70 protein-coding genes and 3 tRNA genes (2 of these 73 running past the window's edge) are annotated in these 51822 nt (G+C 59.2%); 55 read left to right on the forward strand and 18 right to left on the reverse strand.

All coding sequences use genetic code 11. The features are described from left to right. Positions 1–86 carry the 5' portion of an LPS export ABC transporter permease LptF gene (lptF, locus tag ACWFVE_RS13490; protein ID WP_447529782.1) on the reverse strand. It extends 994 nt beyond the left edge of the window, so 86 of the gene's 1080 nt are visible here — the first part of the coding sequence; it begins with the start codon at positions 84–86; its stop codon lies off the left edge, out of view. A gap of 121 nt (positions 87–207) precedes the next feature. Between lptF and ACWFVE_RS13495 the strand changes: the two genes are divergently transcribed. From ACWFVE_RS13495 to ACWFVE_RS13530, 8 genes are all read left to right on the forward strand, one after another. Continuing rightward, a complete protein-coding gene (locus tag ACWFVE_RS13495; protein WP_447529783.1) occupies positions 208–1728 on the forward strand; it encodes a leucyl aminopeptidase in 1521 nt (506 codons plus the stop codon). Positions 1729–1864: 136 nt separating this feature from the next. Continuing rightward, the gene (locus ACWFVE_RS13500; protein WP_447529784.1) at positions 1865–2977 is read left to right on the forward strand and encodes a branched-chain amino acid aminotransferase; all 1113 of its coding nucleotides are present in this window, start codon (positions 1865–1867) and stop codon (positions 2975–2977) included. Positions 2978–3045: 68 nt separating this feature from the next. Continuing rightward, entirely contained in the window at positions 3046–3480 is a 435-nt protein-coding gene (locus tag ACWFVE_RS13505) for a DNA polymerase III subunit chi (protein ID WP_447529785.1), read from the forward strand. Positions 3481–3644: 164 nt separating this feature from the next. Next, positions 3645–6491, forward strand: coding sequence for a valine--tRNA ligase (locus tag ACWFVE_RS13510; RefSeq protein WP_447529786.1), 2847 nt, complete (start codon positions 3645–3647; stop codon positions 6489–6491). A gap of 179 nt (positions 6492–6670) precedes the next feature. Further along, a complete protein-coding gene (locus ACWFVE_RS13515; RefSeq protein ID WP_447529787.1) occupies positions 6671–7384 on the forward strand; it encodes a phosphatase PAP2 family protein in 714 nt (237 codons plus the stop codon). 77 nt (positions 7385–7461) lie between these two features. Next, positions 7462–7770, forward strand: a complete 309-nt coding sequence (locus tag ACWFVE_RS13520) for a hypothetical protein (RefSeq protein WP_447529788.1) — start codon at positions 7462–7464, stop codon at positions 7768–7770. A gap of 107 nt (positions 7771–7877) precedes the next feature. Further along, on the forward strand, positions 7878–8381 hold the full coding sequence (locus ACWFVE_RS13525) for a nucleoside deaminase (RefSeq protein WP_447529789.1): 504 nt from the start codon (positions 7878–7880) through the stop codon (positions 8379–8381). A 366-nt stretch (positions 8382–8747) separates the two neighbouring features. Continuing rightward, complete coding sequence (locus ACWFVE_RS13530) at positions 8748–9527, forward strand: transporter substrate-binding domain-containing protein (protein ID WP_447529790.1); 780 nt, start codon at positions 8748–8750, stop codon at positions 9525–9527. A gap of 399 nt (positions 9528–9926) precedes the next feature. Here ACWFVE_RS13530 and ACWFVE_RS13535 read toward each other — a convergent pair whose 3' ends face one another. Beyond that, positions 9927–10784, reverse strand: a complete 858-nt coding sequence (locus ACWFVE_RS13535; RefSeq protein ID WP_447529791.1) for a DUF2971 domain-containing protein — start codon at positions 10782–10784, stop codon at positions 9927–9929. Next, on the reverse strand, positions 10784–11104 hold the full coding sequence (locus tag ACWFVE_RS13540; protein ID WP_447529792.1) for a hypothetical protein: 321 nt from the start codon (positions 11102–11104) through the stop codon (positions 10784–10786). Before ACWFVE_RS13540 ends, ACWFVE_RS13535 begins: the two co-directional genes overlap by 1 nt. A gap of 955 nt (positions 11105–12059) precedes the next feature. Here ACWFVE_RS13540 and ACWFVE_RS13545 point away from each other — a divergent pair. Then, the gene (locus tag ACWFVE_RS13545) at positions 12060–12254 is read left to right on the forward strand and encodes a hypothetical protein (protein WP_447529793.1); all 195 of its coding nucleotides are present in this window, start codon (positions 12060–12062) and stop codon (positions 12252–12254) included. A gap of 372 nt (positions 12255–12626) precedes the next feature. Here ACWFVE_RS13545 and ACWFVE_RS13550 read toward each other — a convergent pair whose 3' ends face one another. Continuing rightward, entirely contained in the window at positions 12627–13688 is a 1062-nt protein-coding gene (locus ACWFVE_RS13550) for a phage portal protein (protein WP_447529794.1), read from the reverse strand. Continuing rightward, positions 13678–15477: a terminase large subunit domain-containing protein gene (locus ACWFVE_RS13555; RefSeq protein WP_447529795.1), complete on the reverse strand. Its 1800-nt coding sequence runs from the start codon at positions 15475–15477 to the stop codon at positions 13678–13680. The genes ACWFVE_RS13550 and ACWFVE_RS13555 overlap by 11 nt, the downstream gene beginning before the upstream one ends. A gap of 144 nt (positions 15478–15621) precedes the next feature. On the opposite strand from ACWFVE_RS13555, the gene ACWFVE_RS13560 reads away from it, so the two are divergent. The 23 genes from ACWFVE_RS13560 to ACWFVE_RS13670 all read left to right on the forward strand — a co-directional run bounded on the left by ACWFVE_RS13560 (position 15622) and on the right by ACWFVE_RS13670 (position 27975). After that, the gene (locus ACWFVE_RS13560) at positions 15622–16431 is read left to right on the forward strand and encodes a GPO family capsid scaffolding protein (protein ID WP_447529796.1); all 810 of its coding nucleotides are present in this window, start codon (positions 15622–15624) and stop codon (positions 16429–16431) included. A 45-nt stretch (positions 16432–16476) separates the two neighbouring features. Further along, positions 16477–17496, forward strand: a complete 1020-nt coding sequence (locus ACWFVE_RS13565) for a phage major capsid protein, P2 family (protein WP_447529797.1) — start codon at positions 16477–16479, stop codon at positions 17494–17496. Then, entirely contained in the window at positions 17496–18176 is a 681-nt protein-coding gene (gene gpM / locus ACWFVE_RS13570) for a phage terminase small subunit (RefSeq protein ID WP_447529798.1), read from the forward strand. Before ACWFVE_RS13565 ends, gpM begins: the two co-directional genes overlap by 1 nt. 113 nt (positions 18177–18289) lie before the next feature. Continuing rightward, positions 18290–18751, forward strand: coding sequence for a head completion/stabilization protein (locus ACWFVE_RS13575; protein ID WP_447529799.1), 462 nt, complete (start codon positions 18290–18292; stop codon positions 18749–18751). Continuing rightward, positions 18748–18960: a tail protein X gene (locus tag ACWFVE_RS13580; RefSeq protein WP_447529800.1), complete on the forward strand. Its 213-nt coding sequence runs from the start codon at positions 18748–18750 to the stop codon at positions 18958–18960. Before ACWFVE_RS13575 ends, ACWFVE_RS13580 begins: the two co-directional genes overlap by 4 nt. A 7-nt stretch (positions 18961–18967) precedes the next feature. Beyond that, positions 18968–19312, forward strand: coding sequence for a putative holin (locus ACWFVE_RS13585; protein WP_447529801.1), 345 nt, complete (start codon positions 18968–18970; stop codon positions 19310–19312). Further along, a complete protein-coding gene (locus tag ACWFVE_RS13590; RefSeq protein WP_447529802.1) occupies positions 19309–19581 on the forward strand; it encodes a phage holin family protein in 273 nt (90 codons plus the stop codon). The genes ACWFVE_RS13585 and ACWFVE_RS13590 overlap by 4 nt, the downstream gene beginning before the upstream one ends. After that, positions 19581–20393, forward strand: coding sequence for an N-acetylmuramidase domain-containing protein (locus tag ACWFVE_RS13595; protein WP_447529803.1), 813 nt, complete (start codon positions 19581–19583; stop codon positions 20391–20393). The genes ACWFVE_RS13590 and ACWFVE_RS13595 overlap by 1 nt, the downstream gene beginning before the upstream one ends. After that, positions 20390–20773, forward strand: coding sequence for a hypothetical protein (locus ACWFVE_RS13600; protein ID WP_447529804.1), 384 nt, complete (start codon positions 20390–20392; stop codon positions 20771–20773). The genes ACWFVE_RS13595 and ACWFVE_RS13600 overlap by 4 nt, the downstream gene beginning before the upstream one ends. Positions 20774–20857: 84 nt before the next feature. After that, on the forward strand, positions 20858–21343 hold the full coding sequence (locus tag ACWFVE_RS13605; protein ID WP_447529805.1) for a phage tail protein: 486 nt from the start codon (positions 20858–20860) through the stop codon (positions 21341–21343). Beyond that, the gene (locus ACWFVE_RS13610) at positions 21340–21798 is read left to right on the forward strand and encodes a phage virion morphogenesis protein (RefSeq protein ID WP_447529806.1); all 459 of its coding nucleotides are present in this window, start codon (positions 21340–21342) and stop codon (positions 21796–21798) included. The genes ACWFVE_RS13605 and ACWFVE_RS13610 overlap by 4 nt, the downstream gene beginning before the upstream one ends. Positions 21799–21873: 75 nt before the next feature. After that, positions 21874–22350: a phage baseplate assembly protein V gene (locus tag ACWFVE_RS13615; protein WP_447529807.1), complete on the forward strand. Its 477-nt coding sequence runs from the start codon at positions 21874–21876 to the stop codon at positions 22348–22350. Between the two features lie 9 nt (positions 22351–22359). Next, positions 22360–22686: a hypothetical protein gene (locus ACWFVE_RS13620; protein WP_447529808.1), complete on the forward strand. Its 327-nt coding sequence runs from the start codon at positions 22360–22362 to the stop codon at positions 22684–22686. 36 nt (positions 22687–22722) lie between these two features. After that, entirely contained in the window at positions 22723–22971 is a 249-nt protein-coding gene (locus ACWFVE_RS13625) for a PAAR domain-containing protein (RefSeq protein ID WP_447530544.1), read from the forward strand. A gap of 2 nt (positions 22972–22973) precedes the next feature. Then, positions 22974–23312: a GPW/gp25 family protein gene (locus ACWFVE_RS13630; protein ID WP_447529809.1), complete on the forward strand. Its 339-nt coding sequence runs from the start codon at positions 22974–22976 to the stop codon at positions 23310–23312. After that, entirely contained in the window at positions 23309–24208 is a 900-nt protein-coding gene (locus tag ACWFVE_RS13635; RefSeq protein WP_447529810.1) for a baseplate assembly protein, read from the forward strand. The genes ACWFVE_RS13630 and ACWFVE_RS13635 overlap by 4 nt, the downstream gene beginning before the upstream one ends. Next, on the forward strand, positions 24205–25128 hold the full coding sequence (locus tag ACWFVE_RS13640) for a phage tail protein I (protein WP_447529811.1): 924 nt from the start codon (positions 24205–24207) through the stop codon (positions 25126–25128). The genes ACWFVE_RS13635 and ACWFVE_RS13640 overlap by 4 nt, the downstream gene beginning before the upstream one ends. Beyond that, entirely contained in the window at positions 25125–25652 is a 528-nt protein-coding gene (locus ACWFVE_RS13645; protein ID WP_447529812.1) for a phage tail-collar fiber domain-containing protein, read from the forward strand. The genes ACWFVE_RS13640 and ACWFVE_RS13645 overlap by 4 nt, the downstream gene beginning before the upstream one ends. Further along, positions 25649–26008 (forward strand): hypothetical protein, encoded by a 360-nt coding sequence (locus tag ACWFVE_RS13650; protein WP_447529813.1) that lies wholly within the window; start codon positions 25649–25651, stop codon positions 26006–26008. Before ACWFVE_RS13645 ends, ACWFVE_RS13650 begins: the two co-directional genes overlap by 4 nt. Next, positions 26001–26255 (forward strand): hypothetical protein, encoded by a 255-nt coding sequence (locus ACWFVE_RS13655; protein ID WP_447529814.1) that lies wholly within the window; start codon positions 26001–26003, stop codon positions 26253–26255. The genes ACWFVE_RS13650 and ACWFVE_RS13655 overlap by 8 nt, the downstream gene beginning before the upstream one ends. Further along, positions 26252–26617 carry a hypothetical protein gene (locus ACWFVE_RS13660; RefSeq protein ID WP_447529815.1) on the forward strand — a complete coding sequence of 122 codons (366 nt, stop codon included), beginning with the start codon at positions 26252–26254 and terminating at the stop codon, positions 26615–26617. The genes ACWFVE_RS13655 and ACWFVE_RS13660 overlap by 4 nt, the downstream gene beginning before the upstream one ends. Then, positions 26614–27471 (forward strand): hypothetical protein, encoded by an 858-nt coding sequence (locus ACWFVE_RS13665; protein WP_447529816.1) that lies wholly within the window; start codon positions 26614–26616, stop codon positions 27469–27471. The genes ACWFVE_RS13660 and ACWFVE_RS13665 overlap by 4 nt, the downstream gene beginning before the upstream one ends. Before the next feature lie 30 nt (positions 27472–27501). Further along, on the forward strand, positions 27502–27975 hold the full coding sequence (locus ACWFVE_RS13670; protein ID WP_447529817.1) for a hypothetical protein: 474 nt from the start codon (positions 27502–27504) through the stop codon (positions 27973–27975). A 26-nt stretch (positions 27976–28001) separates the two neighbouring features. Here ACWFVE_RS13670 and ACWFVE_RS13675 read toward each other — a convergent pair whose 3' ends face one another. Further along, complete coding sequence (locus tag ACWFVE_RS13675) at positions 28002–28880, reverse strand: hypothetical protein (protein WP_447529818.1); 879 nt, start codon at positions 28878–28880, stop codon at positions 28002–28004. A gap of 138 nt (positions 28881–29018) precedes the next feature. Here ACWFVE_RS13675 and ACWFVE_RS13680 point away from each other — a divergent pair, with 138 nt between their 5' ends. Genes ACWFVE_RS13680 through ACWFVE_RS13710 form a run of 7 tightly spaced genes read left to right on the forward strand, consistent with a single transcriptional unit; the run spans position 29019 to position 36340 of the window. After that, positions 29019–30188, forward strand: coding sequence for a phage tail sheath protein (locus tag ACWFVE_RS13680; RefSeq protein ID WP_447529819.1), 1170 nt, complete (start codon positions 29019–29021; stop codon positions 30186–30188). A 15-nt stretch (positions 30189–30203) separates the two neighbouring features. Then, positions 30204–30713 carry a phage major tail tube protein gene (locus ACWFVE_RS13685; protein WP_447529820.1) on the forward strand — a complete coding sequence of 170 codons (510 nt, stop codon included), beginning with the start codon at positions 30204–30206 and terminating at the stop codon, positions 30711–30713. 57 nt (positions 30714–30770) lie between these two features. Beyond that, positions 30771–31115, forward strand: a complete 345-nt coding sequence (locus ACWFVE_RS13690) for a phage tail assembly protein (RefSeq protein ID WP_447529821.1) — start codon at positions 30771–30773, stop codon at positions 31113–31115. Positions 31116–31141: 26 nt separating this feature from the next. Then, positions 31142–31282 carry a GpE family phage tail protein gene (locus ACWFVE_RS13695; RefSeq protein ID WP_447529822.1) on the forward strand — a complete coding sequence of 47 codons (141 nt, stop codon included), beginning with the start codon at positions 31142–31144 and terminating at the stop codon, positions 31280–31282. Positions 31283–31290: 8 nt separating this feature from the next. Then, the gene (locus ACWFVE_RS13700; protein ID WP_447529823.1) at positions 31291–34914 is read left to right on the forward strand and encodes a phage tail tape measure protein; all 3624 of its coding nucleotides are present in this window, start codon (positions 31291–31293) and stop codon (positions 34912–34914) included. Positions 34915–34925: 11 nt separating this feature from the next. After that, complete coding sequence (locus tag ACWFVE_RS13705) at positions 34926–35375, forward strand: phage tail protein (RefSeq protein WP_447529824.1); 450 nt, start codon at positions 34926–34928, stop codon at positions 35373–35375. Then, positions 35375–36340, forward strand: coding sequence for a contractile injection system protein, VgrG/Pvc8 family (locus tag ACWFVE_RS13710; protein ID WP_447529825.1), 966 nt, complete (start codon positions 35375–35377; stop codon positions 36338–36340). The genes ACWFVE_RS13705 and ACWFVE_RS13710 overlap by 1 nt, the downstream gene beginning before the upstream one ends. A 289-nt stretch (positions 36341–36629) precedes the next feature. Here ACWFVE_RS13710 and ACWFVE_RS13715 read toward each other — a convergent pair whose 3' ends face one another. Genes ACWFVE_RS13715 through ACWFVE_RS13735 form a run of 5 tightly spaced genes read right to left on the reverse strand, consistent with a single transcriptional unit; the run spans position 36630 to position 39600 of the window. Beyond that, positions 36630–37739: a hypothetical protein gene (locus ACWFVE_RS13715; protein ID WP_447529826.1), complete on the reverse strand. Its 1110-nt coding sequence runs from the start codon at positions 37737–37739 to the stop codon at positions 36630–36632. A 30-nt stretch (positions 37740–37769) separates the two neighbouring features. Continuing rightward, positions 37770–38129, reverse strand: a complete 360-nt coding sequence (locus ACWFVE_RS13720) for a hypothetical protein (RefSeq protein WP_447529827.1) — start codon at positions 38127–38129, stop codon at positions 37770–37772. Positions 38130–38140: 11 nt separating this feature from the next. After that, the gene (locus ACWFVE_RS13725) at positions 38141–38518 is read right to left on the reverse strand and encodes a hypothetical protein (RefSeq protein WP_447529828.1); all 378 of its coding nucleotides are present in this window, start codon (positions 38516–38518) and stop codon (positions 38141–38143) included. A 29-nt stretch (positions 38519–38547) separates the two neighbouring features. Then, positions 38548–38859 carry a hypothetical protein gene (locus tag ACWFVE_RS13730; protein ID WP_447529829.1) on the reverse strand — a complete coding sequence of 104 codons (312 nt, stop codon included), beginning with the start codon at positions 38857–38859 and terminating at the stop codon, positions 38548–38550. Between the two features lie 21 nt (positions 38860–38880). After that, on the reverse strand, positions 38881–39600 hold the full coding sequence (locus ACWFVE_RS13735) for an XRE family transcriptional regulator (RefSeq protein WP_447529830.1): 720 nt from the start codon (positions 39598–39600) through the stop codon (positions 38881–38883). A gap of 92 nt (positions 39601–39692) precedes the next feature. Between ACWFVE_RS13735 and ACWFVE_RS13740 the strand changes: the two genes are divergently transcribed. Genes ACWFVE_RS13740 through ACWFVE_RS13815 form a run of 16 tightly spaced genes read left to right on the forward strand, consistent with a single transcriptional unit; the run spans position 39693 to position 47103 of the window. Next, entirely contained in the window at positions 39693–39902 is a 210-nt protein-coding gene (locus ACWFVE_RS13740) for a hypothetical protein (RefSeq protein WP_447529831.1), read from the forward strand. Between the two features lie 32 nt (positions 39903–39934). Further along, complete coding sequence (locus ACWFVE_RS13745) at positions 39935–40138, forward strand: hypothetical protein (RefSeq protein ID WP_447529832.1); 204 nt, start codon at positions 39935–39937, stop codon at positions 40136–40138. Between the two features lie 37 nt (positions 40139–40175). After that, positions 40176–40367 (forward strand): hypothetical protein, encoded by a 192-nt coding sequence (locus ACWFVE_RS13750; protein WP_447529833.1) that lies wholly within the window; start codon positions 40176–40178, stop codon positions 40365–40367. After that, on the forward strand, positions 40360–40683 hold the full coding sequence (locus ACWFVE_RS13755; protein ID WP_447529834.1) for an ogr/Delta-like zinc finger family protein: 324 nt from the start codon (positions 40360–40362) through the stop codon (positions 40681–40683). Before ACWFVE_RS13750 ends, ACWFVE_RS13755 begins: the two co-directional genes overlap by 8 nt. Further along, positions 40680–41057, forward strand: coding sequence for a hypothetical protein (locus ACWFVE_RS13760; RefSeq protein WP_447529835.1), 378 nt, complete (start codon positions 40680–40682; stop codon positions 41055–41057). The genes ACWFVE_RS13755 and ACWFVE_RS13760 overlap by 4 nt, the downstream gene beginning before the upstream one ends. Before the next feature lie 11 nt (positions 41058–41068). Beyond that, entirely contained in the window at positions 41069–41482 is a 414-nt protein-coding gene (locus ACWFVE_RS13765) for a hypothetical protein (RefSeq protein WP_447529836.1), read from the forward strand. After that, positions 41479–41724, forward strand: coding sequence for a hypothetical protein (locus tag ACWFVE_RS13770; protein WP_447529837.1), 246 nt, complete (start codon positions 41479–41481; stop codon positions 41722–41724). The genes ACWFVE_RS13765 and ACWFVE_RS13770 overlap by 4 nt, the downstream gene beginning before the upstream one ends. Next, positions 41721–41981: a hypothetical protein gene (locus ACWFVE_RS13775; protein WP_447529838.1), complete on the forward strand. Its 261-nt coding sequence runs from the start codon at positions 41721–41723 to the stop codon at positions 41979–41981. The genes ACWFVE_RS13770 and ACWFVE_RS13775 overlap by 4 nt, the downstream gene beginning before the upstream one ends. A gap of 8 nt (positions 41982–41989) precedes the next feature. Further along, positions 41990–42283 carry a hypothetical protein gene (locus ACWFVE_RS13780; RefSeq protein ID WP_447529839.1) on the forward strand — a complete coding sequence of 98 codons (294 nt, stop codon included), beginning with the start codon at positions 41990–41992 and terminating at the stop codon, positions 42281–42283. Next, on the forward strand, positions 42280–44622 hold the full coding sequence (locus ACWFVE_RS13785) for a replication endonuclease (protein ID WP_447529840.1): 2343 nt from the start codon (positions 42280–42282) through the stop codon (positions 44620–44622). The genes ACWFVE_RS13780 and ACWFVE_RS13785 overlap by 4 nt, the downstream gene beginning before the upstream one ends. A gap of 14 nt (positions 44623–44636) precedes the next feature. Continuing rightward, positions 44637–44843 (forward strand): hypothetical protein, encoded by a 207-nt coding sequence (locus tag ACWFVE_RS13790; protein WP_447529841.1) that lies wholly within the window; start codon positions 44637–44639, stop codon positions 44841–44843. Beyond that, positions 44836–45051 carry a TraR/DksA C4-type zinc finger protein gene (locus tag ACWFVE_RS13795; protein ID WP_447529842.1) on the forward strand — a complete coding sequence of 72 codons (216 nt, stop codon included), beginning with the start codon at positions 44836–44838 and terminating at the stop codon, positions 45049–45051. The genes ACWFVE_RS13790 and ACWFVE_RS13795 overlap by 8 nt, the downstream gene beginning before the upstream one ends. A 3-nt stretch (positions 45052–45054) precedes the next feature. After that, positions 45055–45237, forward strand: coding sequence for a hypothetical protein (locus ACWFVE_RS13800; protein ID WP_447529843.1), 183 nt, complete (start codon positions 45055–45057; stop codon positions 45235–45237). Positions 45238–45239: 2 nt separating this feature from the next. After that, a complete protein-coding gene (locus ACWFVE_RS13805; RefSeq protein WP_447529844.1) occupies positions 45240–45752 on the forward strand; it encodes a hypothetical protein in 513 nt (170 codons plus the stop codon). Continuing rightward, entirely contained in the window at positions 45749–45958 is a 210-nt protein-coding gene (locus tag ACWFVE_RS13810) for a hypothetical protein (RefSeq protein ID WP_447529845.1), read from the forward strand. Before ACWFVE_RS13805 ends, ACWFVE_RS13810 begins: the two co-directional genes overlap by 4 nt. Continuing rightward, positions 45955–47103, forward strand: coding sequence for a site-specific integrase (locus tag ACWFVE_RS13815; protein ID WP_447529846.1), 1149 nt, complete (start codon positions 45955–45957; stop codon positions 47101–47103). The genes ACWFVE_RS13810 and ACWFVE_RS13815 overlap by 4 nt, the downstream gene beginning before the upstream one ends. A 102-nt stretch (positions 47104–47205) precedes the next feature. On the opposite strand, the gene ACWFVE_RS13820 is transcribed toward ACWFVE_RS13815, so the two are convergent. The 7 genes from ACWFVE_RS13820 to ACWFVE_RS13850 all read right to left on the reverse strand — a co-directional run. Beyond that, positions 47206–47281: transfer RNA gene (locus ACWFVE_RS13820), tRNA-Thr, on the reverse strand. Positions 47282–47351: 70 nt separating this feature from the next. Continuing rightward, positions 47352–47426, reverse strand: a tRNA-Gln gene (locus ACWFVE_RS13825). A gap of 5 nt (positions 47427–47431) precedes the next feature. Then, positions 47432–47507: transfer RNA gene (locus ACWFVE_RS13830), tRNA-Phe, on the reverse strand. Between the two features lie 143 nt (positions 47508–47650). Next, positions 47651–47926 (reverse strand): oxidative damage protection protein, encoded by a 276-nt coding sequence (locus ACWFVE_RS13835; RefSeq protein ID WP_447529847.1) that lies wholly within the window; start codon positions 47924–47926, stop codon positions 47651–47653. A gap of 42 nt (positions 47927–47968) precedes the next feature. Next, positions 47969–49060 (reverse strand): A/G-specific adenine glycosylase, encoded by a 1092-nt coding sequence (mutY, locus tag ACWFVE_RS13840; protein ID WP_447529848.1) that lies wholly within the window; start codon positions 49058–49060, stop codon positions 47969–47971. Positions 49061–49155: 95 nt separating this feature from the next. Beyond that, the gene (locus tag ACWFVE_RS13845; protein WP_447529849.1) at positions 49156–51477 is read right to left on the reverse strand and encodes an AsmA family protein; all 2322 of its coding nucleotides are present in this window, start codon (positions 51475–51477) and stop codon (positions 49156–49158) included. Beyond that, a protein-coding gene (locus ACWFVE_RS13850) for an acetyl-CoA sensor PanZ family protein (protein ID WP_447530545.1) crosses the window boundary here: on the reverse strand, positions 51477–51822 show its 3' portion. It continues 149 nt past the right edge of the window; only the last 346 of its 495 coding nucleotides appear in the window; the start codon falls outside the window, past its right edge; its stop codon occupies positions 51477–51479. The genes ACWFVE_RS13845 and ACWFVE_RS13850 overlap by 1 nt, the downstream gene beginning before the upstream one ends.

Consider the following 51822-nt stretch of genomic DNA (forward strand, 5'->3'; position numbering starts at 1 on the left):
CTACCCATGATGACCAGCAACAAAATGCCGGCCACCGCCGACATGGTGAGTAACACTTCACGAGTCAAGTACCGAAATAAAATCAACGCGCTCTCCGGCTAAGCCTGCAGGTGACCATGCAATGCGTTCATGGCTTGGGTACACTAATACAACGTACGATCGCGGTATTATCGCGAATCACTTGATGCTTGTCTTGTTGGAGACGTCATGGAATTTTCCGTTCAGACGGCCAATCCCGCCAAATCCGAAACGGCGTGCCTTGTTCTGCCCGTCTATAAAGATAGCGAGTTGCTGCCCGCGGTGGCGAAATTGGACGACGCGAGCGAGCGGCTGATCGGTCAACTACTCGAGCGCGGCGATTTCGACGCAGCCTTGGGCAACGTTCAGCTGATCCCCTTCGCCCCCGGGCTTGGCGCGCAGCGGCTTCTGCTGGTCGGCCTTGGCGAGCGCGAAAAGTGCCAGGAAGCGGCCGTTATCAAGGCGATGGAGGCCGCCATGACCGCGGTGGTGAAACTGCCCATCGACGAAGCCAGCACCGCCTTCACCGATATTTTGCTGGAAGGGCGCGACACCGCCTGGAAGGCGCGCAAGACCCTGGAGGCCGCCGAGCGCGCGCTCTACCGTTTCGACCAGTTCAAATCCGCTCCGGCCCCCACGCCTACGCTTGCCAAACTGCACCTGATCGTCAGTGAAAGCAGCGAGGTGCAAAACGCCCAGTACGGCGCCAAAATCGGCTGTGCGATCGGCCAGGGCGTCAATTTTACGCGCACGCTGGCCAACCTGCCCGGCAACGTTTGCACCCCGCGCTACCTGGCCGAACAGGCACAAACGCTGGGTAAGGAGTCGCGCGGCGCCCTCGACGTGGAAATTCTGGACGAAGAGGCGCTCGAAGCGCTGGGCGCGGGCTCGCTTTTATCGGTCGGGCGCGGCAGCGTCGAGCCTTCACGGCTGATCGTCATGAAGTACCAGGGTGCCGACGACCCGGATGAAGCCCCCCACGTACTGATCGGCAAGGGTATCACCTTCGATACCGGCGGTATCTCGCTCAAGCCCGGCGACGGCATGGACGAGATGAAGTTCGACATGGGCGGCGCGGCCGGCGTGTTCGGCACGGTCAAGGCGGTGCTCGAGATCAAGCCCAGGCTCAACGCGGTGTTCATCGTGGCCGCCGCCGAAAACATGCCCGACGGCGCAGCGACCAAGCCTGGTGACATCATCAAGACCCTCAAGGGTTTGACCGTCGAGGTACTCAACACCGACGCCGAAGGCCGGCTGGTACTGTGCGATGCGCTCACCTACGCCGAGCGCTTCACCCCAGCAAGCGTCATCGATATCGCCACGCTCACCGGTGCAGTCATCGTCGGCCTTGGCCACCACGCCACCGGGCTTTTGTCCAACGACGACGACCTGGCCCTCGACGTACTGGAAGCCGGTGAAACCGCCTGGGATCGTACCTGGCAGTTGCCGCTTTGGGACGAATACCAGGAGCAGTTGGACTCCAACTTCGCGGACCTTGCCAATATCGGCGGGCGCCCTGCGGGTACGATCACCGCGGCGTGCTTTCTGTCACGCTTTGCCGATCATTTCCCCTGGGCACACCTGGATATCGCCGGCACAGCCTGGCACTCGGGTAAGCAAAAAGGCGCTACCGGCCGCCCGGTAGGGCTTTTGACCCAGTATTTGCTGGACCGCGAAACCGACGCCCAGGTCGATACCGAGACAAAATAAGCGCTTATGGCGCGTAACGGTTGCCTTTCACCGTCACAACCGTTAAACCTGAAACATCAAGGCGCCCAGCCGACCGGGCGCCTTCCCCATTTTTGATGCTTACCCCCGCGGGGGTGCTTTGCGGAGACGATACGCCGTGCCCACTGCAAGTTCAGCAATTCGTTTTGAAATTCTGCCCTCCAATCAGGCAACGCCGGACAACATTCGCGAAAGCGTGCTGGCAAACCCAGGCTTTGGCAAACACTTCACCGACCACATGGCGCACGTGCGCTGGACAGTCGACGCCGATTGGCACGGCCACCAGGTGCGCCCCTACGGGCCGCTGACCCTGGACCCGGCCGCTGCGGTGCTGCACTACGGCCAGGAAATCTTCGAGGGCATCAAGGCCTACCGCCACGCGGACGGCTCGGTCTGGACCTTCCGCCCGGAGAAAAACGCCGAGCGCCTGCGCCGTAGCGCCCGCCGCCTGGCGCTACCCGAGCTTTCCGATGAGGACTTTCTGGGCTCGATCAAAGCCTTGCTGGCCCAGGACCACACCTGGGTGCCCACCCCGCAAAGCGATGCCGACGAGTGCAGCTTGTACCTGCGCCCGTTCATGATCGCCTCAGAAGCCTTCCTCGGCGTTCGCCCGGCCCACGAAGTGGACTACTACGTGATCGCATCCCCTGCGGCCTCCTACTTCAAGGGCGGCGTGAACCCGGTCTCGATCTGGCTTTCGTCCACCTACAAGCGCGCCGCCGCTGGCGGCACCGGCTTTGCCAAGTGCGGCGGCAACTACGCAGCCTCCTTGGCCGCGCAGAAAGAGGCCGAAGGCCACGGCTGCGGCCAGGTCGCGTTTTTGGACGCGGCGGAGAACAAGTGGATCGAAGAGCTCGGTGGCATGAACCTGTTCTTCGTGTTCAAGGATGGCCGCCTGGTCACCCCGCGCCTGACCGATACGATTCTCGAAGGCGTAACGCGCAACTCGGTACTCACGCTTGCCAAAGACATGGGCCTGACCCCGGAAGAGCGCCCGATCAGCATCGACGAATGGCGCGAAGGTGCCGAGTCCGGTGAGATCACTGAAGTCTTCGCCTGCGGCACCGCCGCGGTGATTACCCCGGTGGGCGAGCTGGTCACCGAGCACGAGCGCATTCGCCTGAACGGCGACGGTGGCAATGAAGTGGCCATGCGCATTCGCAAAACCCTGCTGGACATTCAGTACGGGCGCAGCGACGACACCCACGGTTGGCTCACCCAGCTGGTGTAACCCCTCCCGCCGCCGCCTCGTGCGGCGGCGACCTTTCAGGCCTTCAGACGTTTCAATGCGGGAATTCCATGGCGCGAATCGACTTCTACATACTTCAGGACACCACCCTGGAGGCGCGGCTCGCCTTTGCCTGCAAGCTGGCGGACACCATCTACCGCAAGGGCTACCGGTTGCACCTTCACTGCGAGGACCAGGCGCTGGCGCAGCAAGCCGACGACGCACTCTGGACCTTTCGTGACGATGCCTACCTGCCCCACGCTCTGGAAGGCAGCGACATGGCGACAAGCGTGCCCATCACGCTGGGCTTTGGTGCCCTGCCCACCCCGGCGGAAGAGACCGCGCTTTTGAACCTGCACCCGGAAATTCCCGACGGGATCGAGCGCTTCACAAGAGTTGCCGAAATCATCAACCAGCACCAGCAGGTGCTGGTCACTAAACGCGCCTGCTGGCAGCGCTATAAGGAGCTTGGTCACGAGGTGGTCCCGCACAAGATTGGCGGCTAAACCACAGGCGGAGTCAAAACGCGACTGAAAGCTATTTCCCGGCCACGACACGCCTGACGCGTCGTGGCTGTTCGCGCTATACTAGCCGCCATTTTTCGTCCTCTTTATGAATTTCATGCTTGCCTCGGGCGTCTCTCGGGAAAGCATCGTTTGCGAGTCACTCCATGGAAAAGACCTACCAACCCGAACAGATCGAAACCCGCTGGTACGCGCGCTGGGAGGCGGACAACCGCTTCGCGCCGTCCGGCACCGGTGCGCCCTTCTCCATCATGATTCCGCCGCCCAACGTGACCGGAAGCCTGCACATGGGTCACGCCTTCCAGGACACCATCATGGATACCCTGACGCGCTGGAAGCGGATGCAGGGTAACAACACGCTCTGGCAGGTCGGCACCGACCACGCGGGGATCGCGACCCAAATGTTGGTGGAGCGCAAGGTGGCCGCGGAAGAAGGCAAGACGCGCCACGAGCTGGGGCGCGAGGCGTTCACGGACAAGATCTGGGAGTGGAAGGAAGAGTCCGGCGGCCACATTACCCGCCAGCTTCGCCGCATGGGCGCCAGTGTGGACTGGTCCCGCGAGCGCTTCACCATGGACGACGGCTTCTACAAGGCGGTGCAGGAAGTGTTCGTGCGCCTGCATGAAGACAATCTGATTTACCGCGGCAAGCGCCTGGTCAACTGGGACCCGACGCTGCACACCGCGATTTCCGATTTGGAAGTGGAGAACAAGGAGCAGCAAGGCAGCTTCTGGCATTTCCGCTACCCGCTGGCCGACGGCGTGAAAACCGCCGACGGCAAGGATCACGTCGTCGTTGCCACCACCCGCCCGGAAACGCTTTTGGGCGATACCGGCGTGGCGGTGAACCCGGAGGACGAACGTTACGCATCATTAGTGGGCCAATTCATCGAGCTGCCGCTAGTGGGCCGGCGCATTCCCATCGTCGCTGACGAGCACGCGGACATGGAGAAAGGCTCGGGCTGTGTGAAGATCACCCCGGCCCACGACTTCAACGACTACGAAGTCGGCAAGCGCCAGAACCATCTGTTGATCAACGTCTTCTCGAAAGACGCCACGATTCTCGAGCGCGCCGAAATCTTCGACCTCAAGGGCCAGCCCCAGCCGGAAGAAGACGCCACCCTGCCCGCGAAGTACGCCGGGCTCGACCGGTTCGAGGCGCGCCAGCAGATCGTCGACGACATGGACGCGCTTGGCCTGCTACTCGAGGTGGAAGCGGTCAACAACACCCTGCCGTATGGCGACCGCTCAGGGGATGTCATCGAGCCGCTTTTGACCGATCAGTGGTTCGTGGCCGTCGACCAGCTCGCCAAGCCCGCCATCGCGGCGGTCGAGAACGGCGACATCCAGTTCGTGCCCAAGAACTACGAGAACATGTACTTCGCCTGGATGCGCGACCTGCAGGACTGGTGCATCTCGCGCCAGCTCTGGTGGGGCCACCGCATTCCCGCCTGGTACGACGAACAAGGCAACGTCTTCGTTGCGCGCACTGAAGCCGAGGCTCGCGAAAAGCACGGCTTGGGCAGCGATATCACGCTCACCCAGGACGAAGACGTGCTGGACACCTGGTTCAGCTCGGGTCTTTGGACCTTCGGCACCCTTGGCTGGCCGGAAAAAACCCCGGAGCTCGAGACCTTCCACCCGACCAGCGTGTTGGTCACGGGCTTTGACATTATCTTCTTCTGGGTCGCCCGGATGATCATGATGACGCTGAAGTTCACCGATCAGGTGCCCTTCAAGACCGTCTACGTGCACGGCCTGGTGCGCGACGGCCAGGGCCAGAAGATGTCCAAGTCCAAGGGCAACGTGCTCGACCCGATCGACCTGATCGACGGCATCAGCCTGGACGCGCTTCTCGAGAAGCGTACCGGCAACATGATGCAGCCGAAGAAAGCCAAGGCGATTGCCAAGGCGACCAAGGACGAGTTCAAGGACGGCATCGAGCCCCACGGCACCGACGCGCTGCGCTTCACGTTCTTGTCCCAGGCCACCACCGGGCGCGATATCAAGTTCGACATGAACCGCCTGGACGGCTACCGCAACTTCTGCAACAAGCTGTGGAACGCCTCGCGCTACGTGCTGATGAATGCCGAAGGCGAAGACTGCGGCACCGGTGACGAGGCGGTGACGCTCTCGCTGGCGGATCGCTGGATCATCTCGCAGCTGCAAAAAACCGAAGCCCAAGTCACCAAAGCGATGGACGAGTACCGCTTCGACCACGCCTCCCAGGCGCTTTACGAGTTCGTCTGGAACGAGTACTGCGACTGGTACCTGGAGCTCTCCAAGCCGGTGCTGTGGGACGAAAATGCCACGGCCGAGGCCAAACGCGGCACCCGTCGCACCCTGGTACGCGTACTGGAAACCATCCTGCGCCTGGCCCACCCGATGATGCCCTATATCTCCGAAGAGATTTGGCAGCGCGTCGCGCCGCTTGCCGGGCGCTACCCGGGCCAGGACGCCTCGATCATGAACCAGCCCTGGCCCCAGGCGATTGATGCCCAAATCGACGAGCAGGCGAGCCGGGATATCGAGTGGCTCAAAGGCGTGATCGTCGCCGTGCGTAACATCCGCGCCGAGATGAACATTGCCCCGGGCAAGCCGCTGGACGTACTGCTGACCAAGGGCCAGCCGACGGACGCCGAGCGCCTCGAGAACAACCGCCTGTTCCTCTCCAAGCTTGCCAAGCTCGAAAGCGTGACCTGGCTTGCCAACCCGGACGATGCCCCGCTTAGCGCCACCCAGCTGGTCGGCGATATGGAAGTGCTGGTGCCCATGGCGGATCTCATCGACAAGGACGCAGAGCTTGCGCGCTTGAACAAAGAGATCGACAAGCAGGACAAGCTGATCGGCGGCGTCGAGAAGAAGCTTTCCAACGAAAGCTTCACCGCCAAGGCCCCGGCCGCCGTGATCGACAAAGAACGCGGCAAACTGGCCGAGTTCCAGTCCGCCAAAAAGCTACTTATAGAGCAGAAGGCCAAGATCGAGGCGCTGTAGCTCTTCTAGCGAGCGCTCAGATTAAAGCGTATCCGGCTCTCCCGAGAGCCGGTTTTTTTATGGGGTTTACTACTGCCCTGAGCGCTTTTCACCCCATGTCTTGTTATCAAACACTGTTCATTAACAGGCTAAACAACTAAACTATGCCCTGAACCATAAGCCGCAATATGGGTATTGCCATGCACACTCGCCGCATTCTTTTTTACAACTTCCTTGGATTTGCCCTGATCGCCAGCTGGTGGCTGCCATCGGTACTTTTTTGGACCAAGCTGGACGATGACGTCTTTTTCTTCTTCAACCAGTTCGTAAGCCCGGTCTACCCGCGCTGGGTCGAGACCATGGCGCTGCTCAACACCCGTGCCTTCGATAAAGTGATGTTTGGCGTACTGGTGATCATGCTGTTCTTCGCCATGGTGCGCGACAAGAACGGCAGCTGGCCCAAGTGGCTGGCAATTGGCCTGATCATGTCGGCGGTGGGGGCGCTGCTGGGTGAAATGCTGCACATGGATTTGCTCGCCGCCCGCCCCAGCCCCACGGTGTGGCACGACGACGTCAACATTCTCAACAACTACACCTACCTGAACGCCAAGGCGACCGCCTCCAACAGCTTCCCGAGCGATCACGGCGTGCTGGCCATGGTGTTCGCCAGCTTCATGCTGCGCTTCGCCGACCGCCTGATCGCCTCACTTTCCGTGGCGCTGGCTATCTTCGTGACTCTGCCGCGTATCCTGGTGGGTGGCCACTGGGTAAGCGATGTCTACTTCGGGGCGCTGGCCATCGTGCTGGTGGTACTGCCCTGGATTCTGTGCAACTCGTATATCGCGAGCTTGATCGACCGGATGGCACGCTTTTTCGATACCGCCGCTCATAAGCTCTTACCCCGGTTTCACTAAGCCACCTCATGCGGCCGCCCTAGGGCGGCCGTTTTGATTGCCCCCTTACCACCGGCCGCAACGGATACGCTATGGACATGAGTCAGCTGGAACACGTGGTCATTGCCCTGGGCGTTCAACTCCTGCTCGCCCTACTACCCCGGGTCACCCTTTGGGTGTCCGGCTCGCTGGCCGTGGCGGTGTTCCTGGGCCGCGAAATCGCCCAGCACGAGTATCGTCTGGCCATTCAGCGCGGCTGGGAGTGGGGCCAAACCCAGCCGGTAGGCATGTTCGAAGGCGTGTACACCGGCTGGCACCTGGGTTCCATACTCGATGTACTGATGCCGGCGGTGGCCTGTTTCATTCTGGCGTTAGCGGTGGATGCCTTCCGCGCCAAGCGTCGTTAGAGCGCGGGCACTCGCCCTATCCCGACGCGAGCGCTATCTTTTAAAGCCTTCATCCATTACCGAGCGGATATATGCTGATCGGCCCGCTTTTACAGGAGCGCCCGCCCATGAATCAAACACAGCATCAACAATTATTACAACGCGCTGTCGCCCTCGCCGAGAAGGCCCTGGAGGGCGGCGACGAGCCCTTCGGCTCGGTATTGGCCGATGCAAAAGGCCATGTACTTTATGAAGCCAGAAACCGCATCAACAGCGGCGATGCGACTCAGCACCCGGAGTTCGAACTGGCGCGCTGGGCCGCTCAGCATCTGGATGAGAACGCGCGTCGCGAAGCCACCGTTTTCACGTCCGGCGAACACTGCCCCATGTGCGCCGCAGCCCACGCCTGGGCCGGGTTAGGGCCTATCGTGTATGCCAGCTCCTCACAGCAGCTGGCGCACTGGCACGCGGAATTTGGGCTTGAGAATCCGCCGGTCGCACAGCTTACAGTCGAACAGGTTGCGCCGAGTGTGATGGTCAGCGGGCCGTATGAGCAGCTGGCACAGGCGGTTTATAGGCTTCATTGTCGTTATCGTGAGCTGATTTCCTCGCAGGATAACAATCAGCCGTGAGCATATTAAGCACTGGCTTAAATCTGCTGACTGTTTCTTGACTGGTTTAATCTGCCAAGCTGACCGCCCTAAGAATCACCGGTTTAAGATCATGGATTCGCGCGGCGTTATCAAAACGAGATTCGTAGCGGTCGGCGTTGAGGCTAGTTTCGAACCCGGTTTGACGAAGCCATCACCAGCACGGCGAGCTTTACCAAGGCGCACGCCTTGGTACAAAATCCAATAGCAACAACTATTTAGCCGCCTGCATCCAAATACGCCACCATTGAATTAAATGGGGGCCTTCTCGCCGAGCATAGCGACTCAAAAATTAGCGTGATAACTTGTCCTGGAAGACCTAATAACGAATACAAAGAGGATAAGCCCATGTTACGCAGACCCCTTTATATGGTTGCCATGTTTGCAGCGCTTGGCGTTGGCGCTCCAGCATACTCTGACGATCCTCTCCGAATCGCGGTGGACGTTCCGTTCGAACCTTTTCAATATCGCTTACCTGACGGCACCATCACCGGCTTCGAAGTCGACCTGGGCAATGAGGTATGCCGGCGTATAGAACGTGAGTGTGAGTGGGTGGAGCAAGACTGGGATGGCATCATACCCGGGCTGATGGCTCGTAAATACGATGTAGTGATGTCATCCATGGCGATCACCGAAGAGCGCCAGGAACGCCTGCTGTTTTCCGAGCCCTATTACAGCAATCCCAGCGTATGGGTGACCGCTGCAGGACACGAGATTGACGTAAATGATCGGGATGCGCTGAACGGTCTAAAAGTGGGTGTACAAAGGGGGACCATCCGTGATGAGTATATTACCGATACGTACGGGGACCTGGTCGATGTCACCCGCTACACCACAGGTGAAGACATTGCGGTGGATATGAGAGCGGAGCGCCTGGATGCCGCGTTCATGTACTACCCCCTCGCGCTATCTTCGCTCAATGTGAACGGCGACGGGAGCGAGTTCGTGACCAGCTCCGAGCTGGTCCGCGAACCCAAGAGTTACTTTGGACACGGTGTAGCCGCCGCCTTCAACCGCCGCAATGAAGCCTTGGTAGAGCAATTCAATCAGGCACTGCGAGAAATCAAGGAAGACGGCACATACGACGATTTGATGCAGCAGTACGTCGACTACGATATCAAAATTTAAGCCTTGAGAGCGCTGGCCCGGACTCTTGAGCCAGCGCTACTCTCCCCCCTTGGCCTTCCAGAAAAACGACAAAAAAGTAGAGGCCGGTATAGCGAGGCAAACCCTTGAGTTTGACTGCGTACAGGGGGGCTTTCAGGATGGCATTAACGCATACGAAAAACCGCCCGAAGAGCGGCTTGATCATGTTTTTAAACGTTGTTGCTTTTAAGCATTTATTAACGTTGCCGACACAAGGAGTCGAACCCGTTACCTACTGATTACAAGAACCTGACCTAGCAGCACACACCAGCATGAAAACCACTAAATCAATACGTTATAGAATGCCGAAAATTCGTTTCAGCATGTTTCTGTGGACACTTTTCGATCAAATCATAAAGCGCCCTTAAAACCTTCTTAAGATCAGTTTCTACGCTTTTCATTCATTGCTTCTTTTAAAAAACTTTCCATTAGATATCTATCACCAAAAACATCTTGTCTTTGCAAGTCCTGCAAAACTCTTATCAAGTCATTTTTATCTTCTCTAAAACTTAAAACCATAGTGCTATCAACTCTCCTATGATGTGCAACACCAAAACTTACATCACTATATAGCTTCTTTACTATATCTATTAATAAAACAGCATCGTCAATATTAACACACTCACCAAAAACAACACTCTTTAAACAACTCCTATCTATACTATTTATATTTTTACAGCTTAAAACTCTATGCTCATCTTCGTATCTCCAGTTAATATGTTTATTATAAAAAACCTTCTTACATATACTCTCGATATTATTAAGCCTTATCTCCGAAACTTTTAAAGGAATAATATCCCTGTCTTCGATATAGTTTACATCCTTTCCTTCACTTATTTCATAGCTTAAACATACCCCAGTACTCTTATTCCCATAATGGCCCCACATAATAGGATTATTGGAACCTTTGCCACCGGAGAAAGAACCAATTTTATACTTTTTAAGAATACCTGCCACAATATATACAGCTACTTCTTTAGCGTTAGACCCAGTATTTCTCAATCTAGAGCTATACCTTTGAAACATATCGCTCATATCAAGATCGTACCTTAAAACAATCTCGTCTACTTCTTTAATAAATTTATCAATACTACTTTTGTTTTCCTGAATATCATCTTCGATCTCAAAAAGGCATTCACCAGCATCATTCAAATCTTCTATGTTAGAATAATATAAATTACTATTATAAATATTTTTAACAGTCCACATGTTAAGTGGACAAAATTTCACATATTCCATTAACCCACCTCAACTATAAAATTTATTTTCTCTAAGTTATTTATTTCTTCGACTAACCCAAGCTCAAGTTTTAGCTTTTTGGCTTCTAGCCTCTCTCTTTCTGTTCGTGCTGAATAATACTGCTTTTCTAATCTTTTAACTTTAGAGATTTCACTAACGTAGTGTTTAAAGTTAACTGCAACTACGCAACAGCAACCAACAAAAACAGATATTGCTATAAACATAAAAAGGTCACTTAGCAACGCATAGTACATAGCTTGTTGCATACCTGACTCAAGCTCTCGCCATGCATTTGCAAAACCTCTATCGATCCCCTGCATTATCTTCTACCCCTTTTTTTCTTTTTGAGTTTCTTAAGTAGTTTGCTTTCTAGCCATATATACAAAACGGCCACCCCGGCGAACAGGATGGCCAATTTCATAAGATGACTAAATAGGTCTTGTGCTGCCTCTGCTGCTCCCATTCCCCTCGCCCCCTTACCCACAACCCTTGCCTCTGTGAAACCACTTATTCACAGCCCGCTGTGCTAGTCGGTATCCGTCCCCGTTTTCTTTAACATGCGGCGTGCCCTCTCGACCTCGGGGCTTACTTGTCCGCACGGCTCGTTCGTCTGCCCTGTCATCAGCCAAAGCGTGTACTTCGGCCCTTACTGGCGATCAGCCCTCGCACTGCTCCGTATTATTGCCCTATCAATCACAGAACCGCCAGTCGCTAAGCAAAATTCATCTCGAAGATATCATACCGCCAGCAAATTAATAGACTCCGAGTGAGGCGATGAACGGAGCTCCATTAAACGACGTGGCGTGTCCGTAACGCCCTGATAAGACAGAGTTAGAGGGTAACCGGGGGCATAGGCGCAAATGGGCGTAGAGCGAGCCGCTAGAGGTGCTTGGCGGAGGCAAAGCCGGTGCAAATCAGGATCCGCCAGGTTTGCGATGGCCTGGCAAATACAGCGGCGCTCATAAAGATATGGGTGCTTCAAATGAGGGGTTCATATAAAATCCACGCGCACAAAAAAGCCGCCTAAAAAGGCGGCTTGATGTGTTCTTTAACACTTTAGCTTTTAACCATCTTTTGATGGTGCCGACACCAGGAGTCGAACCCGGGACCTACTGATTACAAGGTATGATAATTTTACAGTCTCATTAACAAGTTATCTTAAAAAGATATATGTAAAACAATGGCATTCGTTCCTTGTGATTCAGCGACTTAGAGCATCATGCTATGAAGCGATTCAGCTACGCTATCAGGAAAAACCGTCAAGGTGACACCTGTGTGCGCTTCGATATACGTCATCAAAACCACGGTGCAAAAATTGAGCTAATGCCATGGGAAATGGAAGAGCTTTGGTTAACCCAAGCTGAAATGCCGATGATCATAGCCACCATGGTCGATGAAAAGATCTGGGACGCCCACCGAAAACCCATCCTCGAAATGCTCGCCGAGCACTACCTGGCCGACCGCGATTGACCCCCGCAAGAACTGCATAATTGCGCATGAAAACGCATAAAAATGATATCCCTTATAACTGCCCTTCCGCCCAGCAACGGCGCGGCCCGAGCCCCTGCCGCAATACTGCATAAAAACCACTACATTTAGCGCGCGGGCGGGGCGGGGTGACGATGGCGCGGCTTGGGTCGTCGTGGTGGCGGGCAGGACGGCCAGAGCGAGCGCGTGCGGCACGTTCTCAATCAAGATGGCATCGGAGAGCGGAAAGAATAAAGGCGCTTAAACGCAATGAGAGAGCTAATAAAAAGGCTAATGCGACTTATTCAAAACTGGCTTCATGCAGGCGCGCAAAAAAAAGCCGCCCGGGCGGGCGGCTTCGGTTATCAAGCGGGGTCAGTCGGCATCGGGATCGTCCAGCCGGTACGGTTCGAACCTCACGACCTCTTGTCCAACGTGCTCGTTGATCTCTTTTAAAATAGCCTGGATGGGCTCGAGCTCGTTGGCCACGAACACTCGCGCCGCCTTCTCGATGTCGCCGAACCCCGCCGTGTTCATCGGGATGATACCCATGAGCTGCGGCGGTATCCGATGCCCGGCAAGCTGGTCATCGCGGGTGATGTTTTTGATGTTGTAGAACTCATCTTTCGCCGCAACTTCTGACACCGGGATGATCTGAACGCCGTCTTTTTTGCCCCGGGGCGAGTAGAGAAATAGGTTGCGGAAATTACCCGGCCCTTTGGACTGCTTCAACGCCTTGCGCATGTCGTCAATGTCTTTCTGATCATGGGCGGGATCGTTCACGTACATGATGAACCCGGCGTGTGAGCCGTTCAGGTAGTACCGCCGGCGGAACAGGGTAGCGGATTCGTTGAGCCACGCGCTTTGCAGGCTGCCCAAGTAATCCGGCACCCCGTAGATGCTTTGGTCGATATCCGGCTCGAGTAGATGGATCGTGCGCCCGGCGGGGAGCTCCGTCCGCTCCATGTAGTTGGGGTGCCACCAGTAGCGGTCATTATCGCCCCGGCGCATATATTTGGCACTGCGGTGCTGCAGGCCCAGCGTGCGACCCAGCCGCCCCCGCACCTCTTCGAGGTAACCGTTGCCGAAAACCAGATAGTCGAGAGCCAGCGCGGCGAACGTGCGCCGGCTTAGCAACGGGTGCGGGATGAATGTTTTCAGCAAGATGTTCCGCTTCACCTGCATCGCGCTGCCGTGGTGCGGGGTCGCCCGGTAGCTTTTGGCCAGCACGCTTAATGGAATCGGCGGCTCGTACCACTCGTCTGGCGTCAGCCATACGCCCTCATACCACACGTCGCGCATCGATGTGACCGGCTCTGGCTCGCCGAAAGTAAACGCCTCCATTCGCCCTTTATCAGAGGCCACCGCCGGGGCGGTCGACTCCGGTTCATACGCATACACCCGGTGGCGGGGCTTCGCAGCGGTCTCAGTCGTCATCGTCGGAAAACTCCATAATAGATTTACCGGCGCCCTCGGTCGTGGGGCCGTCAATAGGTTCGAAGTGAAGGGCGTGCATGGTGGCCCATGCGAGATCCGCGTGGCCGGTCGCCTGGCTGCGACCCGACACGTAAGTGAATTGCCGGCCGCTGCCGGTAAGCTCTTTCTTGATCGCCATGAATGAGGCGGCGAGATCCGACCAGCCCGCGTCGAACTCCAGCCGGTCTTTACGCATGATCTGCTGGGCTTGAAGAACCATCGAGGTCTTGAGCGATACGTCGTAGCGGTACCGCACGACAGTCGGAAACCACTTCTCGACATACTCTGCCACCGCCCCACCAATGCCCGTGGTATCGATGCCGATATGCCCAATGTTGTATTTGTCGCGGAAGGATTCGATAAACGCGGCCTGGTCCTCGTAGTCCTGACCTTTCAACCGATGCCGCTCGAGCACGCGGTGTTTGTCCTCGCTCGATTGCGCGGGTAACACGATCACCAAGCCGGCACCGTCGCCATCTTCACCTTGGCCGGTCGGGTCATAACCGATCCAAACCTCTTGATCACCCACCGGCCGCGGCGCGTAGGGCCGGTAGTCGTCCCAAACTTCCCAGCTATCGACCATGCACGCTTTCATCGTGGCCAGGGGGAACGCGCTTTGACTGTCATCGACAAACCCGCACATCAGCAGATTGTCGAATTCCTCCGGCGAGTACTCCAGGCGCAGCTGCTCGAGGTCGAACAGATCACACCCGCCCTCCATCGCATCCAGCACCGTAACGATCTGCCGCCAGTGCCCATCCGGGCACAGTTGTCCGTCTTTCAGTGCCTCATGGCTGACATCGAACTCGGCCCGCTCGCTCTTCTTGCGCCGCTTGTTAAACAGGTCGCCATTCCAGAACGGATAGCCTTCATGGCCAACGCTCGACGGTGTCGAAAAATACGTCTGCCGCCACTTCTTGTGCATGGCCATGCCCGAGGTGACCTTACGGAACTCGGCGAAGCGGTGAATCCAGAAATATTCATCCAAGTACACGTCGCCGTGGTAACCCTGGGCGGTCTTGCTGTTGGTACCCAAGAAGTGCAGCTCAGCGCCGTTATCCAGGACGATAGGGTCGCCCTTAAGCTCGACGTCGCACACCTCTTTGACGAACTGGACGATGTAGTTGCGGAAAATGTGGGCCTGGGCGCGCGAGGCGGAAAGGAAGATCTTGTTCCGCCCGTTTTTGAACGCATCGACGATAGCCTCGCGAGCGAAGTACCACGTAGCCCCGATCTGGCGGCTCTTGAGTATGTTTCGAATGCGGTGCTTTTTACCCGCCTCATGCCAAACCGCTTGGTACTCGAACAGCGAATCCAGAAACGCCGCCTCCAGCGCCTCGATCTGCTCTTCGTCCAGCGCATTGCGCCGCGGTTTTTTCTTCGGCCCCGCGTTCCGGGCCTCGATGTTCGGATTGAGGTCAGCCTCGTTGCCGGTTTCGTCGTATTTGCGAACCCTGGCCAGCCGCTCCATTTGCCGCCCAAGCAAGTCGATCTCTTTGTAGTCGACCGGCTCCTTTTTCTGCTTCGACACCAACTGAACCAGACGCGCCTCGATCGTGTACTCCACGCGCTCGGTCGGGGTCTTATCTTCCCACCGGTCGCGCGCCTTCCAGCTGTGCACGGTGGCCGGCTTCTCGCCGATATGTTCAGCAATACGCGCAACTCGCCACCCCTGCCAATACAGGTGGCGGGCGGTCATGCGCGGCGATTCTTCGGCGCTCGGTATTGGGTCGGGGGCGGTTGTTGTCATGCCGCCAGCGTACCCGCCGCGCGCGATGCACTCGCCTGCCCCTATTTGTCTTAGGAAACTCGCACAACGCCCGCCCGTTGAGACTATCGCGCTACACGCGGAACCTGAGCGCTATCGAACCGCCACTCGCTCAGGAACCCCAACATGCCCAAGTTTTTCCGCGTCGCCACCGAAGGCGCAACCACCGACGAACGCAAGATCCAGCGCGACTGGATCACACAGATGGCCGCCAACTACGACCCCAAGAAATACGGCGCCCGCGTCTGGATGGAGCACATTCGTGGTCTGACGGCAGATAGCGCATTCAACGCCCTGGGCGACGTGATGTCGGTCGAAGCCCGCGAGGTGGAAGACGGCAAGTTGGCCCTGTTTGCAGAGATCGACCCCACTGACGAACTCAAGGCAATGAACAAGCGCCGCCAGAAGATCTACAGCTCCATCGAAGTGAACCCCAGCTTCGGCGATACCGGGGAAGCGTATCTTGAGGGACTGGCCGTAACGGACTCCCCCGCCTCACTCGGTACCGAAATGCTCGCGTTCAGCCGCGATAAGGGCGCCGCCTCCCCGCTGGCCGCTCGTAAGCAACACGCCGAAAACCTGTTCACCGAAGCCGTCGAAGTCGAGCTCGACTTCACCGAAGAAGAGCCGCCCAAGCCGGGCATCGGCGAGTTCGTAAAAAACCTGTTCAGCCGCCAGGACGCCAAAACCACCAAGGGCTTTGAAGCCTTCGGCGCCGACATTCAGGTCGCTTTCGAAGAGTTCGCCAACCGCCACGCGGCCTTGATCAGCGACCTCGAAAACCGCCCCACCGCCGAAGCCTTCAGCAAACTGCAGGCCGATCACACTGCTCTGCAAAAGCGCTTCGACGAGCTCTACACCAAGATCGACACCACGCCGGACACACCGCCGCGCACGCCCGCGACCGGCGGCACCGCCGAACTGACCGACTGCTAACGCTAGCCGCCCACTAGCCGCCGCCAATCACTCAAGGGAACATCAATGCGCAACGATACACGTCAGGCTCTCAACCAGTTCAAGGCCCAGCTCGCCAAGCTGAACGGGGTCGAGAACACCAGCGAACAGTTCAACGTCACACCCAGCGTCCAGCAGACCCTCGAAACCCGCACGCAGGAATCGAGCGAGTTTCTGAGCCAGATCAACATGGTGGGCGTCGACGAGATCAAGGGCCAAAAAATCGGCCTCGGCGTCTCCGGCCCCATCGCGGGGCGCACCAACGTAGACCAAAAAGAGCGCGAAACCCGCGACGTTTCCGACCTGACCGCCAATACCTACGAGTGCGTCAGCACCGAGTTTGATACCCACATTCGCTGGGCGCAGCTCGACGCCTGGTCGCGCTTTCCGGATTTTCAAGCGCGCCTACGCAACGCCATCCTTCGCCGTCAAGCACTCGACCGCATCATGATCGGCTTCAACGGCACCCAAGCCGCCGTCGAAACCGACCGCGCCGCAAATCCTATGCTCGAGGACGTCAACAAAGGCTGGCTGCAGAAATACCGCGAAGATGCACCCGCCCGCGTGCTCTCTGGGGTGACCGTGGGTGAAAGCGGCGACTACGCCAACCTCGACGCGCTGGTGTTCGATGCCGTTAACGAAATGGTTGAACCCTGGTACCGCGAAGACACCGCGCTCGTCGCCATCATGGGCCGCAAAATGCTGGCCGATAAGTACTTCCCGCTGATCCAGCAGCACGCCGAGACCCCGACAGAAGCCCGCGCGATGGATCTAATGATCAGCCAAAAGCGCGTCGGCGGTCTGCAAGCCGTGCGCGCCCCGTTCGTACCCGACGGCGCTGTGCTCATTACTTCGCTAGCGAACCTCTCGCTCTACTGGCAGCTGGGTAGCCGCCGCCGCTACGTGCTCGACAACCCCAAGCGTAACCGCATCGAGAACTACGAAAGCTCCAACGATGCGTATGTCGTCGAAGACTACGGCTTCGGCTGCCTGGTTGAAGGCATCACCGAAGCTGAGAAGCCCGCCGAGCCGCAAGGGGACGCGTAATGAAAAGCCCCGCCCGCAAACACTTTGAGCGCCTCACCGCCGCGAAAGCGGCGGGAGCCGCCAAGCCCGGCCAGCCCCAAACCGGCGAGCAATTCGAGCTCCACGCCGCCGCCCTCTGGGAAGCCCGCCGCACGCTAAAAGCCATCAAGTCAGTCACGGCCAAGATCGAAAAAAAGCGCGAGCTGTTGCCGGACTACATGCCCTACGTCGACGGCGTGCTCTCTGAGGGCAACGGCGCCAAAGACGACGTACTCATGACGCTCATGATCTGGTGTATCGATGTTGGCGAGTTCGATAAAGCCCTCGAAATCGGAACCTACGCCGTGAAACACGACCTCGACACGCCGGACCAGTACGACCGCGACACCGTCAGCATCCTCGCCGAAGAGATCGCCGAGGGCGTCAAAGCGCAGTTGGAGAAAGAAGGCGCCGATGCCGACGCCCTCGCCAACGTCATGGCCCGCACCGTCGCCACCGTCGGCGACCACGACATGCACGACCAGATCAAAGCCAAGCTCCACAAAAGCTACGGCTACGCCCTGCGCGCCGCCGAAGACGCCGAAGGCGCACTGGCCCAGCTGAAAGAGGCCCTCGCGCTGAACGAGCGCATCGGCGTCAAGCAAGACATCCAGCAGCTCGAACGGCAGCTGAAAAAACAGGACGGCCAGGCCAACGCCTGACCGCCAACCGAGTCGCACCCCGACGGCAAGGGGGCACCGCCAAGCAAGGGCTTTGAGCCTCGCGCGAAGCGGTCCACCCCCTTCTTAACCGCTCGGAAAGAACAGGTGGCCACATGATCGCCCACGGCACCAACGCCCCCAGCAAAACGATGGCCATCATCATCAATAACGGATTCTGGCCAGACATCGACCCCAACGCGTTCCGTGACGAAGAGCGGGTCACGAGTGTCACCGATGTTCGTATCCGCCAGTCGCTCCGCGCCGCGATAGCCGACATCAACCGGCAGCTCGCCGACTACCAGCACGAACACCAGCACGCCGGCCGGATGGCCTGGGACGCAATACCGCCAGAGCCGTGGCAATCCCCTGACGATCTCGAATTGCTCTATACCCGAGCCGTTTACGCCCAAGCCCAAGCGGATCTTCACGAACGCTACCGCGACTACTCGGCGACGGGTGAATCAAGGCTGCGCTCAGAAACGATTGAAACCGCAGCCGACGACTATCGCGCCGACAGTCGCTGGGCGATAGCCGAAATAGTCGGTCGATCACACACCACCGTCGAGCTGATATGAACCGCGTGGCCCACGCCCACCAGGGCGAAACGCTCGACGCCCTGCTCTACCGCGTCTACGGCAAAACCGCCGCGATCACCGAGCAGGCGCTAAAGATGAACCCGCACCTCGCCGACCAAGGCCCGGTGCTTACAGAAGGGACGCCGGTGACGCTACCGCCGCCGGACACCCGCGAAACCGTAAAACCAAAAATACAGCTCTGGAGCTGAGGATCACATGGCCGAACCATCCACCATGGCAGCCGCCGGAACCGCAAGCCTCGCCGCCGTGGTGATCGGCCTGCTACCCGGTATTGATGCCAACGCCGTCGTCGGCGCTTTTTGCGGCGCCACGCTGTTCGTAATTAGTGCCAAGGAGCTCGGGTTACTCGAGCGCTTGGCGTATCTGTTCATCAGCTTTTGCGTGGGGTACCTCGGCGGCCCCGCCACCCTCGGCGGCATGCTCGAGCATTCTGCCGTCGCCGCATTCATCGCATCCGCCGTATCCGTTACCGCCGGGCTAAGAGCCATCGAGGGGGTAAAAACGCTCGACCTCAAAACCTGGCTAGGGGGACGCAAGTGAATCTCGCTTACGCCATCACCATTGCTGCCGCGCTCGTCATCGTCGCCCGGCTGCTCACATTCCGCCGGCGCGATGGCCGCTACCGCCCCGGCGTCGCTTTAGCGGCGTGGCTCATCGTCGTGGCCACTACCTGCGTCGCCATTTTCGGGCCAGCGCCTAGTGACGCGGCGCGCTGGATCATAGCGGCAGGCCTGGTCGCTCTGGCAGTAGGCCTGCTCCGCACCGGCGGCAACGTCGCCCACCTCATCCGCCCCCTACGGAGGCTCTAATGCTGTTACGACAAGGTTCTATTGGCCCAAGCGTCACCGCGCTACAGCGTGAACTCAATAAAGCGGGCTACGCGATCAGCATCGACGGTCACTTCGGCCCGAAAACCGAAGAAGCGGTGCGCAATTACCAGCGAACCCAAGGCCTGGTCGCCGACGGCATCGCCGGCCCCAAAACCCGCAGCGCGCTCCAAGGCCAACGTGATAGTCGCGTGCTCCGCCAGATCGACCTGGTCAACGCCGCCGAACGGCTGGGCGTCGAGCTCGCCGCCGTCATGGCCGTGAACGAAGTCGAAAGTCGCGGCAAAGGCTTCCACATCGGCGGCCCCCGTAACGGCCAGCCGGTTATTCTGTTCGAACGCCACATCATGCGCCGACAGCTGCAACACCACGGCATCAACCCGGTGCCCTACCAGCGTGCCCAGCCCGACATCGTCAACGCGAGCCCCGGCGGTTACGTTGGCGGCCATCGTGAACACGACCGCCGCGAACGCGCCGCAAAGATCCACTATCCCGCCTCGATCGAGTCCGCAAGCTGGGGCCTGTTCCAGATCATGGGATTCCACTGGCAACGCTTGGGCTACGAATCCGCCGCGCAATATGCCGTAAGCATGGCAACCGGCGAAGCGGCCCAGCTCGACGCCTTTGTTCGCTTTATCGAGGCCGACCGCGCAATTCACGCCGCGCTGCGCCGCCACGATTGGGCCGACTTCGCTCGTCGCTACAACGGCCCCAATTACGCCGCGAACGACTACGACACCAAGATGGCCGCCGCCTACCGCCGTCACGACCAAGGCTTGAGGCTAGCCGCATGAGTAAGCTCGTTATCCTGGCCAGCGCCGCCGCGCTGGCCATCACCTTCACCGCCGGCTGGCAAGTCTCAAACTGGCAAAACGAAAGCCACCAGCTCACCGCCGAGCGCGCCGCTCGCCAGGCCATCGACGCCGGACTCGCCCGCGAATCCGAGATCGCCGCGAACGTGGAAGCGCGCCTTGCCGGATTGCAGGCCAACGAGCGGATCATCGACCGAGGAATCATCCGTGAAATCCAAAAACCGATTTATCAGCGCGTGTGCTTGGAGCCTGACGCTATCCGCCTGCTCAACAACGCCGCCGCCGGCACCCGACCCGACGCAACAGAATTTGATGCAACGCTGCCCCAGCGTGCTGCCCCTGCTGACCACCGGAACCGGTGAGGACGTAGCGCTCACCATGAGCGAATGGGCCGCCGAGTATCACCGCTGCGCAACCCGCCACAATGGGCTCGTCGAGGCACTCCAATGATCAAACTCCAATCCCTACGCACTCACCTGCTCAACGCTATACCTGAGCTGGCTAGAAACCCCGAACAGCTCCACACCTTCATCAATGACGGCAAGATCAAGTTCGCCCGCGGCCAAAATCTCAGCCACCAGTATTCAGTCGACGCCCAGATCCTCATCACCGACTACAGCGGCAGTCTTGATACCGTGATGATCCCGCTCCTTCAATGGCTCAACACCTACCAGCCAGACCTCGATACCGACGAAGCCGTCCAGCTCGAAGCCGAGATTCTGAATAACCACAGTTGGGATCTCGCCCTGACCGTGCGCCTCACCGAGCGCGTCGTCTCGAAAGTGGATTGCGATACCGGCCGCATCGAATCCGAGCACCGCATGCCCGAGTACCCGGTCGATGCCTGCCCCGCGAAAAGCTGGCAGCTCTACGTCAAAGGCCCAACCGACGCAGCACACGTTCTCAAAAGCGAATGGGATAGCCCAGCATGAGCGACGACCTGCAGCAGCTGGATGCCTGGCTAACGCCACTGATCGACAAGCTCACGCCAAAAGAGCGCCGCGTGCTCGCCCGCAACGTCGCCCGCGATCTGCGCATCGCTAACCGCGAACGTATCAAAGCCCAAACGAACCCCGACGGCACCCCGTTCGAGCCTCGCACACAGCTACGCGGCCGGCGCGGCCAGGTCCGCCGCAAGGCGATGTTCACCAAGCTGCGCACCGCGAAGCACCTGCGCATCAAAACCAGCGCCGACGAAGCCGCCGTTCAGTTTACCGGGCGCGTCGCCCGAATCGCGCGCGTGCATCATTACGGCCTGCGTGACCGCGTCGAAAAAGGCGGCCCCGTGCACCAATACGCCCGCCGGGAGCTCGTCGGCATCACCGCCGCCGACCGTAACCGCATCGCCGAAAGCGTCCTCAACCACCTCACACCGCCCGGCTCATAGCCACCTATTGTCATAGCCGCGTGGCACAACGCCCGCCGCTACCCACCCACGCGAGATCCGCGCAGCATGGGCGGCATGGAAAACGTCGCCGAATTACGCCGCCTGATAAACAACCTGATCCGCATCGGTACCGTTACCGAGGTCGATTACGGAGACCCCGCCGCCGAGCCGCCCAAACCGCCGCGCGTGCGGATCGAAATCGGCGAGCTCGAAACCAACTGGCTGCGCTGGATCGAAAGCCGCGCGGGCACCACCCGCACCTGGTGCCCGCCAACAGTCGACGAACAAGTGATCGTCATTGCCCCGGCTGGGGATATGAACACCGCCGTCGTGCTCACCGGCCTGTTTCGAAACATCCACCGCGCACCCAGCGACCACGGCGACCACTTCCACGCGGTGATGCCTGACGGCGCGGTGATCGATTACCACCACGTAGAGCACCACCTGACCGTCGACATACCCGGCGATATTACGATCAACGCCACCGGCGATATCCGGATCACGGCCAGCGGCGATATGCACCTCAAAGGTCGCAACATCTACGAGAACTAGGGGGCCCACATGGATGCCACTCAAAGCGCAATCGACTACAGCGGCCACTTCGACCGAATGATCACCGTCGGCGAAGAGATCCGCGACGAACTCAAGCTCATGCGCGAAGCGCTTTATGCCGGTAACGGCGATTCGCTGGCCACCAGCCAGCACGCCCTCGCCAACACCCTGGGCAATCTCGAGCGCCGGGCAAGCCAGGAATCGCTGGGGATCTACACCCGCCCGATCACGAAGGGCGATGGCGGCCTCAGCCGCGCCGCGATGATCAACGCGCTCAAGCAGGCGGATCAGCTCGACAACGTGCGCCAGGAAATGGCGGCGCCCACGCCGCTCTAGGAGACCACCATGCCCGCAGCTACCCGCCTCGGCGATATGTGCACCGGCCACGGCTCATGCTCACCGCGCCCATCAGTATCCGGCTCGCCCGATGTATTCGTGAACGGCATCCCCAGCCACCGCGTCGCCGACGGCTGGGCACGGCACTGCACGCATGAATCGGTACTCGCCGCGGGCTCCAAAACCGTCTTCGTTAACGGTCGCCCCAAGGGCCGCGTCGGCGACCCCGTCGCGTGTGGCTCCCTGGTGGCCACCGGCTCGACCAACGTGTTTGTAGGGGGCTGACCATGACCGGCATGCGCACCGACAACGGCCACGCAGTCACCGGCCTGGCCCACATTCAGCAGAGCATCCGCGACATTCTCACCACCCCCATCGGCGCCCGGGTGATGCGCCGCGAATACGGCTCGCTGCTGCCCGAGCTGATCGACCAGCCGCTGAACGACGTCACGCTACTGCAGGCCTACTCGGCCACCATCATGGCCATCACCCGCTGGGAACCCCGCGTGCGCGTGCTGCGCGTGAACCGCCAGGTCGACACTGCTCAACACGGCCGCGCCCTACTTGGGATCGACGCCCAGACCCATGATGGCCAGCGCCTTCATGTAGAGGTGCCGTTCTCATGAGCACGCCGATAGATCTCTCTCAGATCACCCCGCCGGACGTCATCGAGCCGCTGGATTACGAGGCGCTGCTCAGCGAGCGAAAAGCGCGGCTAATCGAACTCACGCCCCTTGATGAGCGCGACGATCTCGCGGCCACACTCGCACTTGAAAGCGAGCCGCTGACAAAGCTCTTGCAGGAAAACGCCTACCGCGAACTGCTACTGCGCGAGCGCATCAACGACGCCGCCCGCGCCGTCATGCTGGCTTACGCAGCCGGTGGGGATCTGGACCAGCTCGGCGCGAACTTCCAAGTGGTCCGCTTGATGCTCGACCCCGGCGACCCCAAAGAAGTGCCGCCGATACCGCCCACGTATGAGCACGACCGCGATTTTCGCGCGCGTATTCAACTGGCGTTCGAAGGGTTATCGGTGGCCGGTCCAGTAGGTGCCTACCAATTCCACGCCGCCGCCGCCCACCCGGACGTGCGCGATGTCGCGGTAGAGAGCCCAGCCCCGGTCGACGTCGTGCTCACCGTGCTATCCCGCCAGAACGATGGCATCGCCACGCCCGAGCTGCTCGACACGGTGTGCGACTATCTCGAGCCATACCGCCCATTAACTGACCGGCTCACCCTGCAATCTGCCGAGCGCACCGACTACCAGGTCAACGCCACGCTCACACTACGCCCCGGCCCCGATGCAGAGCTGGTGATCGAAGAGGCGCGCCGGGAGCTAAACATCTATGCCGATGCCCGCTACAAACTCGGCACTTGGGTCACCCGCTCCGGCATCAGCGCCGCGCTCACCGTTCAAGGTGTGGAAAACATCACGCTTCACGGCTGGCAGGATCTGCGTAGCAAGCCCAGCCAAGCGCCCCGCTGTACCGGCATTACGCTGACCACGGAGCGGCTGCCATGACGCACCTGTTACCGCCCAACCGCAGCCAGCTCGAGGCGCGCACCGCCGCCTCGCACCCGCTCGCCCTGCCGGTACCGCTGCGCACGCTCTGGAATCCGGCCACCTGCCCGGCGGAACTACTGCCGTTCCTCGCCTGGGCGTTTTCAGTCGATGTATGGGAAGCCGACTGGCCCGAGGCCACCAAGCGCCGCGTTATCGCCGAGAGTTTCGCTGTGCACCGGATCAAGGGCACACGCTTAGCCGTCGAGAAGGCACTGGCCGCCATGGGCATCACTGTCACGCTCACCGAGTGGTTCGAGCAGCAGCCCACGACTCGGCCCGGCACGTTCAGCGCGCGTATGCACCTGAACGACAACCGCGCGATAGCGGATCAGCTCAGCAGCGCGTTTTACACGCAAATTCACCACGCCATTCAAAGCGCCAAGAACCTGCGCAGCCATTACGATTTTTCGCTGTCCGCCCAGTTCGGCCCCACCCCCGTTGGGGTAGCCAGCGCCCAGCGCGCCGCCAGCCTCGCCCGCAACGACGCCCGGCCCACCCAGCCGCCGCTCGAACTGGCGGCGGGCATGGCCACCGCCAGCCACCTGCACCCCGCGGCCTTCTCCCGCGCGCAGACGCACCCCGTTCAACCAGTGCTGGAAGTGGCCGCCGGTATAACCGTCACGGCAAGCCATCACGCCGCTGCGCTGACCCGCCGCCCAGCACAGCCCACAACGGACGCCACGCTGTCACCGGCCCGGCTTGCCCTGGTCGGCGCCTATCGCGGCCTGGCCGTGACCCGGCGGCTCATGGCCAACGCGCCTGATACCCACCTACCCGACTCGGTGGCGCAAGTCAGCCTACCGGCGGCATCACTGTTCGCTGCCGGCGCCTGTTGCGGCATGGCCATCACCCATCACATCATGGAGAGCACCACATGACCGCTCTTGTACCCGTTATCACCACGGCGGGCCTCGCCGCCGTGTTCAATGCCGAAAGCGACGGCCTGGCCGCTCGTATCACCCACATCGCCATCGGCGACAACGCCCGCACCCCCGGCAAAAACGAATTCAAGCTGGTCAACGAACGCCGGCGCGTCAGCATTGCCGACGGCGAGCGGGTCAGCGACCACCAGATTCACCTCACCGGCGTCATCGACGGCGAGGGGCCGGAATTTTGGGTGCACGAAGTCGGGTTCTTTCTTGAAGACGGCACGCTGTTAGCGGTCTGGTCCGATGCCAACCCATTGGCTTATATCTCCAACGCGGTGCCCTTGCTGCTCGCCTTCGACCTGCGCCTGGACGCGCTGCCCGCCGAATCCGTCACCGTCGAAGGAACCGGCGCGAACCTGTCACTCGCCGCTTGGGGCGAACAGTACGTTGCCAACTCGGCCGCCATCGTCGACAACATGGCCCGCCAGATCGATCTGCTGTTTCGCGTGCAAGAGCTCGAGAACCGCGCATGAGCACCCAAGCCCCCACGATCAGTCTTGTGGCCGGTACCACGTACCGCTTTAGCGCCGCCTGGGCCAGCGAAGACGCCGCCGCTACGCCGGTGGATCTCGCAGGCTGCGAAGCCGTGTTCGTGGTGGCCACCACTCAAGGCGCCCCGCTGCTGACGAGTGAAACCGGCAACGGCATCACACTCGACCCCGAGCGCGGCGGCATCGACGTGCATATCCGCCCCGAGCAAACGGTCGGTGCCATCTCGCCCGCTTGGTCCGGCGCGCGGTACGAGCTGCGCGTCACGTTCCCGAACGGCGACGTGTTCAGCTTGCTGCGCGGCCATTTCCAGCTACACGCGGGGGTGATCCATGGCTAACGCCACGCGCCTCACCGTCACCATGCCCGCGCGCAGCGTTACCGTGCACCTGCCCGCAACGCCACGCTTTCAGGTCATTGCCCAAGGCGTACAAGGTCCGCCCGGCGCGCTATCGCCGGAGATCCTCGCCCAAGTGGCCGAGGCCCGGCAGGCCGGGCGCCAAGTAAATCAGGCCATGACCGCCATCACCGATGCCATCAGCTACCACGGCGGCCTAATCGCCGCCCAGGAGGACGCCACACAATGAGCTTTGATGAAAACCTGATCGCGCTACGCCAGGCAGTGACCCACACCCTCGGCGTGATCGACGGCAAGTTGCGCAATAAAGCCAACAAAACCGACGTGCTCACCACCGAGCAGATCGACGCGCGTATCCAGGTACTGATCGGCAGCGCTCCGGAAACGCTCGACACCCTCGCCGAGATCGCTGAAGCGCTCGGCAATAATCCAAATTTTGCCACCACCATCGCCGAAGAGCTGGCCAAGAAAGCCACGAAAACACAGGTGGCCAAGCAGGAAGAGCAACTCGGCGATGTTTTAACCGCCCTCACCGACGCCTTTACTCAAGGCGCCGCCGCCATTCAAAACAGCACCCAGGAGACACTATGAGCCTCGAAAGCCAGGTCGCCGCGCTCGTCAGCGCCGCTAATAAACTGACCAGCGAGATTGCTGGGAAGATGAAAGGGATTGATCAAAAAGTCGATCAGGCCGTGCAAGTTGTTCCCGAGACTGTTCGGTCAACCATGGATATGGAAACGTATGTCCATCCGACAAGAGGCGATGATGCAAATGATGGGTCTCGATCGAATCCTTTGAAAACGGTTATGGCGGCGCTAAAAAAAGGCTTTAACGGCGTTTCACACCGCATATATTTGTATGGAGGATTTGAATATTTAATCGACGATAATTTGTCGTTTCATGGTCAATTGATAGAAATCGCTCCAGTTAATCCCGACAGCTTGAGTGAAACAACGCGGCCTGTGATTAAGTTTTCAGAACTTAGTTCGAGCCCCGGTGTTCGTGTTGCATTTATGACCTTGAGCAGTACATCCATTGTTCTTCGGTCTTTAGAAATTAAACATCCGTACCAATCTGTGCAAGAAGGCGCTTTGTATGCTAATGAAACAAGATATGATGTGATGTTTAATTTGACCCGAAAAAGCATGCTTTATACGGGGTATGCAGGCTCTTACAGCAGTCGGAATCTAACGATCATAAATCTGGGTGATAACTTACCCAAAGGTGCGCCCATGCCACGAATCTGCGTTTCTGCCGATGGTATGAATGATATTCAGCTAACGGACACCCGCGTAACTGGTAAAACCGGCTGTGTGGTCTTCAATCGCCGAGGTGGAGCCACGTATGCGCGCGTATCAGATGGGGGTCTTGATGAAGGGGTGACATTAATCCCGGCAGGATATGAGAATACCGCGGATATTATTCGTTCTTCTTATTTCTTATAAGCAAGCTATTTAATCGGAAGGGTTCTTCAAATGAAAATTTCGCACAATGGTACGGTTTACTATAAAGATAGCTTTGAGGGGTTTATTGAAATAGGAATTCCTGTCGAAAAAGTCACTTCTTTTGCTAAGGTCTATTTTGAGCAAGAAATAGACGCCGCCGCCGGCACCGCCCGCGCCGCTTTCGTCAGCCCCGGCAGCTACATCGAACAAGAATACCTGCTGGCCAAGCAAGAAGCCGCCGACTGGCTAGCCAACGGCAAAGACGAAGAGAAGATTCCTTCGAGCGTGCAGGACCACATCACCATGTTTGAGGTCGATGCCGAAACCGCCGCCAAAGAAATCGTCGCCACCGCCCACCAATGGGAACAGGCACTTAGCGCTATCCGCAGCGCCCGCCTGGGCGGTAAGGCGGCGGTCAGCCGAGCATCAACAATCGAAGAAGCTGAAGTCACCGCCCAGCAAGCGATTGAGAAGCTCGATAAATATCGACCGCCAAGAGATTAACTTTTTCCTACTTAACTTAAAGCCCGCTATTCAGCGGGCTTATTCATGATGAACTCTATAGCTCTTCCTAGATTAAACCAAAACTGCTCTGAATGATTGAAAGCATTTTCTTCTAAATAAAAAAACTTTTCGGCTTTTAAACAAAAAGAATCATCACCCACTCCTTTCTTAAATGCATAGTAGCACTTCACATAAAACCATAAATCATATTCTTCGCTAACTGTCTTACTCAGCTGACTATCGAATATGTAATAAATCTCAGGGCTAATTGAAATTCTTTCAAAGGCAAAATCACAAATATTTACAACCTCTTTGAAAAAATAAGGAACAAAAATCAAAATATCTTTAAAACTCAACTCTTCATTTTCAATAGCATAAAGTAGCAACTGGGGAGTCCTAGATGCGACAAAGTAAGTTTTATTTTGCATATATTTAGCGCAATTTCCTCCTTTCGCTTGATGAAAACTCAAATAATGTGGAAATTTAAACTGACTCTTATGCAATAGATTTTCAGTCATGAAAGGCAGTATATCTAAACTAGTTTGATAAGCTCGGTCTACCAAATTTTTAGAATATGCCAGATCAAGTTGTTGCTTAGACAACAATAGCTGTTCATCTTGGCTTTTGATCAATGCACGCTGCTCGCTAAAGGTTCGAACTAAAACAATTAACGTAGCTACTACAGCGGCCACACCTACCGTGCCTGAAAGATAAGTTGCGAAATGTGCCCAGTCCCCAGGATTGCTAGATATTTTATGATTGTGAAAATTCAATGCATATATTCCAATTGCAGCAGTAGCAATTACTAAAACCTCACCAAAAACCCATTCGTCAGTGATTTTTCTAAGAAACCAACTTTTTTTTCTTACTTTTTGTACTTCGCGCACTTCATATCTATCTGACATTTTAACCCCCTAATTTTAAGTGTTTATTCTAACTCTGTCCCCCACCTCCCGCACAACGCCCGCCGCTACCCTCCCGCGCGAACCCCTCCCACCATGGCGCTTTACCTATCCGCTTGAACCTGCGCAGGAGCCAAGCACATGGCCCAGGATTACCACCACGGCGTCCGCGTCGTCGAAATCAACGAAGGCACCCGCCCGATCCGAACGGTATCGACCGCCGTGATCGGGCTGGTGGCCACCGCCCCCGATGCCGTCGCCGCTAAATTCCCCCTCGATACCCCGGTGCTGGTCACCGACATCTACAGCGCGATCAGCGACGCCGGTACCGGCGGCACCCTCGCCCGCTCGCTGCGAGCCATCGTCGAAGAAGCCCGCGCGGTCTGCGTCGTCGTCCGCGTGGCCGAAGGCGAAGACGAAGCCGCCACCACCGCCAATCTGATCGGCACCGTCACCAACGGCCGTAAAACCGGCATCCAGGCACTACTGGCCGCCGAGCAGCAGTTCGGCGTCAAACCCCGCATTCTCGGCGTACCCGAACTGGACAACGAAAACGTCGCCAGTGCGCTGATCGCGATAGCCCAACAGCTGCGCGCCTTCGCCTACGTCGCCGGTCACGACTGCGAGACGAAAGAAGAAGCGGTGATGTACCGCGAAAACTTTGGCGCGCGCGAAGCGATGGTGATCTGGCCCGACTTCCAGAACTTCGACGTGAATGCACAGGAAAGCCGCCCGCTCTCGGCCGTCGCCAAAGCCCTTGGCCACCGCGCCAAGCTCGATAACGACATCGGTTGGCACAAGACGCTCTCGAATATGCCCGTGAACAGCGTGACCGGTATTAGCCACGATGTGTTTTGGGATCTGCAAGACCCCGACACCGATGCCGGTTACCTCAACGCAGCCGACGTCACCACGCTGATCAACAAGAGCGGCTTTCGCTTCTGGGGCTCGCGTACCTGCTCCGAAGATCCTTTATTTGCGTTCGAGAGCTACACCCGCACCGCCCAAGTACTCGCGGACACCATCGCCGAGGCGCACCTTTGGGCCGTCGATAAGCCGATGCACCCCAGCCTGGTGCGCGACATCATCGAAGGCATCAACGCCAAATTCCGTGAGCTCACCCGCAAAGGCTACATCCTCGGCGGCGAAGCCTGGTTCGATCCGGAGCTGAACAGCAAGGAAGTGCTGAAAAGCGGCAAGCTCTACATCGACTACGACTACACCCCGGTGCCGCCGCTCGAAAACCTCATGTTGCAGCAGCGCATCACCGATCAGTACCTCGTCGATTTTGCCGACCGCATCAACGCCTAACAGGAGTAGAACCCCATGGCACTCCCCCACATTCTCAAAGACTTCAACCTGTTCGGCGACGGCAACAACTGGCAAGGCCAGATCCCCGAACTCACGCTTCCGGAGCTCGCGCGCAGAATGGTCGAGTACGAAGGCGGCGGCATGGAAGGCCCCATCGAAGTCGACCAGGGCAACGAGCTGCAGGAGTTCGAGTGGACCGCCGGCGGCATGATCGTCGACATCTACGACAGCTACGGCAGCCCCATCCACGACGCCGCGATGCTGCGCATGACAGGCTCCTACGAATCCGACGAAGACGGCGACATCATCCCGGTGGAAATCGTCATGCGCGGCCGCCACAAGACCATCAGCATGGGCGACGCCTCGAAAGGCGATAACAACCAGATCAGCGTTACCACCAGCCTTTCGTATTTCAAATTGATCGTCGACGGCGAAGACGTCATCGAGCGCGATGTGCCTGGCTACATCTTCAAAGTACGCGGTGTCGATCGCTTGGCAGAGCGCCGCGCCGCCTTGGGCGTTTAGCCCCTCACCCACGGCCGCCGCCGCGGCCCCACCCTTTTTCTTGAATAGGACACCACAATGACCCAACAGACCGACAACCAGACCGACGCGACCCAAGCCCAAGCCGCCGCGCCGGGCGTTCCCACCGAAGCCGTCGAGCTCGAAACACCGCTCAAGCGTGGCAAAAACGACGTGACCGAGATCATCGTGCGCAAGCCCATGTCCGGCGGCATGCGCGGCGTATCACTCGTCGACATCATGAACCTCGACGTCGCCGCCCTCACCAAGGTCATGCCGCGCATCACCACCCCGGCGCTCACCGAAGCCGAGCTCAAAACCATGGATATCGTCGACCTGGTGCAACTGGGCACGGCGCTGAACGGTTTTTTAACACCGAAGAAGTACAAGGACGTCGAGGCCTAAGCCTGCCGGAGCACGTGGAAGACGCGATGGCCGACTTGGCGATGGTCTTTCATTGGGAACCCCAAGCCATGGACGGCATGGAACTTGAAGAGCTAATGGAATGGCGCGAACGCGCCCGAAAGCGGCACGAAGGCAGCAAGCCCAAGGGCAAGCCTGGCAATAAATAGGAAAACCGATGGCACGTAATCTACGACTGCAAGTGATGCTCAACGCCGTGGACCGTGTCACCGGCCCGTTAAAGAAAATGCGCGAAGGCGCGGGCAAAACCGCCCAGGCCATGCGCGAAACCCAAGGCCAGCTCAAAGAGCTCCAGCGTCAGCAATCCGACCTCACCAGCTACCGAAAAGCCCGCATCGCCGAGCGGAAGAACATCCGCGCGATGCGTGATGCCCAAAGCCGCGCCCGCGAATACACCCAGGCACTCGACCGCCAGCGCGAAGCCCACGGCGTCAACGAATCCGCGCTCAAGACCTCCCGCCAGGAGTACAAGCGCCTTTCCAACGAGATGTTGGCCACCACCCGGCCAAGCCGACAGCTCACCGACGCCCTCGAGCGCTCCCGGATACGGCTAGGCGAAAATCAGCGAGCGGTCGATGAATCCAGCCGCACGCTTACCCAATACCGCAATCGCTCGCGCAATGCGGGGGAAGAAGTAAAGCGGCTCACGCAGAACCAGAAGACTCAAACCGAACGCATCCGAGGCCTAAAAACCCGGCTCGATGAAGCCGGTATCAGCACCGACAACCTCGGCCGAAGTTCGCGAGAGCTGCGCACGAAAGAAGACCGGCTCAATACCTCGCTGCAGGAACAAAAGCGCCACCTCTCCGAAGTCGCCCAACGTCAGCGTCGCTTAACCGAAGCCCGCGACCGCTACCAAAAAGGAATGGCGGGCGTGTCCCGCGCCCAAGGCGTGGGCATGGGGATGTTCGGCACCGGCATTGCCCAGGGCTACGCCGCCAGCCGTGTGCTCGCGCCGGGCGTTGCATGGGGCGAACAGATGAGCGCCCTTCGCTCGGTCGGCGGATATAGTGAGAACGACGAGCGCTACCTCGCACTACGCCAGCAATCCCGCGATCTCGGCGCCTCCACGGCGTTCAGTGCCAACGAAGTCGGCGCCGGGCAAGAGTTTCTCATGCGCGCGGGCATGAGTAGCAACGCGATCAAAGCGTCGATGGATGACGTGCTGGCCCTCGCGCTGGCCAACAACACCGAGCTGGCCCGTGCGGCGGATATTGCCTCCAACATCGGCAGTAGTTTCAAGGTCGATCTTGAAGGCGAAGGCGAGTTCGCGCGGGTGGCGGATATCCTCTCCGGCACCGCCCGGCGCACGAACGTGGACCTCGAAATGCTGGGGGAAACGTTCAAGTACCTCGGCGGGTTAAATACGCTGGATATCAGCCTCGAGCAGGCGGCCGCTATTACAGGCTTGATGGGCAATATCGGTATCCAGGGCACGCAAGCCGGTACCGCAGGTCGCGCCATGGGCGAACGCTTGGCAGCACCGACTGAAAAAGCCGCCGGGTTGATGCAGGAGCTCGGGCTCGAGATCGCCAACGCCGAAGGCGGCATGCGGGATCTCGAAGAAATCCTCGGCGACGTGTACCAAGCGACCAGAGCGATGGGCAGCGTTGAGCGCGCCGGGGTGCTTAAAGAGATCTTTGGCACGACGGCGGGCACGGGTATCTCAGAAGTCATCGACCAGCAAGGCGGCGGTGGCTTGACCGCACTACTGGAAGAGCTAAGAAATAACGCCGGCGAAAATGCCGAAATGGCTCGGGTAAGAGCTGACAACCTCGGCGGCGACCTCAAGAGCCTGCGCAGCGCATGGGAAGAAGTCGGCATCTCAATCACGGATACGAACGACGGCCCCCTACGCGAGCTAATCCAAAGCATCACCGCGATCACCCGCGGCGTGGGTGACTGGATCAAAGCCAACCCCGAACTGTCCGGAACCATCGCCAAAGTCGTCGGCGGCCTGATCGCACTGGCCACCGTCGGCGGCGCCGTCACCATGACGTTCGCCAGCATTTTGAGCCCGCTGCTCTTTACCCGCTTCGCACTGACCACGCTGGGCATCAAGGCCGGCGGCTTGGGTAAAGCGCTCGGCTGGCTCGCCAAGACCGCGATTCCGTGGGTCGCGGGAGCGCTCAAGGGTTTGCTGGTGGCCATGGGGCCGATTGGCTGGGGCGTGATGGCCATCGCCGCCACGGCCTTGGTCATCTACAAATACTGGGAGCCCATCAAAGGGTTTTTCCAGGGCCTTTGGCAGCGCGTAAAAGACGCCTTCGGCGACGGCATCGGCGGCGTCGCGCGGCTGCTGGCCGACTGGTCACCGTTTGGCTTGCTCTATAGCGGCATGTCATCCGCTCTTGGCCTGCTGGGCATCGAGCTGCCCGGCACGCTCTCCGAACTGGGTAGCCAAATCATTAGCGCCTACGCCAGCGGTATCAGCCGCGCGTGGTCCAGCGTTAAAAACGCCGTTAGCGGTATCATCCAGCGCCTTAAAGACGCCTTCGGCGACGGCATCGGCGGCGTCACGCGCTTGCTACTAGACTGGTCACCGCTCGGCCTGCTGCACAGCGCCTTTATCTCCACGCTAGACACCCTCGGCATCCAGGTGCCCGAAGGCTTCCGCTCCTTGGGCGGCTTCATCATCGACGGCCTGATCGGCGGGCTAACCGGCAAGATATCGGCCCTACGCGACCGCATCACCAGCATCGCTTCGAGCGTGATGGACTGGTTTAAAGGCGTGCTCGGCATCAATTCCCCCAGCCGCGTGTTTGAAGGCTTCGGCGTCAATATCGTTGAGGGAATGATCAACGGCATCGGCAGCATGATCGGCGCACTTCGGGATCAAGTAATGGGCATGGCGGGCAATATCGCGGGCTGGGTACAAGATGCCATGGGCAGCGCGCTGGACTCATTAAGCAATGGTGCCAACCGTGCTATTCAGCTCGGGAAGGATACCGCTGCAGGTTTAGGGCAAGGCATCCGTGACGGCGCCAATCGCGCCACGGAAAGCGCCGCCAATCTAGCCAGCGGCGTAACCGATACGGTACGCGGCTGGTTGGATATCCACTCGCCCAGCCGCGTATTTGCCGCCATTGGGGGCTTTGTATCGCAAGGCATGGCTAAAGGCATCGAGGCCGATGCAGACGGCCCCGTTAAGCAAGTGCGCAGCCTGGCCAGCAACATGCGTGATGCGGCCGCCGGGCTAATGCTCAGCGCCGGAATTGCATCCCCAGCGATTGCACTGGACGTAGCGCCGCCCCCGGTGCCGGACATGCCCCGCCTCTACAGCGAAGTGGCCACGCCCCAAACGCCCACGCTGGACGCGCTGCAAATCGAACGGCCGGACCTGCCCCGCTTGGGCGCGCTAGAGATTCAACGGCCCGAACTACCCCAGCTCTACAGCGAGGTAGCCGCGCCCAAAACACCAGCGCTCGACGCCTTGCACATCGAGCGGCCAACGCTGGGCGCGCTTGAAATCCAGCGCCCCGAACTGCCAAGCATCGACGCCTTGGCCTTCGAGTGGCCCGAGCTCCCCCAGTTCGACCCGCTGCAGATAGACACCCGCGGCATCCAAATCGACGCCCGCCCACCGCTGCAAAGCCACCCCAGCGAGCCCAGCGCCGGGCTGGTCATCAACGGCGGCATCAATATTGAGATCAACGCCGCCCCGGGCATGAACGAGCAAGACCTCGCGCGCCTGGTCAACGCCGAAGTACAGCGCGCCCTACGCGACGCCGAACGCCGAGCCCAGGCATCACGCCGTAGCGCTTTCCACGACATTGATTGAGGTAACCCACCATGATGATGATTTTCGGCATGTTCGTGTTCTCCCTCGACACCGCCGCCTACCAGGAACTAGAACGACAGACACGCTGGCGGCAGGAAGCCCAGGGCCGCGTCGGCCTTCTGCCTGCCCGGCAGTTCCTCGGCCCCGGCGAAGACACCATCACGCTCACCGGCACCCTGCACCCGCAATTCACCGGCGGCCAGCCGCACTTGGATCAACTGCGCGACATGGCCAATGAAGGCAACGCTTGGCCACTGATCGAAGGCACCGGCAAGAACTACGGCTACTACGTGCTGGAAAGCCTGAAGGAACGCAAAGTGGCACTTATGCGCGACGGCGCCGCCCAGCAAATCGACTTTGATATGGTGCTGCACCGGGTAGAAGACGATAACGGCAACCTGCTCGCCATGCTCGGCCCACTGGCCGGCATGGCCATGCGCGCCGTACCGAGGTTGGTGTAATGATTCCCGCCCGGCGCCCTGCGTATAACATCGGCGGCATGGCCGCCACCGGCCGTCTACAAAGCCTGACGATCACCGACAAGCGCGGCACGACGACCGACGAACTCACGCTGACACTTGAGGACCACGACGGCCGCCTGGCGATCCCCCCGCGCGGCAAAATCCTGACCGTCGCGCTGGGCTGGGAAGGCGAAGCCCTGGTGGACCGCGGCTCGTTTACCGTCGACGAGGTCGAACACTCCGGCGCACCGGACGTGCTCACCATCCGCGCCCGCAGCGCCGACCTGCGCAAAGATAACCCGGCAAAACGCTGCGAAAGCTACCATGAAAAAACCCTGCAAGAGATCGTCGCCACCGCCGCCGGCCGCTTGGGTCTTGCGCCAAACATCGCCGCCCCGCTGGCGGGCATATTCATCGAGCACATCGACCAGACCGACGAATCAGACTTGCACTTCCTCTACCGCCTGGCCGAACGGTTTGATGCGCTGTGCCAGGCGAAAAACGGCAATCTGCTGTTCATGCCCATGAACGGCGGCGTCACCGCTGGCGGCACACCGATCCCTCTGCTCACGCTCAAGCGCGGCGTCGGCGATACCCACCGGTATTTGATTGCAGATAGGGAAGAATTCACCGGCGTCATCGCCTACTGGTCGGATCTCGACGAAGCGGAACGCAAGGAAGTACTGGTGGGCAGCAGCGACAACGCCAAACGCCTACGCCACACCTACGCCAGTGAAGGCGAAGCGCTGGAAGAAGCCACCGCCGAGCTCACGCGCTTGCAACGCAAACACGCCGAGCTAACGCTGGATCTCGCCGAAGGCCGCGCCGACATCTACCCCGAAACCCCGGTGACCACCATGGGGTTCAAGGAACAGATCGACGCCACGCCCTGGGTCATTGATGAGGTGCGCCACGACCTCAACGACCGTGGCTATACGTGCAGTATTCGGATGGAAACGCAGTGAGTAGACGCTGGCCCCATGTCGACTTAGCTCTTTCACAAAAATAACCCCGGCCATCCAGTAGCCGGGGTTTTAGTATCCAAATCCCTACAGATAAGCCAGGTCCGTTTGGCTCCGCCTTCCTTGCTCGAGGCAATGTCGCAATCTTCTGGCGGTAAACCGCGTGCTTTTGAGCGACATCTTCAGCCTAGCAAGCACAAGCCATGTTTGCTTAAGAAATAAGGTTTTATTTGGGAAAGGGTTGCTTATAGCAGTTTAAAGGCTCCCCTATAAACTTAGGCATTTGAGCTTATCAAAACATCCCACCAATCCACCTAACAACCGTAATAACTCCGTTGCCAGCCTGAGAAAAATAAGATTTCCAAGGTATATTTAAGTCTAAAATAACAGGCACCAAGATGGCCGCGACAGCTGCGCCTAGCGTTGCGCAACCTAGCCAAAACATTTTTCTTTCAGATTTAGACGAATTTAACTCCATTCTTTCCTGAACACCCTTGAGCTCTCCTTGAGCCTCTAACAGCCTATCTAAACGCTCGCTATGATCCTTTTTGGCTTCTTGCTGTAAATCGTAAAGCTTTTCTCCGGCCTTGAGAGTCTCTAAATGTCTTTCTCTTTCTTCGTTTTTAACCTCATCGGTTTTATCAAATTTGGGAGTTTCAAACTTAGGCAAAGGTGGTGGCTCAAAACCTGGACTTTCGAAGCTGTGCTTTTTATCCTCTAAGCCTTCAAGCTTTCTAAGGGTAATTTCCTTATCAACAAGGCTCTTAAAAGGGTTATTCTCGAACCTATCCATTCTTTCCAAGGCACTTTCAACCGACGAGCGGGAGAAAAGCGAATTATTGAGAGCTCCTCCAGCCAAACCCGAACCTAGACTGTTATCAAAGCTTGCCTGTGCTCGCTCAAGCTCAGCTTGCAATCTCTCAGTGGCTGTAGCTTTATGGGCGTTGTCTAGTCGTTCAGCCTCCTCAAAAGCAGAAACGCCACTGCCCATCGCCAAATCTCTAATCTGATCTCCATGGTGGGCCTGGTAGAGATCATAACCAACGTTACCAGTGGCTTTCCGTATCAAATCATCGTGTTCTTTTTGAATTCTTGCAGCCTCTTCGAGAACACTATGCCCTCTGGCCGACTCATCAATCTTGGGCCTACCCATAAACTCTTTAGCCATATGTGCCGTAGCTGCTTTGCACATAATCATATCAAGGTAGTGAAACTCTTCATAAGCGCGGCTAAAAACGCCTATGGGAAACTCCATGCTTTCATATGGAATAGAAAGATATGTCAAATCTGGGCATTGGTCTGAGTTAACCAAATGAGCTACGCGTTCATGAGGTGGTAGAGACTTAACAGGCTCAAGACTAAAGCCCTTAACGCTAGGTAAACCCTTTGCTTTATAAGTCATTTTCACAACCTAGGTAAAAGACATAGTGATTTAAAGTACCTCATCCAGCACACACCGAGCTTGATGAACCACCACCCCGCGTACCATCCGCGCCGTGGCCATCAACCCCTGGCCACCGCCAAGCGGCAATAATCGGTAGCGAGCCCCCACCCGAAACGACCGGTACAAGTGAAGCGCCTCGTCCATCTCCACCACCACCAGATCGTCATGCCCCAGGCTGCGCGACTCGTCCACCACCAGCACATCGCCCTCGATCACCGTGCCTTCGACACCCGCCTCGACCCCCACCTCCACGGCAAAGCAGCTCGGCGCATAACTGGTGCAATCCAGCGCCTCGAGGGCAGCGTGGTCAATACTGAGGGCCAGCGGGCCCAGGTAAGTTAGTCTCATGCAACGCCTCGCTAGTCTTCCAGCGCGAGCTCGGCTTCATCGACAAATCCCTCGGCATCTTCACAACTGGAAATGGCATCAGGGATGCACGAAAGGCACCGTCGTAGCTCAATAGAGGCCAGTTCCATGTTGTTCTGGAAAGCGTCATAAGGCAGCTCGGTAACGCGGTCGCGCAACTCGTTGGCTTTGTGCTGATGTTCGTCCATCATCCCCATACACTGAACCACGTCGTCAGTGCTTGAGGATGAGCCATACTCGGCCATATCAAAGCCAATCGACACAAGCCCGAGGGCTTCATCCATCAGTGAATGGCGTGTATCAGCTGCAACGCCCAAGGAAAAAGAAGCAGTTAGAATACAGGTAGCTAACGTGACTATTTTGAGCATCATGAAGCCCTTGTTTGAGTTGGAATGCAGGATCAATCAAAAATAAAAGAACGCCGGTTTTCCTCGGCGTCGCTCTCTTCCTCGATGCAATACTGCAGCGAGTCGTAACTATTGCCCGCCACCCGGCTGCAATAATCCATCGTTTGGTCACTGACCGATGCGGCGCGCCCGCGCAGATCGTCGTAGGCGCTTTGCTCCTCTGCGATGCAGTAGTTGAACGAGTCATGGCTACCACTGGCCACCCGCTCGCAATAGGCTTCCACGTTAAAGCGCGGAAGCTCTGCCGCTGCAGCACTCCCCGCCAGGGCGAGAAAAGCGAGCCCTAAAAGTCTTGTTTTAATCATGTTCCCCTCCTGTTTTTACAACTACAGCAGCTGCCCCATATTCACCAGGCAGCGCCCCAGTACCTCTACAAACTGCTTCTTATCCGGCGCTATCAGTTCCTTGTCATAGCGCGGGTTATCGCTGATCAGCAGCCAGCCGCCGCCGGCCACTCGCTGCATCCTTTTAACTCTGCGCTCGCCATCCATGAGGATTAAATAAATGCCCTCTCGGCTGGGGTCGCGGTCGCTTAAATCAACAAACACCCAATCGCCGTCATCTAGCGTTCCCGCCATGCTGTCACCACGAACGCGGATGCCAACGGTGCTTTCAGGTGAGGATTTGTAGAGCTGCTGGAAAATGTCCCGGTCCATGTGCATGTGGGCAAGAATTTTCTCACCCTCGAAATTGCGGCCAGCGCCTGCAGAGCATTCAACATCGTACAGCGGGATGGACGCGATCGCGGGGTCATCGATCTGATTCCTGTAATAGGCGCGGGCTTGATCCTCAATTGAGGAACTCGAGGCCATATCTGGACTAAAACTACTCGATTGAGAGTCTTTGTTTCGAATACCGCAAAAAAGGTATCCAACGTCCACACCTATTTTTTGAATTTTTTCCAAATATTCAGAGTCCGGCTTCCGGCGTCCATGCTCGTAGTTATGCTGCGCCCCTTTTTGAACGCCTCCTACCTCACCAAATGCCTCTTGAGACATGCCAAGGCGAATCCTTTCCTCCTTGAGCCTTTCAGGAAAATTACTCAAAAGATTAATCCTCGACTTGACAGTTAATCGAATGAATAACTAGTATTCATACGAGCAACTGTTAGATAACCATATATAGAGAAGGTTAAACCATGCATAGCATTAAAGCCATCCAGCCTACTCATGCGGGTACTCCGTGTGAAAAAAAGAACAGCCAAGTACTCGTAAAGATGACCTCAGCCGAACGCGCCGAGCTTGAGGGCATCGCGGAAATTGAACAGCGATCTCTATCAGCCGCCACGCGAATCATGATCCAGCGCGGCATCAGCCAATACAAAGCCGACTCCCTCATCGCCGAATAACCCCGTTGGTGAATGCAAAAGGAACCACCGCCATGCACCAGGACACCCGCCGTATCCGTTCGCGCTACGCCGCCGTCAACCTCGACGACTACGAGGCCAAGCTCATCGACGCGCTCGTCGACTACACCGGCATGTCGAAAGCCACGCTACTCCGCCAGCTGATTCTCAAGGAAGCGCTGGAGACGCTCGGCGTCGGCGATCTCTTGAACACCACTATGGGCGAACGCGCGTCGTAAAGGCAGGCATGAAAAAGGCCCAAAAGGAGCACTCAAAATGCCCCAACACCAGGTAGCACTGGACGACGAGCTGGAAGCAAAGCTCGAAGCCGTGCGGCAACAACAAGGGCTCGACACGATAGAACAAGCCGCCGAGTGGCTGCTACGCCGCCGCATGCGCAAGGGCGTGGGTTCACTTACCGGACGCGGACGCGCGCTATACGACACAGGCAGGGGGCGCAGTGACTGAAAAAAACGACGACATGCACGAGGTCAGTCGGTTGCGGTTTGACTGCCCTCACTGCGGTTCATTCATGCGAGTGCGGACTTCGAAGACGCATTTGGCTGAGTACCGCGAGCTCTACCTGAACTGCACCAACGAGTTTGAGTGTGGCTACCGCTGCAAAGCGACGTTCGCCGTCACCGAGACGCTGGCGTTTAGCTACTGCCCGAATCCTGACGTCGATATCAAGCCCTCGGCTTGGCTACAGCGGCAAGTCGGGCTCGAGGCACAAGGGCAAATGCGCCTTAACGCACCGCAATCACTGAAAAAGGAACCGACATGAACGTAACCCCCATCAACGCCGCGAAAGCCCCGTTTGATCTGGCCACCGAGCTGCTTTGGCAACACCGCTGGGCCAGTCGCGCCGAAGCGTTGCGCGTGACGATCGGAACCCTCGTCAACGACTACGCCATCAGTCAAGCCAAGGCCGAAATCGCGGCCATTCAGGCGTTCGCCGACCTCGACAGCGTCAACGAAACCGCTTCTATCGACATCGACGCCAGCACCTCGCACGTCGTCATTTTTCGCGATGCCGGCGGCCGCCCGGTCATGCTTACCGCTCGCGACCTGAATCGCATGATCCAGCAAGCCCGCGATGCCGGCCTCGCCCAAGTCGTCGACGCTGACACCCGCCGCCCCACCGTCCTCGAGCACTGAGGTAAACCGCCATGGCCACCAACGTCACCGCATTACCCACGCGCGCCCAGCCGCCCCGCATCGAGACCGACCGGGCCGGTTTCGGCGAGCTGCGCGCAGAGCTCCACGGCCGCGCCGCCGATCAAGACCTCGTCGAGGTCTGGGCCAACCTGCCCTTCGCCGAGCGCCGCCTGGTGCTCAAAAGCGCCGCCCTCAAGGAAGATGCGACACAGCAAATCAGCGAGTTCACCAAGGCTGCCCGCGACGCGATTCGTGCTGCGATCCACCGCATGAGCGACTACGCCACCGGCCTCAAGGACCAACTGCGCAACCGCACCGCCCACCCCAGCGCCGAGCTGGCCGCCCACGCCCGCCAGGCACTGGCCGAAGGCAACACCAAGGCCGCGCTGCATTGGCTCGCGTTGATCGAAAAGGGGGTCGCATGAATATCGAGGTGGTATCAGGGCACTTCAACGTCATGGGCCATTTTGAACAGCTAGCCAATGACCTGGAGGCGGCGGGCCATATCACCAGCGCCACGGAGATTCGCCGAGGCTTGAGTGGTCGGCTAGTGGATCTGGACGCCGTGCTGAATCGCCACAAGGTGGCCATCGCGGTCACGCTGGAAAAGGACGACCGCCCCGCCGCCCCGCACTGGTTGTCACTGATCGAGCAGGGGGACGCATGAACACCGAGCTGACGATGCTGGCTCTCTATGAGTCCCAGGACGAGCTCCAGACCCTAGCCGGCAAGCTGTACACCGCCGGCCTGCGGATGGCGGCCGAGGAAGTCGAGCGCGAAGCGCGCCTGCTGGGCGAGCGCGCTTCGCAATTGGAAGGCGTGCTGAGCGACTACCAGCAGGATATCGCCACCGCGAATGCTACCTCGCAAACCAAGGGCCGCTGGCTGGGAGTAGACATGGCCAAAACGGGGCGCAGCCAATGAGCGGCTTCATGGAGTTTGATGCCAACATCGCTTCGCGGGAGTGCAATCAGCAGGCCCGGTATTTGGTCAAGGCATTCGTGCGCTTTGCTTATTTCGGCGTATTCAGTAGCGAGGGCGTGCCGTATCTGCTGATCGATACTCGCCTTGGCGAATGCGAAGTCTTTTGCTTCAAAGGCGTAGACGTTCCTGATTACCGCATTGACATTCGGTGCCGCGGTGAGCGCCGCAATACCATGTCGATCTTTGATGCGATCTCGTTTTTGCTGGCCAATGGCGCCCCGGCTAGCGGAGCAATGGCATGAGCTCGGCGATTGAGTGCTCCCGTGCATTCGGCGCGCCCCGCGTCGGCGGCAAGCCCGGCTGTGCCGATTTCCGCCAGACCTTTTTCGACCGACTGCCCACGCTGGCCGAGCGGCTGGCCGAGGGCTTCTTGCACGTCGCCACGCGCCACGGCAACGCAGCGGGCAACCGCTGGCTCGAAAACAACGCCAAGGGCCTGATCGAACCCACCGACGTCTATCGCCGCTTCGAAGCGATCAAAGGCGATCTGGAGCGCGGTTTCGAAGCGCTGGTCAAGCGCGGCGCGACCACCATCGAAGGCCTGAAAGCCGGCTGTGAGTGGCTGGCAAGCGTCGCCGAGCGCCTGATGCTGCGCGGGCTCAACGCTACTCACGATGACGAGGCGGTCATCAACCACGCCAGCGCCCAAGCCACAGCGATCGAGCGCGAGCGTAGCGCGCTGATTGGCGGCATCGCCGAGCATAACCGCCGCTTGCGGCTGGGCCTGCTACCGCCGCCGCTGAACCTTAAAACGCCGAAGGCCCGCACGCTACGCGCGCAAGCGCGTGAAATCGCTCTCCAGGTCGCGACGTCACGCAATCCTCTTTCGCCCCCGTTGGGCGTCATTCCATTGATGGCGGTGTTCCGCTGGTATCGCGCGCCGGTCATGAGCCTCGCGGTCGTCAATGAAATGGCGCTTAAGAAAGCCCGGTTCAGGGTTAGCTCGCATGGCATTCAGCCGCCCAGCGACCGGATCATGACAAACGTGCAGATCGCCAAGCTGACCGACCCGCTCTGGTGGCGGCGTCAGCTGCGCCGCCTGGGCGGCCGCCGGCTCGAGCAGATCCAGCGCGAGGCCCACCGGGTCCACAAGCGGGCGGGCATCTACTGCAGCGACGTGACCCTCGAGCGCCGCCGCGCGCAGAAAAACCGCAATCACGCTCTGCTGGATGCGCTTGAAGCGATTAACCAAGACGGCCAGGTCTACACGCTGGCCGAGCTCGCCGAGCTGGGCCTCTCGAACCCGAACCACCGTCGCGCTGAATTGATGCTCCGCATCCGCGATACCGAAGTCGAAGCGCGCCGGCTGGGCCAAGCGGGAATGTTCTACACCATTACCGCGCCGTCGCGCTTTCACCCCGTACAGGCGCGCAGCGGTACCCGTAACCCGAAGTACGGCGGCGCCACGCCGCGCGATGCTCAGGCCTACCTGCAAGGCGTGTGGGCACGCACCCGCGCCAAGCTCGCCCGCGAGAACATCGGCGTTTACGGCATCCGCGTGGTCGAGCCTCACCACGATGGAACGCCCCACTGGCACCTACTGATCTGGACCGACCCCGAGCACGTCGACACGGTGAACGAGGTGCTCCGGTGCTACGCCGAGGAAGACACCCCCGAAGAGCTGCTCGACCGCCACGGCCGCAAGAGTAGCGCCCGCTTTAAGGTCGAGAAAATCGACTACCGCCGGGGCACCGCCGCCGGCTACGTGGCCAAGTACATCAGCAAGAACATCAACGGCGAGCAGTTCGCCCGCGACGGCGTCGAGAACGACGACAAGGACAGCTACGGCCACGACCTGAACAGCTCCGCGCCGCGCATCGAGTCCTGGGCCGCCGTCTGGGGCATCCGTCAGTTTCAGTTCATCGGCCTGCCCAGCGTCACGGTCTGGCGGGAGATCCGCCGCTTCAACGAGAAACACCTCGACGAGCTGGAGAACTGGGAAGCGGCCACCCGCCCCGCCCAGCGCTTGGCTCAACGCTTCGAACAGATCCGCAAGGCGGCTAACGCCGGCCAGTGGGACCAGTTTCTCCGTCTTATGGGTGGCCCCAACCTGCCCCGTAAGCATCGTCCCATCAAGCCGTGGGTTATGGAGCGCGTGGACCTCAGCCGCGCCCGCGACGAGCGCGAACAGTACAGCCACGCGACCGGCGAAGTCATGCGCGGCCTCGAGGCGCGCGGCCGCCACGGCGAAACCACGCTCGGCACCTTCGGCCTAGTCGTCAATGACGGCAAAGGTAACGAGCACGAATACCTGACCCGTTTCTACAGCTGGCAAGTGCGCGGAAAGTCGCGCAGCCCCCAAGGGGGTTTGGGAGGAGGCGAAGCCGAGTCCCCTTGGACTCGTGTCACTAACTGTACGCAGGGGGTCGACATCGAACCCCGCGAGCCATCACCGGAAGAGAAAAAAGCCCAGCTTGCCCGATTACATGAATGGCAAAGCTCAGAAATTTACCGAGTAGAGCGCGATGCCGAGTACGAAGACGCCATCGCCGCCCAAGAAGCCGCGCGAAACCTCTTCGCGCCGGCACCCGCATACGCCCAAAGCGCGGAAGACGAGTACTTCCCGCCCGAACTGTGTTGATAAAGGAGAACGACATGCGCGTAAAAATCGGTGATCAGTGGCACGACAGCGACCTCGAGCCTATTTGCATTCAGATATCCGAAGGCGAGCAAGCCCAGATTGGCGGCATGGATAGAAGCGTTGCCACACAAGGCAAGTACGCAATATTTCCTGATAGCTGGCGGGCTGAAAAGTGCCGCGAATGGATGAACGAAGAAGAGGTGGAAAACAAACATGGTTGATAACGCCGACCGCGCCGCGGACATCACCCAACAAAGCCTGGATTCCACGCTGGCCAACCGCGCCCAGCTCGCCCAGTCCGCTCCACATGATGAGTGCATCGACTGCGGCTATGAGATCCCGGCACCGCGCCGCCAAGCGGCGCCTTGGGCCACTACGTGTATCGAGTGCCAAGGCATTCGTGAACTGAAAAACAAGCAAGGACGGTAAGCGATGACAAACCCGATACCCAAAGACTGGCGCTACGTCGCCAAGTTCACGGTCCTTGCCTTCTGCATCGGCAGTGGCTTCCAGCTCGGTGTCAGCGCCGCGAGCCACCTCAAGCCGCGCGTAGAGGTGATCGAGATCCGCGAAGTGCTCGAAATTCACGAAACGAAGCCCGGTGCTAAGGGGTGACCATGGCCATCGATCCGAGCTGGGTTCGTGAGAATCCCGAAGAAGCTGCCAAGCAAATCGACATACTCAAGGTAACAGGAAGCGCGGCCTTAGCCGCCTATCGTGGCATCTTTGGGCAAAGCTGTTACAACCCGCTGGATAAGCAAGCATTCGAGAAGTTGGAAAAAGCGCTGGCCAGCACGTCAAGTGACTCTCCAGTGATGAACAGTAAGCCACCAGCACCGGCTCAGTCACCACCGCTACCCAAAGGGGGCGCTTACGCCAGACAAGCTGCAATGCTTTGTCAGGATAGTGCCTTCCAGCTTTATCTCGATCGCCGCCGGCGAGCCAAGAATGGTATTGACGAAAGCGCCCTACCGGACGGCACCCATAATTCAGACGACGCCCGTGACTGGCTGATCACAGCCTGCAAAATCCAAAGCCGCGCCGAGCTCGACAGCAACCACCAGGCGCGCCAAACGTTCCGCACGATCCGCAACCGATTCAACCAGTGGCGGTCTAGGAGTCACTCATGAGCCTACAAAGCGTAATAGACTGCGAAGCAATCAAAGCGATTACCGGCTACCAGCGCCCGGCCGACGCAGCCCGATGCCTTCGCGAACAAGGCGTGATGGTATTCAACGGCCGACGTGGCCCCTGGACCACCATCGACCTGATTAACAAAGCGGGCGGTATTGAAGCCGCTCCGAAACAAGAACTCAGCCCTAGCGACATCCTATGAAGACACGCCCGCGGAAGCACAGCCCCGACATACCGGCGCACATCAACCAGTCGAAGCTCCCGAATAGCGTCTATTTCGACAAGCGCGGCCGGGGCCGCTGGTACGTTCAATATCGCGATGAAGCGGGCAAACTGAAAACCGAGCGCATCGCCGGGGCCGATGCCACCCTGTCAGAGCTGCACCGTATCATGGAGCAGCGTAGCGGCATTGATCGCCGCACCCTTCGCTATCTGGCTCAGCAGTTTCACCAGTCTGCGCAGCTCAAAGAGCTGGCCATCAAGACCCAGCAGGACTACGACTACTGCCGTGCGGCCCTACTCGAAATGCCCACGAAACTGGACAAGCCACTGGGCGACCTGCCCACCACGCAATTTTCACCGGCACTGGTCCAGCGGCTGGTGGACAGGATCGCCGCCGAGGGTACACCGTCAAAAGCCAATCACTTGCTGCGCTACCTGCGCCGTTTGTTTCGCTGGGGGATTAATCGCGGCCACTGCGACACCAACCCCGCCCAGGGCGTCGAGGCGGCAAAAGAGCGCAAACAGCGCCGCTTGCCCGAGCTGACCACCATTGCCCGATTGACCGAGTTCGCTCAACAGCGCGGCCAACGCACGCGGGGCGAGAAAGGCGCCTGCGCACCCTACCTTTGGGTAGTGATGGAGCTGGCCTATATCTGCCGGTTACGGGGTATCGAAGTGATCACCCTCACCGATGCCCACAGCACCGCGCAAGGCGTGATGACCAACCGCCGCAAGGGCTCACGCGATAACGTCGTACGCTGGTACCCACGATTGAACGCCGCCTGGACGGCCGCCACCGAGCGCCGCGCGGGAATCTGGAAAGCCAAAGGAAAGCCGGTACCCATGCACCCCGAGTCGCGCCCGTTGATCGTCGCCGCCGACGGCGGCGAGCTACGCAAATCGAGCCTGGACACCGCCTGGCAACGCTTGATGAAGCTGGCCATCGAAGAAGAATTGATCACACAAGAAGAGCGTTTCGGCCTTCACGACCTCAAGCGGCGGGGCATTACCGATACGAAAGGGACACGACACGAAAAACAGGAGGCCAGTGGCCACCGTTCGGCGAGCATGATGGACACTTATGACCTCAGCGTGCCGCTGGTATATCACCCCGGGGAAGAGTGATTTAGTACCTAGAACTATGTAGAGAACTACGGAAACGAAAAAGCCGCCCTAAAAGGCGGCTTGATCATGTTCTATAACGCTTTGCTTTATAACCATTTTTAATGGTGCCGACACCAGGAGTCGAACCCGGGACCTACTGATTACAAGTCAGTTGCTCTACCAACTGAGCTATGTCGGCGCTTCGTGCTTTCTTGAACATTTGACCGATTGCGTAAAGCGAGTCAGTCAACAAGAAATCTTGTTGGCAATGGCTGGGGTACCAGGATTCGAACCTGGGAATGCCGCTACCAAAAAGCGGTGCCTTACCACTTGGCGATACCCCAACGCTTGGTGGCCAGAGACGGAATCGAACCGCCGACACGGGGATTTTCAATCCCCTGCTCTACCGACTGAGCTATCTGGCCGCTGCCAACGGTGCGTATTAAACTAAAAAGTCCGCTTTTCGTCAACACCTTTGTGAAACTTTCTTTCCGATCACGTGGTTATGGCAAAGCGCCACGTTTATGGGCGCTGGCCCCGCCGGGCCAAAACGCCCGCCATTCGTGGGTTAGGGCTGGCTGGGGGGTACGTAGCCTTCGGCCTGATCGGTGGTTTCGTTATTTAAAAAGCGCTCCATCTGATCCATCAGGTATTGGCGCGATTCCGGCTCGAGCATATTGAGGTGCTTTTCATTGATCAGCCGGGTCTGTAGCGCCTGCCACTCCCCCCAGGCTTTTTGGGACACCGTGGCCTGAATCTCCTGGCCCTGCTTGCCGGGCAGCGGCGGAAACGCAAGCGCGGGTAGTTCTTGCTGGTACTTACGACAGAAAACCGTGTTGCTCATGGGGTGCTCCTTTTGAAATGGGGAATCGATACCGAGTATGGGCTAGGGCCCCGGGGTCGGATCAAGCGAAAACGGCACCAGTTGACTTAAAAGCGCCTTGACTGGCGCAGCCAGGCCCAGGGCAGGCGGGTCGTTGGGGTCGTACCATACGCCCTGCTCGTGCACGCCGTTCATTTCTTTGCAGCTCACCGGCTGCGGGGTGATCGAAAGCCGGAAGTGGCTAAACGTGTGGGTGAAATCCGGCAAGGGGTGCGCTTTATGGGGCGCTTTGACCCGGGTCTGTAGCCAGTCGTCGAGGGCCTGGTAGTCGTCGAACTGAGGCAGCCCCCATAACCCACCCCAAAGCCCCGAAGGCGGGCGCTGCTCCAGCCATACGCGCCCCTGGTCGTCGCGTAGCATCAGCATGATGGTTTCGCGGGTGGGCAGCGTCTTTTTGGGTTTGGATTCCGGGTAGCGCTGCGGGGCGCCCTCCTGGTAGGCGGCGCATACATCGTTGAACGGGCAGATGATGCAGTCGGGTCGTGCTCGGGTGCAGAGCGTGGCGCCGAAATCCATGACCGCTTGGGTGTAGTCGGCGAGGCGCTCGTCGGGGGTGAAGTAGTCCGCCAGCGCCCAAAGTTTGCGTTCCACGGCGGGCCTGCCGGGCCAGCCGGGTACGGCGTGCAGCCGGGTGAGCGAGCGTTTGACGTTGCCGTCCAGAATGGGCGCGCGGGCGCCAGTGCTTTGGGCAATGATGGCGCCAGCGGTGGAGCGGCCAATGCCGGGCAGCGCCGTGAGCGCTTCGACGCTCTCAGAAGGCAGTTCGCCGCCGTGCTCCTCGCAGGCGATGCGCGCGGCTTTATGCAGGTTGCGGGCGCGGGCGTAGTAGCCAAGCCCGGTCCATAGGTGCAGCACTTCGTCCTGGGAGGCATCGGCCAGCGCCTTAAGCGTCGGGAAGTGCTCCATGAAGCGCTCGAAGTAGGGAATCACGGTATTCACCTGGGTTTGCTGCAGCATGATTTCCGACACCCACACGCGGTAGGCGCTGCGCGGCGACTGCCAGGGCAGATCGTGACGGCCGTACTGGTCGAACCAGGTCAGCAGCCGGTGTTGAAATTCAGGGGCCGTCAGGCACGGCGTGGGCGTATCGGCCATTTAATGTTCCAGCTCCCTTTAGAGCAGTTAATGAGGTAATGCGGGCGATAACAAAAGCGCCGGCCCTTGGGCCGGCGCATCAAAGGGGGTCAGTATCAGTCGAACAGGTTGCGGATACCGTTGCGCAGTTCCCGCGCGGCACCCTCTCCCAGGCGTTGGTCGATATTGTCGAGCGTGTCGCCCAGGCGCTCTTCGATTTCACTACCGGCTTCGTCTCTAATCAGCGCCACCACCGAGCTCTGAAAGGCCTCGCGATCCAGGCGGCACCACTGGGACTTTTCGTCGTCGATATGGCCTTCGCACAGCACGGGCAGCGCAAGCGCCTGTAGGCGCGGGTTGACCGAGCAGGCCGCGTCGGCGGTATCGACCAGCCGGGCGTTGGCGCGGGTCAGGAAGTTCATGCTGTTGAGGTTGAGCTCGCCGTTACCTTGCATATCGATACCCGGCAGGGTGACCAGCAGGTCGTCGCTGGTGACCACGCCGTTGCGCACGTTAAAGGTGGCGCCAAACTGCTCGAAACGGGTATCGGGCTGCCAGTCTCTGAGCGTCCCTTCGCCTTCGATACGGGCCACCAGTTCGCACACCTGTTGAGAGACATTGGTGTGCAAAATCGCGCCGTCGTTCAGGCGCGCGTCGAGCTCGCCGTTGAGGTTGCTGGTTAGCACGTCGCGGGTGTTGCCCTGGGTCGAGAGATCGCCCGCTATGTTCAAGCGCCCGCGAATCGGGGACTCTTCGTCGCTGAAGGTTTCGATCAGCGGGGCGACCTGCACGCCCTCTACCTGAGGGGCCAGCTGCCAGGTCAAAATGGGCTCGCGCGCGTCCAGGGTGCCGGTGGCGTTGAGCGCCCCGTCGTAGAAGCGCGACTCGAACCCGGTCAACTGGTGCAGGCCCTGCTCGCCCCGCAGCGCAAGCTCCGGGTCGTTGAACACGAGCCCGGCAAGCTCGAGCTGATCGAGCGCCAGGTCGCCCTGTAGATCCAGCGTGGCAAGCCACGCCTGGGGCAGCAGCGGGTTTTCTTGCTGGGCCACGGCGCGGCGAATGATGCTGCGGCTGGCCTGCTGGGCGGTGACCGGCCCCGGCAAGTAGTGGTCCAGGTTGAGCTGGTCGCCGGTCAAATCGAAGTTGAGCGCGCTGCCATCCAGCGCCGCGGCCAGCTCGCCGGTGAAGGTGCTGCTGTCGATTACCAGCGAAAGCTGCGGCAGCGAAATTTGCTCGAGGCTCCCCTGCACCGGGCTGGTCATGGCGACGTCGCTCAGTGCGGCTTCGCTGGCGGTATTGAGCTCGACCCCCATGCGTGAAAGCCAGGGGCGCAGGGTAAAGGGCGCGGCGTTGAGCTGGCCCTGGTACTGCGGGTCGTCCTGAAGCTGTTCGATATTGAGATGACCGCTTACGCGCAGCCCATCAGAGCCGGTGAGCTGGGCATCGCGTAACTGGGCGGTTTGCGCGGCCCAGTCGGCATCGAGGGCAAAGGCCAGCGTCATCGCCAGGCTGCCCTGCCAGTTTTCGGCGTGGCGAAAGCCGGTTTCCAGTACGCCGTCGCTCACGCTCAGGCGCTGTTCGGCCAACCGAGCGGTCATTTCGGCGGCTCGCAGGCTTAGCTGCTGCGGCTCACTCTCTTGCGAGATGGTCGAGCGCGTGCCGAGTTGGAAGTTTTCGAAAATGACCTGCTCTTCGTCCAGCCCCAGCCGCATACGGGTTTCAAGGCTGACCTCGCTGGTGAATACCGGCGGGCGCTCCAGCGCTTCGGCGTCCAACCGGTTATGCCGAGTAAGGGTGAACATCGCCTTTAGCGGGAAGGAGCGCGCCGGGTTAACGTTGCTGCCGGAAATATCCAACGACTGTAGCCGCCAAAGCGACTGGCTGGGCGCGTCGCGAAAACGGATATCGGCGTTGCGCACTTCGACACTGGCGATATTGAGCACCACCGAGAGATTGCCTGCATCGACATGGGGGCCGGCGCTGGCCGGCGCCAGCACGGTTTCGGCGGTTTCGCTGTTCTGCTCGGCCAGCCGGTCCACGAGCAGTTGCCAATTGCCCTCGCCTTCGGCGTTGCGCTCGAGATTTAGACGCACGCCGTCCAGGGTCAGCCCGTCGACGGCGATTTCGCCGCGCAGCAATGGCGCGAAGGCCACGCTCACCTCGGCGCTGTCGACGGCGGCGAAGGAGGTTTCTTCCCGCGATTGTTCGGGCAGCCAGGCGCGGGCCTGTTCGACGCTGACGCCGATGCGCGGGTAGAACGACCAGGTGATCGGCCCTTCCAGCGCCAGGCTCAGCCCGGTTTGCTCCTCGACCACCTCGACCAGGCGCGGTTTGAAATCCTCGGGATCCAAAAAGGTGGTGACATACACCACGGCGGCCACGGCCACCATGGCCAAAATACCGACCGCGGCCAGCAAAATACGCAATAACTGTTTCATCACCCTTTCCCTTGTGGGTCTAGCTCGACATACTCGTTGGGGTCGCTTTCGTGGAAAGCGCCGTTACCGGCATTGGAAGTGGCCACGGAACTCGGCCGGTAGCCTATTTTGGAAAGCAGCACGCGATCGGCCAGCGGCAATGTCGCCGTGGCAATGCGCAGCGTGCGGCCCTGGTGCTTTGCCTGTTCGGCCAACAGTGCCATAAGGCGTGACCCTACGCCACGCCGCCGGGCGCTCTTGCGTACGCAAAGCTCGGACAACCACCAGGCGCGGTCCTCGGCCTCGAAAATAGCCACCGCCCCCAGCAGGTGTTCATTGAAGTGGGCGCAGGCAAAGAATTGCCGG

The sequence above is a fragment of the Vreelandella mediterranea genome (genome assembly GCF_970647075.1).

What these genes read in the sequence shown, in the direction of transcription:
- mutY (WP_447529848.1), bottom strand. Translation starts at nt 49,060, where the DNA reads ATGGCCGATACGCCCACGCCGTGCCTGACGGCCCCTGAATTTCAACAC.
- ACWFVE_RS13765 (WP_447529836.1), top strand. Translation starts at nt 41,069, where the DNA reads ATGGCCACCAACGTCACCGCATTACCCACGCGCGCCCAGCCGCCCCGC.
- ACWFVE_RS13740 (WP_447529831.1), top strand. Translation starts at nt 39,693, where the DNA reads ATGCATAGCATTAAAGCCATCCAGCCTACTCATGCGGGTACTCCGTGT.
- ACWFVE_RS13790 (WP_447529841.1), top strand. Translation starts at nt 44,637, where the DNA reads ATGCGCGTAAAAATCGGTGATCAGTGGCACGACAGCGACCTCGAGCCT.
- gpM (WP_447529798.1), top strand. Translation starts at nt 17,496, where the DNA reads ATGAAAAGCCCCGCCCGCAAACACTTTGAGCGCCTCACCGCCGCGAAA.
- ACWFVE_RS13650 (WP_447529813.1), top strand. Translation starts at nt 25,649, where the DNA reads ATGAGCACCCAAGCCCCCACGATCAGTCTTGTGGCCGGTACCACGTAC.
- ACWFVE_RS13510 (WP_447529786.1), top strand. Translation starts at nt 3,645, where the DNA reads ATGGAAAAGACCTACCAACCCGAACAGATCGAAACCCGCTGGTACGCG.
- ACWFVE_RS13675 (WP_447529818.1), bottom strand. Translation starts at nt 28,880, where the DNA reads ATGTCAGATAGATATGAAGTGCGCGAAGTACAAAAAGTAAGAAAAAAA.
- ACWFVE_RS13845 (WP_447529849.1), bottom strand. Translation starts at nt 51,477, where the DNA reads ATGAAACAGTTATTGCGTATTTTGCTGGCCGCGGTCGGTATTTTGGCC.
- ACWFVE_RS13635 (WP_447529810.1), top strand. Translation starts at nt 23,309, where the DNA reads ATGAGCACGCCGATAGATCTCTCTCAGATCACCCCGCCGGACGTCATC.
- ACWFVE_RS13665 (WP_447529816.1), top strand. Translation starts at nt 26,614, where the DNA reads ATGAGCCTCGAAAGCCAGGTCGCCGCGCTCGTCAGCGCCGCTAATAAA.
- ACWFVE_RS13620 (WP_447529808.1), top strand. Translation starts at nt 22,360, where the DNA reads ATGGATGCCACTCAAAGCGCAATCGACTACAGCGGCCACTTCGACCGA.
- ACWFVE_RS13525 (WP_447529789.1), top strand. Translation starts at nt 7,878, where the DNA reads ATGAATCAAACACAGCATCAACAATTATTACAACGCGCTGTCGCCCTC.
- ACWFVE_RS13730 (WP_447529829.1), bottom strand. Translation starts at nt 38,859, where the DNA reads ATGATTAAAACAAGACTTTTAGGGCTCGCTTTTCTCGCCCTGGCGGGG.
- ACWFVE_RS13720 (WP_447529827.1), bottom strand. Translation starts at nt 38,129, where the DNA reads ATGAGACTAACTTACCTGGGCCCGCTGGCCCTCAGTATTGACCACGCT.
- ACWFVE_RS13535 (WP_447529791.1), bottom strand. Translation starts at nt 10,784, where the DNA reads ATGGAATATGTGAAATTTTGTCCACTTAACATGTGGACTGTTAAAAAT.
- ACWFVE_RS13600 (WP_447529804.1), top strand. Translation starts at nt 20,390, where the DNA reads ATGAGTAAGCTCGTTATCCTGGCCAGCGCCGCCGCGCTGGCCATCACC.
- ACWFVE_RS13685 (WP_447529820.1), top strand. Translation starts at nt 30,204, where the DNA reads ATGGCACTCCCCCACATTCTCAAAGACTTCAACCTGTTCGGCGACGGC.
- ACWFVE_RS13610 (WP_447529806.1), top strand. Translation starts at nt 21,340, where the DNA reads ATGAGCGACGACCTGCAGCAGCTGGATGCCTGGCTAACGCCACTGATC.
- ACWFVE_RS13770 (WP_447529837.1), top strand. Translation starts at nt 41,479, where the DNA reads ATGAATATCGAGGTGGTATCAGGGCACTTCAACGTCATGGGCCATTTT.
- ACWFVE_RS13710 (WP_447529825.1), top strand. Translation starts at nt 35,375, where the DNA reads ATGATTCCCGCCCGGCGCCCTGCGTATAACATCGGCGGCATGGCCGCC.
- ACWFVE_RS13760 (WP_447529835.1), top strand. Translation starts at nt 40,680, where the DNA reads ATGAACGTAACCCCCATCAACGCCGCGAAAGCCCCGTTTGATCTGGCC.
- ACWFVE_RS13645 (WP_447529812.1), top strand. Translation starts at nt 25,125, where the DNA reads ATGACCGCTCTTGTACCCGTTATCACCACGGCGGGCCTCGCCGCCGTG.
- ACWFVE_RS13695 (WP_447529822.1), top strand. Translation starts at nt 31,142, where the DNA reads ATGGCCGACTTGGCGATGGTCTTTCATTGGGAACCCCAAGCCATGGAC.
- ACWFVE_RS13495 (WP_447529783.1), top strand. Translation starts at nt 208, where the DNA reads ATGGAATTTTCCGTTCAGACGGCCAATCCCGCCAAATCCGAAACGGCG.
- ACWFVE_RS13795 (WP_447529842.1), top strand. Translation starts at nt 44,836, where the DNA reads ATGGTTGATAACGCCGACCGCGCCGCGGACATCACCCAACAAAGCCTG.
- ACWFVE_RS13595 (WP_447529803.1), top strand. Translation starts at nt 19,581, where the DNA reads ATGCTGTTACGACAAGGTTCTATTGGCCCAAGCGTCACCGCGCTACAG.
- ACWFVE_RS13835 (WP_447529847.1), bottom strand. Translation starts at nt 47,926, where the DNA reads ATGAGCAACACGGTTTTCTGTCGTAAGTACCAGCAAGAACTACCCGCG.
- ACWFVE_RS13705 (WP_447529824.1), top strand. Translation starts at nt 34,926, where the DNA reads ATGATGATGATTTTCGGCATGTTCGTGTTCTCCCTCGACACCGCCGCC.
- ACWFVE_RS13505 (WP_447529785.1), top strand. Translation starts at nt 3,046, where the DNA reads ATGGCGCGAATCGACTTCTACATACTTCAGGACACCACCCTGGAGGCG.
- ACWFVE_RS13625 (WP_447530544.1), top strand. Translation starts at nt 22,723, where the DNA reads ATGTGCACCGGCCACGGCTCATGCTCACCGCGCCCATCAGTATCCGGC.
- ACWFVE_RS13690 (WP_447529821.1), top strand. Translation starts at nt 30,771, where the DNA reads ATGACCCAACAGACCGACAACCAGACCGACGCGACCCAAGCCCAAGCC.
- ACWFVE_RS13515 (WP_447529787.1), top strand. Translation starts at nt 6,671, where the DNA reads ATGCACACTCGCCGCATTCTTTTTTACAACTTCCTTGGATTTGCCCTG.
- ACWFVE_RS13700 (WP_447529823.1), top strand. Translation starts at nt 31,291, where the DNA reads ATGGCACGTAATCTACGACTGCAAGTGATGCTCAACGCCGTGGACCGT.
- ACWFVE_RS13800 (WP_447529843.1), top strand. Translation starts at nt 45,055, where the DNA reads ATGACAAACCCGATACCCAAAGACTGGCGCTACGTCGCCAAGTTCACG.
- ACWFVE_RS13550 (WP_447529794.1), bottom strand. Translation starts at nt 13,688, where the DNA reads ATGACGACTGAGACCGCTGCGAAGCCCCGCCACCGGGTGTATGCGTAT.
- ACWFVE_RS13785 (WP_447529840.1), top strand. Translation starts at nt 42,280, where the DNA reads ATGAGCTCGGCGATTGAGTGCTCCCGTGCATTCGGCGCGCCCCGCGTC.
- ACWFVE_RS13580 (WP_447529800.1), top strand. Translation starts at nt 18,748, where the DNA reads ATGAACCGCGTGGCCCACGCCCACCAGGGCGAAACGCTCGACGCCCTG.
- ACWFVE_RS13655 (WP_447529814.1), top strand. Translation starts at nt 26,001, where the DNA reads ATGGCTAACGCCACGCGCCTCACCGTCACCATGCCCGCGCGCAGCGTT.
- ACWFVE_RS13615 (WP_447529807.1), top strand. Translation starts at nt 21,874, where the DNA reads ATGGAAAACGTCGCCGAATTACGCCGCCTGATAAACAACCTGATCCGC.
- ACWFVE_RS13805 (WP_447529844.1), top strand. Translation starts at nt 45,240, where the DNA reads ATGGCCATCGATCCGAGCTGGGTTCGTGAGAATCCCGAAGAAGCTGCC.
- ACWFVE_RS13585 (WP_447529801.1), top strand. Translation starts at nt 18,968, where the DNA reads ATGGCCGAACCATCCACCATGGCAGCCGCCGGAACCGCAAGCCTCGCC.
- ACWFVE_RS13780 (WP_447529839.1), top strand. Translation starts at nt 41,990, where the DNA reads ATGGAGTTTGATGCCAACATCGCTTCGCGGGAGTGCAATCAGCAGGCC.
- ACWFVE_RS13680 (WP_447529819.1), top strand. Translation starts at nt 29,019, where the DNA reads ATGGCCCAGGATTACCACCACGGCGTCCGCGTCGTCGAAATCAACGAA.
- ACWFVE_RS13630 (WP_447529809.1), top strand. Translation starts at nt 22,974, where the DNA reads ATGACCGGCATGCGCACCGACAACGGCCACGCAGTCACCGGCCTGGCC.
- ACWFVE_RS13775 (WP_447529838.1), top strand. Translation starts at nt 41,721, where the DNA reads ATGAACACCGAGCTGACGATGCTGGCTCTCTATGAGTCCCAGGACGAG.
- ACWFVE_RS13715 (WP_447529826.1), bottom strand. Translation starts at nt 37,739, where the DNA reads ATGACTTATAAAGCAAAGGGTTTACCTAGCGTTAAGGGCTTTAGTCTT.
- ACWFVE_RS13750 (WP_447529833.1), top strand. Translation starts at nt 40,176, where the DNA reads ATGCCCCAACACCAGGTAGCACTGGACGACGAGCTGGAAGCAAAGCTC.
- ACWFVE_RS13520 (WP_447529788.1), top strand. Translation starts at nt 7,462, where the DNA reads ATGAGTCAGCTGGAACACGTGGTCATTGCCCTGGGCGTTCAACTCCTG.
- ACWFVE_RS13745 (WP_447529832.1), top strand. Translation starts at nt 39,935, where the DNA reads ATGCACCAGGACACCCGCCGTATCCGTTCGCGCTACGCCGCCGTCAAC.
- ACWFVE_RS13660 (WP_447529815.1), top strand. Translation starts at nt 26,252, where the DNA reads ATGAGCTTTGATGAAAACCTGATCGCGCTACGCCAGGCAGTGACCCAC.
- ACWFVE_RS13565 (WP_447529797.1), top strand. Translation starts at nt 16,477, where the DNA reads ATGCGCAACGATACACGTCAGGCTCTCAACCAGTTCAAGGCCCAGCTC.
- ACWFVE_RS13575 (WP_447529799.1), top strand. Translation starts at nt 18,290, where the DNA reads ATGATCGCCCACGGCACCAACGCCCCCAGCAAAACGATGGCCATCATC.
- ACWFVE_RS13560 (WP_447529796.1), top strand. Translation starts at nt 15,622, where the DNA reads ATGCCCAAGTTTTTCCGCGTCGCCACCGAAGGCGCAACCACCGACGAA.
- ACWFVE_RS13605 (WP_447529805.1), top strand. Translation starts at nt 20,858, where the DNA reads ATGATCAAACTCCAATCCCTACGCACTCACCTGCTCAACGCTATACCT.
- ACWFVE_RS13555 (WP_447529795.1), bottom strand. Translation starts at nt 15,477, where the DNA reads ATGACAACAACCGCCCCCGACCCAATACCGAGCGCCGAAGAATCGCCG.
- ACWFVE_RS13530 (WP_447529790.1), top strand. Translation starts at nt 8,748, where the DNA reads ATGTTACGCAGACCCCTTTATATGGTTGCCATGTTTGCAGCGCTTGGC.
- ACWFVE_RS13540 (WP_447529792.1), bottom strand. Translation starts at nt 11,104, where the DNA reads ATGCAGGGGATCGATAGAGGTTTTGCAAATGCATGGCGAGAGCTTGAG.
- ACWFVE_RS13640 (WP_447529811.1), top strand. Translation starts at nt 24,205, where the DNA reads ATGACGCACCTGTTACCGCCCAACCGCAGCCAGCTCGAGGCGCGCACC.
- ACWFVE_RS13810 (WP_447529845.1), top strand. Translation starts at nt 45,749, where the DNA reads ATGAGCCTACAAAGCGTAATAGACTGCGAAGCAATCAAAGCGATTACC.
- ACWFVE_RS13725 (WP_447529828.1), bottom strand. Translation starts at nt 38,518, where the DNA reads ATGATGCTCAAAATAGTCACGTTAGCTACCTGTATTCTAACTGCTTCT.
- ACWFVE_RS13670 (WP_447529817.1), top strand. Translation starts at nt 27,502, where the DNA reads ATGAAAATTTCGCACAATGGTACGGTTTACTATAAAGATAGCTTTGAG.
- ACWFVE_RS13815 (WP_447529846.1), top strand. Translation starts at nt 45,955, where the DNA reads ATGAAGACACGCCCGCGGAAGCACAGCCCCGACATACCGGCGCACATC.